Here is a 57,671-nt window from a genome sequence, read left to right as displayed (position 1 = left end):
TTCGCGGCGAAGGCGGATTACAAAGCTTGTTCGATGCCGACATTATCGTGTCGGGTGGAAGAGGAGCGACCGACGACCGGCTTGCTCTGGTTAAGGAGTTGGCTGAAGCGCTGAAGGAAAAGGGTGTGAAAGCCGAGTGGGCTGCCAGCCGTGTGGTCGTGGACGAAGGTATCGCCGAATATGCCCGCCAAGTAGGACAAACGGGTAAAACCGTCCGCCCGAAGATCTATATTGCGATCGGAGTTTCCGGGGCGATACAGCACATCGCAGGGATCAAAGAGTCAGGCAAGATCATTGCTATTGACCATAATCCGAAAGCCTCGATCTTCCACCATGCCGACTTCGGTATCGTGGGAGAATACCAAGACGTCGTGCCCGAACTGATCGAACGCGTGAAGAACGGATATACTTTCGGAATAGAACCGGTCAAGAATTGATATTTTCTATCTAGTTATATAAGAAAGGGCTGTCCAAAAGGTCGTGACTTGTACGGAAAAAATCCAGTGCACTGAATTTTATGAATGAGTGCACTGGATTAATATATTGAGTGCACTGGATTAATTCATTGAGTGCACTGGATTAATTCATTGAGTGCACTGGATTTTCAGGGCGGTGCAGTGCTTTTTAGGCAACCCCTTCTGTTCTTAATTCCCGTCTATAAATTTTCTCGATTGAAAAAATAGAAAACTTATTGGTGCCATATTTTGCGCATTAGAGATTTGTACGTTATTTTGTGAAAAATACGCGACAAGATTATTGACGTGATAAAATAATCGAAAGATCGAGGAATAGCAGTCTATGTATATAGTTAAGAAGAGAATGGAGATTTCAGCAGCGCATCGCTTATCGTTGCCTTATGAGAGTAAGTGCACGCAGTTGCATGGGCATAACTGGATCATTGAAGTCTGGTGCCGTTCGGAAAAGCTGAACGAGGTGGGAATGGTTGTTGATTTTACTCATATCAAGGAGAAAATACAGAATAAACTGGATCATAAATATCTGAACGATATCCTACCGTTCAATACGACCGCCGAAAATCTGGCCAAATGGATTTGCGACCAGATACCCGAATGCTTCAAAGTGATGGTACAGGAATCGGAAAACAATGCCGCTTGGTATGAAGAAAGTGAATGAGATCTTTTACAGCTTGCAAGGGGAGGGATATTATACCGGTACGGCGGCTGTCTTTATTCGTTTCTGTGGTTGTAACTTGAGATGTGACTTTTGCGATACCTCCTTTGAGGAGGGTGAATGGATGAGTGATGAAGAGATTGCAAAAGAGATCGACCGCTATCCGGCCCGCCATATTGTCCTCACCGGAGGAGAGCCCGGCCTTTCCGTTACACCCGATTTTATCCGACTGTTGAAATCTCTGGGAAAATATATCCAGATCGAAACGAACGGCACTTGTGCCTTGCCCGAAGGGATCGACTGGATCACTTGCTCCCCGAAGCCCGGCGGCCGGGTGGTAATCACGAAGCCCCATGAACTGAAAGTGGTGTACTTGGAACAGGATCCGGAGCAGTATGATTTTATCGAAGCGCAGGAATACTACCTGCAGCCCTGTTCCGGACAAAATACGGAGGCTGTCATCGAATACATCAAGTCCCATCCGAAATGGAAATTGAGCCTTCAGACGCATAAGTATCTCAACATCCGCTGACGTAATTTTTATTTATCCTCTCTTTCTTAATCATTTATCAGCATCCAGATATTGTGGGTTTCGCAAAACAATTTAAAAGCTTTGACGGAGGGAAACTTAAACAGTTCCGATAGTTCCCGGAACGAGACGTGGGGATGATGAATGATGTACAATTCAATCTCTTTTGCCTTTTGCCGGCTCAGCCATCTGTGAGGAGTAGTCTGGAATTCTTTCTTGAAATGCCTGTTCAGCGTTTTGGTCGTCATGCAGCATTTACTCGCTAAGCTTTTCACATTGTCCCCATAAGCATACTTGGAAAAGATTTCCTCCTTGAACTTATTTTGATCCTGTAGAAAAGGTGAAAAGAAACGGGCGATCTCGGCCTCGTCATATAATGTCCGGAAAAAAAACAACAATTCTTCTTTCTTTATGTCGAATAAAAATCTTGATTGTAATTTCAACTTCTTTAAATGGATAATGCTGATAAGCATATAATACATAGGTTCCTTTATTCTCATTTCCTCCAGATTCTTCGGTTGAGGAGCATACCGGCATACAAGACGAAATAACGACTGTTGGTTAATTAACGGCAGGAATTCCGATACATATTCTATGAGGGTCGTGTTTACTTCGGCGATGAATAGAAAAGGCGCTTCATTGCGATGCAAGAAATACATATGTTTACTGCCGAAGATATTTCGTTCGGTTCTCGGATCATCAAGGAAAAGGGTTCCTCGCATAATGAAGAGAATGCGGTTCTGGGAGTGATTATTCAACTGGTATGTCTTTCCTTTGGCAATTCGGTGGATGTGAAAAGGAAAATCCCGTTCCCCAGATAGGAGTGAATTCTCTCTTGCTCTATGAGATGTCCCTTTATTGTTTTCGTTAGTGTACATGCAATTGAGATTTTAATTCATTAAGAAAATGAATACTTGTATGAAAAAAAAGGACAAACGGAGATATTATTAANGTGGACGGAGTCCCCGGATAGGCATAGACGCCGGAAAGCCCGGCATCAATGGCAGCCTGAGCAATCGCTTCATCTCCCAAAAACAAGTGTTTTTCCATTTATCGGTTTGCTTTTCTATTGAAGTTTCATTAATTGTCCAAAGGTAAGGAAAATCTCTCGAAAACCGTTGCCCTTTCTTACTGAATCCCGCGCTTATTCAAGGCTTCACGGTAACGATTGGCATTTTTGGCATGCTCCTGCAAAGTCATCGCAAAATTATGGTGCCCGGAAAAATCTTCCTTTGCACACATATAAATGTAATTGTGTTTGGTATAATTCAATACCCCTTCCAGTCCTCGGATTGTCGATATGCGCAAAGGCCCGGGCGGCAGCCCGGTATATTTATAGGTATTATAAGGGGAATCGATAGACAGATGTTCGAACAGGATCCGGCGCAATCCGAAATCACCGACAGCATACTTGACCGTCGGGTCGGCTTGCAAAGGCATTCCTATATGTAAACGATTTATATATAGCCCTGCAACCATAGGATATTCTACCGGATCAGCCGTTTCTTCCTCCACGATGGACGCGAGTATGGAGACTTCTACGGGAGAAAGCCCGATTTGTTCAGCCATCTTCCGGCGCTCATCCGTCCAAAATGCATTATACTCACGAAGCATCCGTTGCACCAGTTTGGGAGCGGAAAGATTCCAATAAACCTCATAGGTATTTGGTATAAACAGGGCTTTGATGGTTTCGGTCGTAAATCCGAGAGAGTCGCAATAGGATGAATCCTGAAGGAGGGTCAATAAATCTTCTTTCGTAAACATCATTTGGTCGCTAAGCCGTCCGGCCAACTCGTCCGTCGTACGGATATTGTTGAAAGTCAGGTGAACCGGCTCCTGATGCGCCCGAAGCAGGCTCTTTATTAATACCGTATTATTCATTCCCTTCACTACGGCATAGCGTCCGGTTTTCATCTTTTCCGGATAATGCATCCAACGGGCCAGCATTTTAAAGTTGGAAAGGCTCCTGCAACCGGCAGAATCCTTTAACTGGCGGCATAGTTCATTAAAATCCTTCTTTTCGTCTACATAAACGTAAACGGTTTTCTCAGTCGCAAAATTCGGATAAAAAAGAATCCAACTTCCCCATCCGATTAAACCGGCGCTAACCAACAAAAAAACAGCCATCAAGCTGATGATTATGTTTCTTTTCTTCGATGATTTCTTTTTACCCATTGAATCAATATTGGATGAATACTCAAATGACTCGCAAAAATACATAAAAGAGAAGAGAGAGATTATAAAGAAGAAAATAAAAGATTCTGAAACTGTCTAAATTTTACCGAAATATTTTCTTATCTCATTTTCGCAAGTAGATTCAGAGCGCTCGGTTGTATTGTAATTATCCTGCTTCTTCGAAAGAAGCGGAATAAAAATATGCGAGTTTATAAATACATTAGCCTCACTTGATAAATAGAGCCGATAAAAAGGAAAAGAAGAAAAAACAAATTACTTATTTAACAAGGAAGCATGCCTTTTTTTCAAAATCATCCTCTCATTCTGTCTCACAGTCCAAATACGAATTTTTATTATCTATTGAATATTAAATTGTTAATATAACAGTCTTTTTATTAACCATTAATCGAAATTAGTCAGATGCCCGTTTTCCTTTTTAAAACATTTCATAAATAGAAATCAATCCGGATTTTCTCTGTAACAGGATTGTCAGGATGTAAAAATTAAACAGGTTAGAAAATAGTAAATTAACTCTTTACATTCAATTAAATTTATGCTTCAAAAACATATCTGAAGATTTGTCCCGGTTCAAAACTTTTCTTAATTTTGGAACATTGTAATAAATAAAATTAAGAAAAAACCGCTTCTTTCGAAGAAGCAGGATAATTACAATACAACCGAGCGCTCTGAATCTACTTGCGAAAATGAGATAAGAAAATATTTCGGTAAAATTTAGACAGTTTCAGAATCTTTTATTTTCTTCTTTATAATCTCTCTCTTCTCTTTTATGTATTTTTGCGAGTCATTTGAGTATTCATCCAATATTGATTCAATGGGTAAAAAGAAATCATCGAAGAAAAGAAACATAATCATCAGCTTGATGGCTGTTTTTTTGTTGGTTAGCGCCGGTTTAATCGGATGGGGAAGTTGGATTCTTTTTTATCCGAATTTTGCGACTGAGAAAACCGTTTACGTTTATGTAGACGAAAAGAAGGATTTTAATGAACTATGCCGCCAGTTAAAGGATTCTGCCGGTTGCAGGAGCCTTTCCAACTTTAAAATGCTGGCCCGTTGGATGCATTATCCGGAAAAGATGAAAACCGGACGCTATGCCGTAGTGAAGGGAATGAATAATACGGTATTAATAAAGAGCCTGCTTCGGGCGCATCAGGAGCCGGTTCACCTGACTTTCAACAATATCCGTACGACGGACGAGTTGGCCGGACGGCTTAGCGACCAAATGATGTTTACGAAAGAAGATTTATTGACCCTCCTTCAGGATTCATCCTATTGCGACTCTCTCGGATTTACGACCGAAACCATCAAAGCCCTGTTTATACCAAATACCTATGAGGTTTATTGGAATCTTTCCGCTCCCAAACTGGTGCAACGGATGCTTCGTGAGTATAATGCATTTTGGACGGATGAGCGCCGGAAGATGGCTGAACAAATCGGGCTTTCTCCCGTAGAAGTCTCCATACTCGCGTCCATCGTGGAGGAAGAAACGGCTGATCCGGTAGAATATCCTATGGTTGCAGGGCTATATATAAATCGTTTACATATAGGAATGCCTTTGCAAGCCGACCCGACGGTCAAGTATGCTGTCGGTGATTTCGGATTGCGCCGGATCCTGTTCGAACATCTGTCTATCGATTCCCCTTATAATACCTATAAATATACCGGGCTGCCGCCCGGGCCTTTGCGCATATCGACAATCCGAGGACTGGAAGGGGTATTGAATTATACCAAACACAATTACATTTATATGTGTGCAAAGGAAGATTTTTCCGGGCACCATAATTTTGCGATGACTTTGCAGGAGCATGCCAAAAATGCCAATCGTTACCGTGAAGCCTTGAATAAGCGCGGGATTCAGTAAGAAAGGGCAACGGTTTTCGAGAGATTTTCCTTACCTTTGGACAATTAATGAAACTTCAATAGAAAAGCAAACCGATAAATGGAAAAACACTTGTTTTTGGGAGATGAAGCGATTGCTCAGGCTGCCATTGATGCCGGGCTTTCCGGCGTCTATGCCTATCCGGGGACTCCGTCCACCGAAATAACGGAATACATCCAACAGTCTCCGCTTGCACGTGAACGAGGCATTCACAGCCAATGGAGTGCGAATGAAAAGACGGCGATGGAGACTGCCTTGGGCATGAGTTATGCCGGTAAACGCTCGTTGTGTTGTATGAAGCATGTCGGGCTGAATGTAGCGGCAGACTGCTTTATGAATGCGGCGATGAGCGGAATTCACGGCGGCATGATCATTGTTACGGCAGACGACCCTTCGATGCATTCTTCCCAAAACGAACAGGACAACCGCTTTTACGGGAATTTTGCTATGATCCCGATGCTGGAGCCTTCCAGTCAACAGGAAGCCTATGACATGGTCTATGAAGGCTTTGAGCTTTCCGAACGGTTGGGCTATCCGATTCTTTTGCGCGTGACCACCCGTATGGCTCATTCCCGTTCCGGTGTCATCACCCGTCCTTTAAAACCTCAGAATGAACTGAATTTTCCGGCGGACGGACGGCAACGTTTTATCCTGCTTCCCGCCCTGGCCCGTAAATGCTATACGCGATTGCTGGAAGCACAACCGAAACTGGAAAAAGCTTCGGAGGAGTCTTCTTATAACCGTTATTTTGACGGAACGAATAAGAAGCTGGGCATTATCACGACCGGGATCGCTTTTAATTACCTGATGGAAAATTATCCTGCCGGCTGCGAATATCCTGTCCTTAAAATCGGGCAGTATCCGCTTCCGAAAGATCTTATCAGCAAAATTGCGGATGCTTGCGAAGAATTGCTCCTTGTAGAAGAGGGGGCGCCTTTTGTCGAAGAGCAACTGAAGGGTTATCTGGGACGTGGGCTTACGGTTCACGGCCGCCTCGACGGTATGCTTCCGAGACAGGGCGAGTTGACACCGGAAGTGGTCGGACTGGCTTTGGGAAAGAAGGTCGATAGCCCATACGGGATTCCGGAGATAGTGGAGCAGCGCCCGCCTGCTTTGTGCATGGGGTGCGGCCATCGCGATATGTACGATGCTCTCGACGAAGTTGTGAAAGAATATCCCGGATCGAAAGTCTTCGGTGACATCGGTTGTTATACCTTGGGCGCCTTGCCTCCGTTCCGTGCAATCGACAGCTGCATCGATATGGGCGCCTCCGTTACGATGGCGAAAGGTGCTTCCGACGCCGGATTATTTCCTTCGATCGCCGTGATCGGTGATTCCACTTTTACGCATTCCGGGATGACCGGCTTGCTGGATTGTGTGAATGAAGGGACGAATATAACGATTATTATCTCAGACAATGAGACGACCGGGATGACCGGCGGACAGGTTTCGTCGGCAACCGGGCGTATCGAATCCATTTGCCTGGGGATTGGCGTCGATCCGGCCCACCTTCGCGTCGTGATTCCGCTGAAAAAGAACTTTGAGGAAATGAAGACCCTGATCCGGGAGGAGATCGGATACCCGGGTGTTTCCGTCATCGTCCCGCGTAGAGAGTGTATCCAGACTTTATCCAGAAAGAAAAAAACAAAAAAGGAATGAAAAGAGATATTATCTTATCGGGAGTAGGCGGACAGGGCATCCTTTCAATTGCTGCCGTTATCGGAGAAGCCGCTTTGGAGGATAACCTGTTTATGAAACAGGCGGAAGTCCACGGAATGAGCCAGAGGGGAGGGGATGTGCAATCACATTTACGTTTATCCGACCAACCGATCGCGTCGGACTTGATCCCGAAAGGGGAGGCGGATTTGATCATCTCCCTGGAACCGATGGAGAGCCTGAGATATTTACCTTACTTGAAAAAAGAAGGATGGATCGTCACCAATTCGCGTCCTTTTGTCAATATTCCGAACTATCCGGAAATGGATCGGCTAATGGAGGCGTTAGATCGTTTGCCGCATAAAGTCGTTTTGGATGTGGATGAAATCGCTTCAAAAGCCGGTTCGGCACGGGCGGCCAATATTGTGATGCTGGGAGCGGCTTCACCTTTCCTTTCATTGGCCTACGAAAAAATAGAGCAAGGAATCCGTTCCATTTTCGGACGGAAAGGAGAGGCAATCGTAAACCTCAATCTGAAAGCACTGGAGGCGGGTTATACCCTCGCACAACAGTTGATCGAAGAGGATACGGCGTTGTAACGGATTAATTATAAGAGAACTCACAGGATTAATGGATAGCCTTGTGAGTTTTTTTGTTTATAATCTGAAATAATATTACATTTATCCACTGATTCTTATAATTGATAACTACCATGAAAAGACTTCTGTTGCTGTTTTTCTGCTTTTGGAGCGTCGGCTCTTTATCGGCGCAAATACAATTACAAGGCTATAGCCAATCCCTTATCAATCCTCAGTTATTATCCGGTGAACGGTGGAAAGCCGCCTGGATATCCTTGCCGGAAGAAGCGCCGAACGTGTATGGCGTTTACCTTTTCCGGAAGTCGGTCGAACTGACCGGAGCGCCGGCCTCTTATATCGTCCATATTTCGGCGGATAATCGCTATAAACTTTATGTGAACGGAAAGTTCGTATCATTGGGCCCGGCAAGGAGCGATCCTTTCAATTGGAACTTCGAGACGGTCGATCTGGCGCCTTATTTGAAGAAAGGACGGAACCAGTTAGCAGCAGTCGTTTGGAACTTTGCCGAACAGCGGGCTATCCCGCAAATGAGTTTCCTCCAAACCGGCTTTTTACTGCAGGGAAATACCGATGCAGAAAAAGAGGTGAATACGGATGCCACCTGGAAATGCTTTAAGAATAAGGCTTATGCCCCATGGAACAAACCGGTCTATGGTTATTATGCCGTCGGGGCCGGGGAGGAACTGAACGCTTCCCTTTACCCTTGGGGATGGGAGCGGGAAGACTTTGATGACGCAGGCTGGGCGGATGCACAAGCCGGGATCCGGGCTGCAGTGAAGGGTTCGATGGATTATCCGGGACGATTGTTGGTTCCTACTCCTATTCCGCCTATGGAGATGCATGAAGAACGTTTTCAGGTGGTGCGGAAAGCAGGGAATATAAAGATTCCGAAAGACTTTTTACAGAAATCTACCTCTTTAATCATACCGCCCAATACAGCCGTCACTTTGCTTTTGGATCATCAGAAGCTCATGACGGGATACCTCTCCTTGTTCTTTTCCAAGGGAAATCAGGCGGAGATCCGGATTGGATATGCCGAAGCTCTTTATCAGGATAGTGCCCAATCGCGTTCAAAGGGACACCGGGATGAGATCGAGGGGAAACGCTTTGTCGGATACGAAGACCGCATTATTGCCGATGGAGGAGAGGGGCGGAGTTTTACTACGCTCTGGTGGCGCACCTGGCGCTACGTACAACTGAACATACGGACAGTGGACGAGCCGCTACAGATTGAAGATATTTACGGTACTTTTTCGGCTTATCCGTTTGTCAATGAGGCGACATTTACGGCTGCCGGACATCCGGAACTGAATAAAATATTGGAAACCGGTTGGCGGACGGCGCGTCTTTGCGCCAACGAAACCTATATGGACTGCCCTTACTACGAGCAGTTGCAGTATTTTGGCGACACCCGCATCCAAGCGATGATCTCCCTCTATAATACCCGGGATTCTTTCTTGGTAAAGAATGCGTTGGAACAAGGGAGGCAGTCGATTTCGATGGACGGGATTACGATGAGCCGTTATCCGTCCGGCCTGCACCAGTTCATTTCCTCTTTCTCGCTTTGGTGGGTTTGCATGGGACACGATTATTGGATGTATCGCGGGGATGAAACGTATCTGAAGTCGTTGCTTCCGGCTTATCGCGGAATACTGGCCTGGTATGAACAATGGCTGAAACCCGATTATAGCCTCGGTTACGTGCCGCACTGGTTCTTTGCGGACTGGTCGCCTTCCTTTGCTTCAGGTCAGCCGATCCGGGAAAAGGACGGCAACTCCGCCTTTCAGGATCTGATGTATTTGCTGACATTGGATGCGACGGCGGAAATGGAGGAAACCTTCGGCTTGCCGGGAATGGCGGAACATTACCGCCTATTGGCGCGACAGATCCGTCAGAGCTTCATTTCTAAATACTGGGTAGAGGGCAAGGGCTTGTTTGCCGATACGCATGACCATCGAAGTTATTCTCAGCATGTCAATTCGCTGGCTATCCTGGCTGGAATCGTAAGTGGTGAACAGGCGGCCTCGGTGATGAAACGGACGCTTTCGGACGCTTCGCTGGCGCAGGCCACCATCTATTTCCGCTATTACGTCCATCAGGCCTTATGCAAAGCCGGCTTAGGGGATGAATTGTTGGATAATCTCCAGATCTGGAAAGACCAGTTGGATCTCGGACTGACTACCTGGGCGGAATCCCCCGAACCTTCGCGTTCTGACTGCCATGCCTGGGGCTCCAGTCCGAATATTGAATTCTACCGTATCCTGCTTGGGATCGATAGCGATGCTCCGGGATTCAGGAAGATACGAATCGCACCGTCGTTAGGTTCCCTGAAAGAAGTAAGCGGTTCCATCCCTCATCCGAACGGTATAGTTTCGGCCGCTTACCGGATTGATAAAAAAGGCAAGCTGACGGCTGAACTGGGTTTACCGGAACAGACGGAAGGGCTTTTTGTATGGAAAGGAAAAGAATATCCACTGAAGGCCGGGGAAAATAAATTGGAAATCGGAAAGTAAATCCGGGAATACATAGAAAAGGCGGGTGCTTTTGCATCCGCCTTAAAGATAAAGGAATGAATTTATTTCTTATTCTTGTCACCGATGTTTGCCTTGGGTTGCTCTGCCGGTTTGTTAGCCGGTTTCTTCGCTTCCTTTTTAGCAGGCTTTTTATCTCCCATTTTTGTAAAAATAAAAGTTAAACATCAAATAAGTAATACACGGCAAATATAGGGTATAGATTCATAAAGTGTACTCCTTAACCTTTATTTTTAACTCCAAAAAATAAAAATTTTAATTCGAAAATTAAAACGAAAAAAACAGGGTTCAATCACATAATTTATCAACAAATAATATCCCTTGTAAGTGGTCATATTCATGTTGGAAAATAACGCCGGTAAAGTCCGTTTGCCGGGAAGTTCCACTTAATTTTTCTCTGATTTTTTCACCTTTTTCCGTATAATATTCAACTTCGACCCATTCATATCGACGGGAGTTTCCACTGCGATCGGGAATGGAAAGGCATCCGTCGCGTTCGAAACAAACTGTTTCGTCGGAATGACTCACAATACGCGGATTGATAGCAATCTCCACCGGCCGCCCCGGTTTGTCAATCCGCATAAATAAAAAGACATTTCGTCCGATACTTACCTGAGGAGCAGCCAAACCGACGCCCTCGGCTTGATCCAGCGTTTTTCGCAGTCGTTTGAAGAAATGCTGCCAAGTAGCATGGTGCGCGATTCGGTTCACTCTTTTTATGTTCTTAGCCTTGCGGCGAAGAAATAGCGAATCCGTAGGATTTGTTGTTTGCAAAATATCAAAAGGGGTATTTTCGTCTGCATCTAAAATACTATTCCTTTCTTTATTACTAATGGAACGGCAGGAAACGCATGTTGTGATTACGACAAGTGTTCCCAAAAATAGCATTGTTTTATTCATTTCGTTGAATTATGCTGCAAAATTAAGAGAATAAGTAGAATTTATCCCCGTCCGATCTTTCTTTTCTTAGTCTTTTATCCGGTATTGGATAGGAGTGAGGCTTGTATTCTTTTTGAAGTAACGGCAGAAGAGGGACGGAGTGGCGAAGTTGAGTTCTTCCGAGATTTCAGAGACTGTCATATCCGAACTTTTCAGCAATGCTTTTGCCACCATAATAACCATTTCGTCGATCCATTGTGAAATAGATTTTCCGCTTGTCTCATGAATAACTTTGGATAAATATTTAGGAGTGAGGAAAATCTTGCTTGCGTAAAATGTAATACTTCGTTCCCGGCGGTGGTATTTGAAAAGTAATTTAATAAATTGCTGTAAGATCTCTTCCTGACGACTTAACGTTTCGCTTTCCATACCAACCGTTGAGTTTTGATGCAGTTGCAAGATCTCGTAAATAAGCGTTTGCAATAAACTTTTGGCAATCTTTTCCCGATACGGATGAGTGGATTTTTTATACTGTTTGACAATAAAATAATGAAACTCGAGCAGATCATCAATTGCTTTTTGGTGGAGTTTCAGATAAGAGACCTGTTCGATAATTTCTAAAACTCCCTTTTCTGTTATGATTTTCGAATCGGAGATAAAGTCGAACGAAAAGAACAAAAACTCAAGTTGAAACTTTTCGTCTTTTTCGAGGACTTGTATGATGGAGTTGGGTAGGAGAATAAGAATCGAATTGGATTCGATGATGTATTCCTGCAAGTTGATTTTTATCCTTCCCGTTCCTTTCAGGCAGATGGCGAAGGCAATACCTTCCAACAGATGCGGGTATCGAAGGTCGTAAGGATATTCATCTATATTCATCTCTTCTTCGGAGACAACGAAATTGTTAATACCGGAAGTGTTTGTATACTTCGCTATATCGTCGACAGAAATTCTGTTGTAGCCATTGTTAGACATACGTTTTTATTATGGATTAAAAAAGACTTACAGACAAAGATAGATAAAGATGCGACATTTTGAATATCATTGTAGAAGAAATGAGTTAAAACTATTCGTTGAATAAACAGACCTTTGTCCCCAATAAATAAGGTAGATTAATTTAATAGGATGGTTAGGTATGAATAGAATTGTAGGTTTCCTAAGCAAAGGTGTGTGTGCTCTACTCCTGGTTGGAGCCATATCCTGTTCTCCAGGGAAAGAAAAAAACAAAGAAGTGCGGAAGACATTGGTTCGTTTAGAGAAGATCGAGTATAAAGCGAACCTTTATCAACAGGAGTATATAGGGACGGTTGAAGGAGAGAATGCTGTAGACCTGAGCTTTGAAGTGAGTGGTAATATGGAACAAGTATACATGCAAGAAGGACAGCAGGTGAGGAAAGGTCAACTGCTGGCACAGCTGAATACAAAAACGATGGAAAACATGCACGCAGCTGCGAAAGCTACCCTGAATCAGGCGCAGGATGCCTATAACCGGTTATCCTTGCTTCATGAGAACAATAGTCTCCCGGAAATCAAATATATCGAAGCCAAGACGGCTTTAGAGCAGGCAAGATCCAGCGAAGAGGTGATGCGCAAGAATCTGGATGATTGTAAGTTATATGCTCCTTTCGCAGGAGTGATCAGCCGGCGGTACCAGGAAGCCGGCGCCAATGTGTTGCCCGGCACGCCGATTTATAATCTGGTAACGATCCAGTCGGTGAAGGTTCGTATCGCCATACCGGAAAATGAAATATCGGGGATCCGGCTCGGTGAAACTTGTCAGGTTAAGATCGCGGCACTGGAAGACGCGGTTTTTGAGGGTAAGATTGTCGAGAAAGGAGTCAGTGCACATCCCATCTCGCATACCTATGACGTCAAAGCGCAGATCAATAATAAAGAGGCACGAATCATGCCCGGCATGGTCTGTAAGGCCTATCTAACAAAGAATGTGGAAAAAAAAGAAAAGAAGGACATTGTCGTGCCGCTTCAATCGGTGCAGATCGATTATTCGGGCAAACATTTTGTCTGGTTGAAGGATGATGAAAATAAGGCGGTCTATAAGGAAGTCGTTTTAGGAAGTCTGCTTGGGAATGGAGTCGTGATTGAAGAGGGGCTTCGGGAGGGCGATCTGTTGATTGTCGAAGGATACCAGAATATAAGCCCGGGATCTATCGTTGAGGTCGCAACGAACAAATGAAAGAGATTATGGAACAAGAAAAAGGATTTATCGCCTGGGCGATGAAATATCATAGGATTGTCAACCTGATCACGGTAGGTTTGATTTTATTCGGTATTTATTCGCTTGTGGTTATGCCGAAACAAGAGTTTCCAGCCTTTACCATTCGTCAGGGAGTCGTTGCCGGAGTTTATCCCGGGGCTACTGCAGCCGAGATTGAAGAGCAATTGGCCAAACCGTTGGAGAACTTCCTCTTTACATACAAAGAGGTGAAGAAATCGAAAACCTATTCTCAATCGAGGGACGGGATTGTGTATGTCTATGTGGAGTTGAATGACAATGTAAACAATAAAGACGAAGTCTGGTCGAAGATCAAACATGGGCTGAGTTCGTTTAAGATGCAATTGCCTTCCGGCGTATTGGCATTAATCGCCAATGATGATTTCGGTGATACATCGGCCTTACTGATCACGCTCGAATCGGAGACGAAAACATACCGGCAACTTGAAAAACAGTTGGAGAACCTGGAGGACCGGCTGCGTACGATCGAATCGGTCTCCAACCTGCGCCGTTACGGTACGCAATCGGAACAGATCAGTATCTATATTGAAAAAGAAAAGCTTGCCGGTTATGGCATCAATGTATTAAATCTCTATCAAACACTACTATCGAAAGGCTTTATCACGACGGCCGGGAAGATTGATAATAAGGACATGGTAATTCCTATCCATCTGTCAAGACCTTATCAATCCGAGAGGGATATCGAAGAACAAATCATCTACTCCGATGTGCAGGGCAATCATATCCGTCTGAAGAATATTGCAACAGTGGTGAGAGAGTATCCGAAACCGACAAGCTATACGACAAACAATGGGAAGAAATGCTTGATTTTATCAACTGAAATGCGCGAAGGATATAATATCGTGCAATATGGGAAAGACGTTAATGCAATTATTGAGCAGTTTCAAAAAGATATTCCCAGTGATATTCATATCAGTCGGATTGCCGACCAGTCGCAAGTTGTCGGAGATTCGGTCGATACGTTTCTGAAGGAATTGTTAATTGCCATCATTGCAGTGATCTTGGTAACGATGGTGCTGCTTCCGCTGCGGGTAGCCGGTGTAGCCGCTTCCTCGATTCCGATCACGATATTTATCTCTATCGGGCTGATGTATGCGTTTGGTCTCGAATTAAATACTGTGACGCTGGCAGGACTGGTCGTAGTACTGGGTATGATTGTCGACAATTCCATTGTCATTGTGGATAGTTATCTGGAAAAGCTGGATCACGGCATTGCGCGTTGGCAAGCTTCTATCGAAAGTGCAAAGGAATATTTCAAAGCTATCCTGTCGGCTACTTTGGCCATCAGCATTACCTTTTTCCCTTTTTTGTTTATTTTAACCGGACAGATGCATGATTTTGTGGAATCATTCCCCTGGACGATACTGATTACCTTAGGAATTTCTCTGGGAGTCGCTATCCTGTTAATTCCTTTTATGCAATATTTCTTCATCAGGAAAGGGTTGCATCAGAAGGTGGAGGATGAAAAAAAACCAAAGAAGAAGTCTCTGTTGGATGTGCTGCAATCACAGTATAACCGATTCCTGGAGATGGCGTTCCGCTATCCCAGAATCTCGTTGTCGATCGGTGTGCTGTCTGTTATCGGTGGTGCTTTCCTGTTTTCCAGCCTGCCGGTGAAGCTGATGCCGATCGCGGAGCGTAATCAGTTTGCCGTGGAGATCTATCTTCCACAGGGAAGTTCGTTGGAACAGACCGAAGCGGTTGCACAAGACCTGGAAGGCATTCTCCGGAAAGAAGAAAGCGTTGTTTCGATCACGTCTTTTATTGGTTCCGGCTCCCCCCGTTTTCAGACTACTTACGCTCCGAAAATAGGAGGGAGTAATTTCGCCCAGTTTATTGTCAATACGACGTCGAATAAGGAGACGGAACATTTGCTGGACAAATATGCCACGACCTATGCGTATCATTATCCCAATGCGTTCGTTAAGTTTAAACAATTGGATTATCAAAATGTAGATGCGGATATTGATGTACGCATTTCCGGTGATAAGATTGCCGATTTGAAGAAATTTGCCGATACCTTACAGTTGGAGATGAAGAAATTGGACGAGCCGATCCGGGTATATACCAATTATGAAGAGCCTCTTCCCGGTATTAATATCGCTATCGATCCGGTCGAATCGAACCGCTTGGGTGTGAACGAGGCGATCTTGGGGATCACACTCGGTGCCCGTTTCGGTGGCGCTCCGATCACGACAATCTGGGAGGATGATTATAAGTTACCCGTTGTTTTGAAATCTAAATGGGAGCATGTCGATCCACAGGCAGAAGATGTGGCGAACGAATACGTCTCCGGCATTATGTCGCCCAGCGTGCCGCTGCGTCAGATCGCAACGGTGACGAGCGATTGGAACGAAGGGCAGATTGTCCGGAGGAATGGTGTGCGCACTTTGTCCGTGCTCGTCGATGTGAAAAGAGGGTCTTATGTGGGGAAGACGCAAGCGAAAGTGGAGGAGATTGTAGAGTCTTTGTCTGAAACCTCCCTGCCGAAAGGAGTGTCCGTCTCTTACGGAGGAGTAAAAGAATCGGACGGAGAGACAATGCCTAAGATTGTAGGGGGATTGACGATTGCGATCGTTATTATCTTTTTTATCCTTCTTTTCCATTTCAAAAAAGTGAGTCTGGCTACGCTCGTTTTAGCTTCCACCTCATTGAGCCTCCTTGGAGCCGCTCTCGGACTCAAGATTATGGGAGTCGACTTTAGTGTGACAGCCGTATTAGGATTAATAAGTTTGATTGGTATTATTGTACGTAACGGAATTATCATGTTCGACTATACTGAAGAGTTGCGGCACGTACATGGAAAGGGTGTGAAAGAGGCAGCTCTTGAAGCCGGAAAGCGCCGGATGCGTCCTATCTTCCTGACTTCGGCAGCCGCATCGATGGGTGTCATTCCGATGATCCTTAGTAAGAGCCCGCTTTGGTGTCCGATGGGAACCGTGATTTGCTTCGGGACGATTCTCTCTATGGTATTTATCCTTACTGTATTGCCGTTGGCTTACTGGTTCGTTTTCAGGAAGGAAGATGATAAACCTAAAAAATATGTAATAGAGTCATGAGAAAAGAAAAAATATATATACACGTCCTGCTTACTTTTAGCCTCGGAGTCTCCGGGTTATCAGCACAGGCACCCTATAGCCTCGCCGATTGTAAACAGTTGGCGATCGAAAATAACCGGAAAATAAAGAACAGCCGACTGGAAATTGATGCGGCTGAACAAACAAAGAAAGAAGCGTTTACTAATTTCTTTCCTTCGGTGAACGCATCTGGTTTTGGTTTTAAAGCGAAAGATCCGATGGTAGCTATGCAGATGGGTGAAATGCCGATTGCCCTGTTAGACGACGGACTGACGGGAGCCGTTACATTGACGCAACCGGTCTTTGTCGGTGGAAAGATCATTCATGGGAATAAACTGGCTATTATCGGTACGGAGATAAGTCGGTTCCAGGCTAAACTATCCGAAAATGAAGTACTGTTAACAACTGAGGGCCTTTATTGGCAATTGGTTTCTTTGCTTGAAAAGGGGAAGACACTGGACATCATTGATAACCAGTTGGATGCTTTATTGAAGGATGTGGAAGTTTCCTATAAGGCGGGGCTTATTATGAGAAATGATGTGTTGAAAGTCCAGTTGAAGAAGAATGAGGTAAAGAGTAACCGGATCAATCTGGAGAATGGCATTAAGCTGGTAAAAATGTCCTTATGCCAGCAAATGGGGTTGGAGCTGGGGGCCTCGGATCAATTTGAGATCGTCCGGCCCGCTATTGAACACGCCGAATCCCCGGTTCTTTATTACGTAGACCATCAGGAGGCGTTGTCCGGCAGGATGGAAGCCAAGCTATTGGATAAAAACGTCGAAGCCTCCGTACTGCAGACACGTATGAAGCAAGGGGATTATTTGCCTACGGTTGCTGTCGGGGCAACCTATTATCAGGAAAACTTTCTGAATCGATGGAACGGAAACGGTGCCGTCTTCGTCTCGGTAAATATTCCGCTATCCGGCTGGTGGGGTGGCTCTCACGCAATTAAAAATCAGCGGATAAAGGAACGGATCGCTTACAACCGGAAAGTGGATGCCGAAGAACAGTTATTGTTACAAATGCAAAAAGTAAAGAATGAACTGGATGATGCGTACAAACAAATCATGCTGGCGAATGAGGCTGTTGAGCAATCGAATGAGAATTTCCGATTGAATACGGATTATTACAAGGCAGGAACCGTGACGCTCACCGACATGCTGGATGCACAAACCCTATTGCAACAGAGCCGGGATAAATATGTCGAGACCTATTGTAATTATGAGAAAAAGATCTTTGAATATCAACAGGTAACCGGGCGTTGAAATCTTGTTTCCATTTTATGTTGAACATGTTCCGGGGTCATTTGTTATAAAAAAACTACCCGATTTGTTTTATTCATGAATTGTAGGTAGATCGTCGGATTCATAAGAAAATAAAATGATGAAATTCAAAACAAATGCAAAATGTAGCGGTTGTGTGGCTGCTATCGGAGTAAAACTAAATACGATCCTGAAAAAGACGGAGTGGAATATCAATTTGAATTCACCCGAGAAAATTTTGACGGTTTATGCAGCTATTCCTGCGGCTATAGTTATTGAGGCTGTTGAGGCAGCGGGCTATCAGGCTGAAGAGCTGGATGTTTGAAATTAAAGTAACCGGCAGATCGCTTCCAGGTATTTCGCATCTGTCTCATTAAAATCATTGGGGCGGTCGCTGTCCACATCCAGTACAGCGACCGGTCTTTTAGAATGGAAGAGAGGCACGACTATTTCCGACTTTGATTCGGAACTACAAGCTATGTGCCCGGGAAATTTATTCACATCTTGCACCAGAATGATTTTTTCCTCCTTCCAGGCGGTTCCGCATACTCCCTTTCCGTAACGGATACGTGTACAGGCAACCGGCCCTTGAAAAGGACCTAATACCAATTGATCATCTTTGACAAGATAGAAACCGACCCAGAAAAATCCGAAAGCTTGCTTCAATGCGGCGGCAACATTTGCCATATTGGCTATCGTATCGGTTTCTTCTCCGATTAACGCCTTTATTTGCGGAAGGAGTGCCTGATAGATCTGTTCTTTATTTCCAGCCGGTATATCCAAATGTTCTGCCATAATGAAATAATCGGGTTTATTTTTCTATCGTATCTTGTTTAATATTAACAGTTAACGAGTCTGCGCTGGAACTGTTTTCGAAAATAGTCAGACCAAATACGGGCACCACAGAGATCAAATGACTGAATATTTCCCCCACGATTTCTTCATAGCCGAGGAAAGTAGTTGTTTTTGCAAAACAGTAGACCTGTAAAGGCAATCCGTCAAGCGAAGGAGCTTGTTGGCGTACAAGTAAGGTCATATCTTGGTGGACGTGCGGATTTTGTTGCAAAAACCATTCGGCATAGTGGACAAAAAGATCCACATTGGTCAATTGGAATCCTTTTAGGGGATACTCCGGATCGAGATTCAATTGTTTATTAATGATATCATATTCCTTATTTTTCCGGGTAATATATTCATTGAGTGGGCGCATTGCCGCAAAACGGGCCAGCTCGTCGGAAGACAAAGGATGGATATCCGCCTGTCTGACAATGAGTGCGCGTGCTATCCTCCGTCCGCCACTTTCCTGCATGCCTCGCCAGTTTTGGAAAGAATCCGAGATCAAAGCGTAAGTGGGGATTGTCGTAATCGTATTGTCGAAATTTTGGATTTTGACCGTTGTCAGATTGATTTCCTTCACCGTACCGTCGGCTCCGTATTTGCTCATAGTGATCCAGTCGCCTATCAATACCATTTGGTTGGTCGAAAGCTGTATGCTGCTTACGAAACCCATGATGGTGTCCTTGAACATCAACATCAATACGGCGGAAGCGGCTCCCATGGCTGTGAAGAACATTGCGGCCGACTTCCCTGTCAGGATCGAATAGATAGCGACGGCGCCGAAAAGATAAAATATAATCTGGAGGACCTGAAGATAGCTCTTCATCGGCTTGTTGTGAAAGGACGGCTTTTCCTGTAAGACATTTGCAAAGGATTTAATTACGGACATGAACGTCCAGATCACCATAAGCACCATGTAAATATCCGTTAATTTCTTCAGAGGCGTAATCATGAAGCGGTAATCCTCGAAAATAGTAGGGATCGCATTGATTACGAAAGTGTAGGGAATTACCAAAGCCAGAAAATGGGGAAGCCGGTTCTTCACGGCGTGTTTAAAGAAAGACAGATGGGTTATTTTTTCTATCCTTTTCAGGAAAAAGGTCAATACCCAATTGACCAGTTTTTGAAGCAGAAAGACGACTAAGCAGGCGACAGCCAGTAATAATAGTAAATTGACTATGTGTATCCAGTTTTCGGATACCCCGATATCCCGGAGTAAATAATTTGTAAATTTGGTAATAATATTCGCAGAGGTATCGAAATCGGATAAATCCGATATTTCACTGATTGTCTGATTCATTCTGTCATTTTTATTAAATCGTTTACATTTTCATATAGCAGTAGCACAAAGATAGAAACTTCTCCGGAATGAAAATCGTTTCCATGGAAATTTGCATTTGTTTTGAAATCAAAGGCGGAAAGAGTAAACAATTGTTACGAAATGATGTATTCTGCGGGTAAGCGGAATATTATTTCGGTATAAATAAATACCTTTGAAAGCGATAAGAATTAAAATATAAAAACGGATGGTTACAGAAAAACGGACGGATGAGTTGAAGTCCAGATGGCTACGCATTCAGGATGGCATGCGAAAGTCAAATGCGGAGGCTTGTTTGTTTAGTGTCGATGTCAATTTATATTATACAACCGGACATATCTATAATGGTTATTTCTACTTGCCAGTTGAAGGTTCTCCTTCTTTTTTTGTGAAGCGCCCCGAAGGGTTGTGCGGAGAGAATGTCTACTCTATCCGTAAACCGGAGCAAATACCGGACTTATTGGCTGCAAAGGGAGAGAAGTTGCCTAAAAAAATAATGCTGGAAGCCGATGAAATTCCTTATGGAGAATATATCCGCTTGCAATCGGCCTTCCAACCGGAAGAAACCGGGAACGCAACCGCCCTGATCCGTCGGATCAGGGAGATAAAAAGCGACTGGGAGGTCGGGCAGTTCCGGCTTTCGGCCCGCCAACACGAGAAGACGTACGGAGAGATCAGGGAATGCTTCCGTCCGGGAATGACGGACACGGAATTGCAGATCGAGATTGAAAAGCGGATGCGGCTCAACGGTTCCATCGGAATTTTCCGCACCTTCGGCGGCAATATGGATATTTTCATGGGAAGCATTCTGGCGGGAGACAATGCCGGAAATCCTTCCCCTTTTGATTTCGCCTTGGGAGGGCAGGGAATCACTCCGACTCTTCCTATCGGTGCGAATGGAACAGTCTTGAAAGAAGGCATGACTATTCTGGTGGATATGGCCGGCAATTATACCGCTTATATCACCGACATCTCCCGCGTGTTTGCTATCGGCAAGTTACCCGACGAAGCCTACCGCGCCCATCAGGTCGCTTTGGATATCCAGCGGAAGATGGAAGAGACGGCGCGTCCGGGCACTCCTTGCGCCGAATTATACGAGCTGGCGGTTTCGATGGCGAAGAAAGAGGGCTTGATCGACAAGTTTATGGGAACCAAGCAGCAGGCGAAATTCGTCGGGCATGGAATCGGCATCCAGATAAATGAATTGCCGGTACTGATGCTACGTTCGAAAGAATTGTTGCAACCCGGTATGGTCTTCGCCTATGAACCCAAGTTCGTTCTTCCCGGAGTGGGAGCGGTAGGGATCGAGAATAGCTATCTGGTGACAGATAGCGGACTGGAAAAGTTGACCCTTTTTGAAGAAGAAATTATACAATTAGAATAACGTTTATCTATACCTAATAAATTATTATTTGTATGAAAAAGACTATCTCTTTTTTTCTGTTTTTATGCATTTCCCTTCTTTCAGCCGGAGCTGCGGATGTTGAAAATGTAAAACCGGTAAAGAATATTATTCTTCTTATTCCGGACGGTACCTCCTTGGCTACCGTTTCTATGGCGCGTTGGTACCAATGGTATCTGAATGCGGACAAACCGAATCTGCATATCGATCCCTATCTGTGCGGAACGGTGCGTACCCATTCTTCCAATGCCCCGATCGGAGACTCTGCTCCGACGACTTCCTGTTATATGACCGGATACCCCAGTCTGACCGGATTTGTCTCCACTTATCCCGTGAGTGATCCGGGCAATGACATCTATCCGACGGATTCCGCCCGGGCATACCAGCCGTTAGTCACGATTCTGGAAGCGGCAAAGCTTGTACAGAATAAAGCCGCCGGCTTAGTTTTTACCTGTGAGTTTCCCCATGCAACCCCTGCCGATTGCTCGGCTCATAGTTACAAACGCGGAAGATACGATTGGATCGCCCCGCAGATGGTGCATAACGACCTGTCGGTAGTTATAGGAGGAGGCGTTTCATTGCTTTCGCCGGAGAGCGAAGCCTACTTGCGCTCCAATGGATACGGCGTCTTCAAGGACGATATCAAGGGGATGCGCGATTATTCAGGTGATAAAATGTGGTCTTTGTTCTGCCCGAAGGAGATGGCTTTCGACTTGGACCGGGATTCGACGAAAGAACCCTCCCTTGAAGAAATGACACGGACGGCTATCGGTAAACTCTCCCGAAATGAAAACGGTTTCTTCCTGATGGTGGAAGGAAGCAAGGTGGACTGGGCAGCCCATAGCAATGACCCGATCGGAATGACGACCGACTTCCTGGCCTTCGACCGCGCCTGCCAGGCTGCTATCGAATTTGCGAAGAAAGACGGCCAGACGGCTGTTATTATCGTTCCCGACCATGGAAACAGCGGAATCAGCATTGGATCCTCCCGTTGCCCGGGTTATGATAAACTGACGAAAGACCAGTTATTCGGAGCTTTCTCCAAACAAAAATTGACAGCGGAAGGGATTGCTAAAAAGCTGAACGCCGTCCCGACCTCCGAGGTGCAGTCCGTTTTCAGCCAATATGCCGGATTTGAACTTTCGGACGATGAGTTGAAGGCCTTGAATAATTGCAAGGATTATAAGAACAGCCCGATTCCTGAAGCGCAACGTTCCGAAAAAGATGTACACCCGTCATTGTACAGCGGTTCGCTTACAACTTTTGTGGCCAAAGTGATGACCAGCCGCACCTGTTTCGGCTTTACTACCGGAGGACATACCGGGGAGGAGGTTTTTCTGGCCGCTTATCATCCGCAGGGCTCCTTGCCGATGGGAATGCATACGAATATCGAATTGAACCATTATATGGCGGCTCTATTCGGTTTGAACGGACAGCTGGATGGCTTGACAGCTACCTATTTTGCTCCTCATTCCCAGGTTTTCAAAGACCTGACGACCGAAATTATTCCGGCGAAGGATGAGAAGGGTAGTCCTACTTTGGTGGTGAAAAACAAGAAAAAGCAATTGACCATTACCCCGAATACTAATCTGGTAAAAGCCGGCAAGAAAGGCCAGGAAGAGATTCGGTTGAAGTCTGTTGTCGTCTATGTCGACAAAAATAATACCTTCTATTTACCCACCTCCCTGGCTGATTATTTCAAGCAATAAACAGCGGTAAAGAGAGCTTGGATATCCGGTTGACTAATTATTTCAATTAGTCAACCGGTTGAAAAAAAAATGAAGGCGAATGTGCCAAAAGCACTCGCTTATTAACTGGAAAAATGATAGTTGTGAATAAGTGCAGTCATAGTTATGAACGAATTGATTCATAGTTATGACTGCGCGCGTTCATAACTATGAATTTTTTACAGGATTTTCTTATGACACAACCCCACTCTTTTTTGACTTCTGCCTCCCTTTGCAAAAGAGGATTTGCCGGTGAATAACCATTGTATATTTAATATAAAATACACGGAAAAGAATAGCGGAGGCGAAGAAATTGTCCCCGTTTTTTTATACATTTGTCGAAATAAGTCAGAAGATACAATATGAATGCTAAAAGTTTAGTTTCCATTGATCAATACTCTAAAGACGATCTTCTCCGGATTTTGGAGTATGCAAGGAAATTCGAAGAAAACCCCAACCGGCGTTTGCTGGAAGGAAAAGTTGGCGCCACTTTGTTTTTTGAGCCCTCCACCCGAACACGTCTTAGTTTTGAAACGGCAATCAATCGCCTGGGAGGTCGCGTCATCGGATTTCAGGATGCCTCTACCACCAGCTCTTCCAAAGGAGAAACCTTGAAAGATACCATTCTCATCGTAAGTAACTATGCGGATGTGATCGTTATGAGGCACTATCTGGAAGGCGCCGCCCGGTATGCGGCCGAAGTAACCGGCGTGCCGATCGTCAATGCCGGGGACGGGGCGAACCAGCATCCGTCGCAAACGATGCTGGATCTCTATTCCATCCAGAAAACCCAAGGGAAACTGGAGGATCTGACGATTACCATGGTAGGAGATCTGAAATACGGAAGGACGGTTCATTCGCTGATCGTAGGAATGTCCCATTTCAATCCGACATTTCATTTCATTGCGCCGGACGAACTCCGGATGCCGGACGAGCAAAAGCGTTATTGCGACCTGCACGGAATACGGTATTACGAACATACGGCTTTTACCGAAGAGATCATTAACGAAAGCGATATCCTTTATATGACCCGCGTACAGCGGGAACGCTTCACCGACCTGATGGAATACGAACGGGTGAAAAATGTCTATATTCTCCGCAATGACATGCTGTCGGGAAGCCGCGATAACCTGCGCATCCTGCATCCGCTGCCGCGCGTCAACGAAATAGCCTATGACGTGGATGACAATCCGAAGGCTTACTATATGCAACAGGCGCAGAACGGACTTTACGCCCGCGAAGCGATACTTTGCGATGTTTTAGGAATCAATAATATTTAAAGTAGTACGGACTATGTCGAGTCAGAAGAAAAAAGAGCTGCAGGTTGCTGCATTGGAAAACGGAACGGCCATCGACCATATCCCGCCGGAACATTTGTTTAAGGTCGCCTCCCTGTTGGGTCTGGATAAAATGGACAATACCATTACTATCGGAAACAACTTCCACAGTAAGAAGATGGGGCGTAAAGGAGTGATCAAAATTGCCGATAAATTTTTTGAAGAAGATGAAATAAACCGTATCGCCCTCATTGCGCCGAATGTCGTACTGAATGTGATCCGTGATTACGAAGTGGTTGAAAAAAAGAAAATCAGCCTGCCTTCCGAGTTGAAAGGGATCGTAAAATGTAACAACCCGAAATGTATTACGAACAACGAGCCGATGGTTTCGCGATTCCAGGTGGTGGACAAAGAACGCGGCACGATTAAATGTTGTTATTGCGAGCGAAAGATCAATAAAGAAGATATCATTATCAAATGAAACAAGACTGGAAGCCGGGTACGATGATTTATCCGCTCCCTGCCGTCATGATTAGTTGCGGAAGTACTCCGGATGAATATAATATTCTGACTGCCAGTTGGGTGGGAACGATTTGCACCAATCCGCCCATGTGTTATGTTTCAGTTCGGCCCGAACGCTATTCCTATCCGATCCTGACAAGGAACATGGAGTTTGTAATCAACCTGACGACGGAGAAGCTGGCTTATGCTACGGATTGGTGTGGTGTGAATTCCGGAAAAGATTACTCCAAGTTTGAAGAAATGAAGTTGACTCCCGGAAAGGCTTCACTGGTGAAGGCGCCTATCATCGAAGAGTCTCCTTTGTGCATTGAATGCCGGGTAAAGGAAGTGTTGGCTTTGGGCAGCCATGATATGTTCGTAGCGGAGGTTGTGAATGTACAAGCCGACACCGCGTTTATCGACCCGAATACGGGCGCCTTCGATATGAAACGGGCCGGCTTGCTGGTCTATACGCATGGGAAATATTACGGATTGGGCGATCTGATCGGTACGTTCGGTTGGTCCGTCCGGAAAAAGAAATAAAAGCCGATGAAAAAACAACTGCTATTCCTCTTTCTCTTATTAGGCTTGTCCATGCAGGCGCAGCGGCTTATGCAAACCAGGGAGAAGGCTTTCAACTTCGGCATGAAAGCGAGTGGAACATCCGCTCTTCCGGTCGTTACTACCTTTACAATGGAGGATGGGAGTGAAATTGAAGATGTCCAGTTCCATTATGAGGTAGGTTACGCCATCGAAATATTCGGGCGTGTTAATGTGAATCGCATCTTCCTTCAGCCATCCGTCATATGGAGCTATTCGAAGGGAGCTATGAGTTTTGTATTGCCCGATTCCGAATTACCGGCAAAGATGGCTGCCTCCGCTGATGCCAGCCGTTATAATTTCAGTATTTGCGCGTTGGAAGTGCCGGTCTTTATCGGCTATAATTTGGTGAAGGAAACTCCTTATGCCTTGAGTATGATGATGGGAGCTAAAGTTCGCTATAACTACCGGATAAAATACGAAGGGGAGAATGTGCTTTACGATTACATGGATGGCGAGACGAAGTACAACGTAGCGGCACTGGCCGGCGTTAGCGTCAGCATCGGACGGATCTTTTTCGACGCCAACTATGAATTCGGTTTAAGGGAGCTTCGTTCCTCTTTTGTTAATTTGGCTTCTTCCGCCCCGGAGGCAAGGCTGACATTGAAAAAGCGCATGAATGCAATCAATGTTTCTTTCGGTTTTATTTTCTAAATCCTTATTTTAGGAAGGGAATAAGATAAGCAATTTTGGCGGAAAAAACCTGCCCGGAAGCCTGGGAGAAAACGTCCTCTTTCCTTGTCTTGTAAATATCTCCCAATAAATAATAATAGCGGACTTCCAATATAAAACTCCCGATACCGGTATGCAGTTCGTAACCCGGTCCGCCGCCTAATCCCCATTGGATTTTATTTTGCACATCCATCGAATGTTGCTCCGTCGGGCGATTGGTTTCATAACCTTCCAGTTGCGACTTACTATTCCCGCCCCAATAAAATCCCACCATAGGCCCGAGATTGATAAAGAACCGGGAGCGTTTCCCTCCGAAGTGGATATGGGTCATAAAGGGGACCTCTATATAGGAAAGGGTCCGGCTAAAAGAATACCTCGGATCGTCGAATGTCTCTTCCCATCCTTCCTGGGAGTAGTTGATCTCTGCCTGAAGGCCGAGGTTCTTTTCTGTCTTGAGCCGAAAGGTCACCCCACCCGTAAATCCCTGTTTCATTTTGGTATCCACTTTCGGCATGAAGAGGACGGTGGTGTAATTCACGCCGAACGACGGGCCGATCGCTAATTCGGGTCGAAATGTATCTTGCTGTGCATGGATAACAGCCGGAACCCAGAGAAAGGAAACTATCAGAAAGATTATCTTTTTCATTACTGTTCAATTCTATTGATCGTAAAGTCCGGTTTGTAATGTATAATAAAGATCTGTGTGTTGATGAAGCCTCCCCAGTTATTTACCCGCTCGAAAGAGAAACTGGTCTGGATGCTCTTGTACCGGATTTTACTCAGGCTGTTTTCAAAATTGGAACCGTATTTATGGATGGCGCCGAGGAAATATAAGCCTGTATCGTAGCCCAACATTCCGTATTTGGGGAATGTATTGATCGGCACTTTACTGAACGAACTTTTGAACCGGGCATTAAATCGTTGTACTCCGGGGGAGAGCTGATCGGCATAGAAGTTGCTGTATATATAAGTATTCAAAGCAAAAAAATCTTCCAGGCATTCCCTTGTATAGGTTTGCCATTCCGGATAACCGAATAATGTCAGCATATATTGCGGCTTCGACTCGGCATACATTCGCAGGGGTGTTTTGATTTTCAATAGGATATCCATATCTCCGGAAGTCGGGATCAGGATGTTGGATCGATTCGGATCGATCAGTTTCTCCAGATCGGCAATGAATCCCTGTTCATGGTAGACCAGCTCTTTCATCCGGATCTTTTTCTGTCCCATTTCCAATTTAAGCGTTTTGATGAATTCCGTTTTCTGCTCTTTATGATTCGTCTTGAGAAATATGACATTGTCATCGGCAAATAGCTTGCATGCCGCTTCCGCCGCATTGGCGTAAAGGTAGGAATGGGGAGTATTGACCTGGAAAATATAAGGATTGGTCAGTACATCGTCATTTTTGGAGGTAAAAGGAATTACATATTTTATCTGATGTTCTTCGGCAAACTTGGCTATCATGTTAATCTGGTTATCCTGCACGGCGCCAATGATTAAATCTGCATTTCCGAGTGCAGGCTCCTTCAGTATCTCCTGTATTTTTTTCGTGCCTTTTCCTGCATCGAAAACGGATAAATCGACGGAGCATCCAATATTGCGCAGGCTGTCGAGCGCCATAAGGAAACCTTCGTAATATTCAATAAAACGGGCGGTGGTGGAAGAGGGTACTTCTTCCTCCGTCATGAACGGCAAGAGAAAAGCGACTTTAATGATGTTTAACTGTTTACTCTCTTTTTTTACATTCAGTAAGGCGTTTACCTCATGCTCCGTCGGCCTTTCGGTAGTCGTTGTCACTATTTGTTCGGTTTCTACCGGTATCTTCAGCACCATTCCCTTCTTGAGTCCTTGCTTTAAGGCTGGATTATGTTTGATCAATTCATTGCTGGAGATGTTGAATTTGCGGCAGATGCGATATAACGTTTCTTTGGCCTGGACGGTATATTCCAATTCTTTGTCCACTTTTTTCTTTTCGGTAGTAGGTAATGTCTTTAATTGAATAGCCGGGATACGGATTGTCTTTCCGATCGTAAACGTTTCGGCAGACAAACCCGGATTTTCCTTGATGATTTCCGTCGCCGGTACGTTATATTCTATCGAAAGGCGGTAGAGGGTTTCTTGAGGCTGTATGGTATGATATGTATAACCTTCACTTGCCGCCTGGGGATGGGAAGAGGCATCCCGTTGCGGGACCTTCAGTATGGAACCGGCTTTTATCGATTGGCGGCTTTCGGGGTTGAGGCGGTAAATATCTTCTGTGCTTACCCCATACATCGTGGCAATCGAGTAAACCGTTTGTCCACGTTCGACCGTGTGATAAAATATCTGATCCCCTGTTTCGTTTATAGTTGAGAAACTGTTCTTCATCTGTTGCTGCGCATAGCCTGAAAAGGCCAATGTACACAATAGAAAAGAAAGTATGTTGATACGTAAAAGATTCATATGCTTAATCAAATATAATATAGGACAAAGATAGCAGAATTTGTCTATACCGGAAACAGGGAAGAATCCTTAATTTTTGGCGATTGGCAGATATTGTCGTATTTTTGGAAACGAATGAGGAGGAAAATGAGAAATAAAAAGTACAGGATCGGAGGGATACTCTGTTTATGGTTATTCTCCATACTGGCTATGCAGGCACAGTATACAGTCACAGGAGGAAACGGCGTTCCATATCTGGCAGCCGACAACTCAGCCCATAAAATAAAAGTCTATCTGGTAAACGGAGGCGACGATATACAGATCAGCTATACTTCTTCTTCTATCCCTCATAAATGGTATCGTTACCGGACAAAAGCGCTGGAAGGCGAACCGGTGGCCAGCCAACAAAACGGGAATACTTCGACAGTTACGAATATAGAAGAAGGTTGGGGATACTATGTACAGGAATCGGACATCATGACGAATTTCGTTTGGGTTATTGACTACAATAAATACGCATTCGATATTAAGAGTTTGCGGGTTTCAGAGCAATCGGATCCCTGTTCCGCCGTTCTTCTGACAGGGGAGATGACGGCCCCGGCGCTCAGCTACAGGACGCCGTCCGGTTCAATCGTTCCTTTGCCCCGCCAATATGAAATCAGTTATAAGACGCTGCGCTGGTCGGACGAGAGCAAAGGCTTTATACCAGAAACGGTTGTCCGGACAGTAGAAGATCCTTTTGATGTAGCGCTCGATTCCCTGTTAACCGATACGCAGATTCATTTGACCGGCGATTTGTTTGCCCGCCATTTCAAAAGGGAAAAATCCATTTCTACCGATTTATATACGGCTCGGCAGGTGGTTGTGCATGTGGATACGACGATTGTTTCTCCCCAATCGGACAACCAGTTGGACTTGACCCAAGATGGATTGTCCGCACCGGCCACCATCTCATTCAATGCATATTCTAATATGACTTCCGGAGGAATGTATATCTGGAAAATTTATAATAATGAACAAGGACCGGATTTTCCGGTGATTCAGTTTAATGAACCGCAAGTGGACTATACCTTCAGGCAATACGGATATTACACGGCGACTTTGGAGGTGACGGACCAAACGGGGAGTTGTACGGATAACTCGACTTCAATCGAGATACGGATTAAAGAATCGGATCTGCAGGTTCCGAACGCATTTTCCCCCGGCGCTTCCCCAGGCATCAATGACGAGTTTAAAGTCGCTTATAAGTCGATTGTGAAATTCAAAGGTTGGATTTTCAACCGCTGGGGCGTCCAGCTTTTTTATTGGACCGATCCGGCATTGGGATGGGACGGAAAATATAAGAACAAATATGTTAGCCCGGGAGTCTATTTCTATGTGATAGAAGCGGAAGGCTCGGACGGTTATAAATATAAGAAGAGCGGGGATATCAATATCCTGCGTTCAAAAACAATTCAAGATGAAAGTATTCAGGAATAATCTGATCAGTTTCCTCCTGGGAGGAGGACTTTGTCTTACCGCTTGTTTTTGCATAGGATTCAATGATGCGGATAAGGCCAATGAGGAACAACCAGTTGTCTCCGCTTTTACGGTTTCACCCGAAATACCCAAACATATCCGTTTCTGCGGTGAGAATCTCGATTTGAAACGCTATAACATGCGTGAAGGATTTGACCGGGAATTAAGTAGCCTGACCTATTTTCACTCGAGCACTATGCTCTTGATCAAGCGGGCCAACCGCTATTTCCCGATTATAGAACCTATCCTGAAGAAGAACGGGATTCCCGAGGATTTCAAATATATGGCTGTTATCGAGAGCAGCCTGGATACGCGGGCGACTTCTCCTTCGCGGGCGGCGGGAATATGGCAACTGCTCGAAGGAACCGCCAAGCAATATGGCCTGACCGTCACGGAGACCGTCGACGAACGGCGTCATGTGGAAAAATCGACCCAGGCGGCCTGCGAATATCTGCTGGACGGATACAAGCGGTACAAGAACTGGACTACGGTAGCCGCTTCTTATAATGCCGGAATGGGACGGATTTCGGGAGAACTCTCCAAGCAATATGTGGATGACTCGATGGATCTTTGGTTGGTTGAAGAGACGACACGCTATGTTTTTCGTATCGTTGCGCTGAAGCAAATATTCGAACATCCCTATAAATACGGATTTGTCTTGCATGCCGAGGATTTATATAAGCCCATAGAGACGGAAGAAGTCGTTGTTTCTTCCGATATTCCGGATCTGGCTGCCTTTGCAAAGGAAAAAGAAATTACCTTTGCTGACTTGAAGCGTCTGAATACTTGGCTGACAGACCGTAGTCTGGAAACGAAGGGAAAGACTTTCAGCATACAAATTCCGAAAGCGGAAGAACTTTTTTATAATAAACCCAACCATTATGTTCATGACAAACGATGGGTGGTTGATTAAAGATATTAAGAACAGGTTTTATGTCTGAGGACAAACAAGAGATTGAAAGCGGGCAGATCGAAGTATTGGGCGCCCGTGTACATAATTTAAAGAATATAGACGTAGATATACCACGGAATAAATTAACCGTCATTACCGGTTTGAGTGGTAGCGGCAAATCTTCTCTCGCTTTTGATACGATCTTTGCAGAAGGCCAGCGCCGTTATATCGAAACCTTTTCAGCTTACGCCCGGAATTTCCTGGGAAATATCGAACGTCCGGACGTAGATAAGATCACCGGTTTGAGTCCGGTTATTTCCATCGAGCAGAAAACGACGAATAAGAATCCGCGTTCCACCGTCGGTACGACAACGGAGGTTTATGATTTTTTCCGTTTATTATATGCCCGGGCGGGGGAGGCTTATTCTTATCTGAGCGGTGAGAAGATGGTTAAATATACGGAAGATCAGGTTCTTCACCTGATTTTAACCGAATACCGGGGGCGGAAAGTTTATTTACTGGCTCCTTTGGTACGGAACCGGAAAGGCCATTATAAGGAACTGTTTGAACAAATCCGGAAAAAGGGCTATTTGACGGTACGTGTCGATGGTGAACTGCGTGAAATCGTTCACGGAATGAAATTGGACCGTTACAAGATGCATAGCATCGAAGTTGTTATTGATAAGATGGTCGTTTCTTCCGGAGATGAACGCCGCTTGAAGGAAAGCCTGAAAGTAGGGATGAAACAAGGAGACGGATTGATCTTGATTCTGGATGCGGATACCGATCAGACCCGTTTTTACAGTCGCCGGCTGATGTGTCCGACAACGGGCCTTTCCTATAGCGAACCGGCCCCCCATAATTTCTCATTTAATTCCCCTCAGGGAGCCTGCCCGAAATGCAAGGGATTAGGTACGGTGAATTTGCTGGATATGGAAAAGATCGTCCCGAATCCGAATTTGAGTATTTATGCAGGCGGGATCGTGGCTCTGGGAAAGTATAAACAATCTCTAATCTTCTGGCAGATCGAGGCCTTGTGCAAAAAACATGGCGTGACGATTAAAACTCCTATCAAAGACATTCCCGAAGAGGCGATGGACGAGATAATGAACGGGACGGACGAACGGCTGCAAATCTCTAACGAATCTTTAGGTTATTCCAATTATCTCTTTTCCTATGAAGGCGTTACAAAATATATTTTAATGCAGCAGGAGGGAGATGTCTCCGCATCCGCCCAGAAATGGGCCGGACAATTCATCCGTACGACGGTTTGTCCGGAATGTAAGGGGCAGCGCTTGAACAAGGAGGCTTTGCATTATCGTATCGATGGAAAAAACATAGCGGAACTTGCCGAGATGGATCTTGTCCAACTGAGTGAATGGGTAAACCAGGTGGAAGATAGACTTTCCCAAAACCAACGGAAGATCGCCGTGGAGATATTGAAAGAAATACGCTCACGGTTGAAATTCCTTCTGGATGTCGGTTTGGATTATCTTTCCCTGAACCGTCCATCGGCGACTCTTTCGGGCGGTGAAAGCCAGCGGATCCGTTTGGCCACCCAGATAGGTAGCCAGTTGGTCAATGTCCTTTATATTTTGGACGAACCGAGTATCGGTTTACACCAAAGGGACAATATGCGCTTGATTCATTCTTTAAAAGACCTGCGCGATGCCGGTAATACGGTGGTTGTCGTGGAGCATGACAAGGATATGATGCTTCAGGCAGATTATGTGGTTGATATGGGTCCGAGGGCGGGCCGTTTGGGAGGCGAGGTCGTTTTTGCCGGTGTGCCGGAGGAAATGCTTCACGCCGGTACACTGACTGCCGATTATTTAAACGGTAAGAAGGAAATACCCGTACCGGAAGTCCGCCGGAAAGGAAATGGAAACCGTTTGGTACTGAAGGGCGCTTCGGGAAATAACCTGAAGAAGGTGACGGCTTCTTTCCCTTTGGGAACGATGATCTGTGTAACCGGAGTTTCCGGTAGTGGAAAATCATCTCTGATTAATGCTACATTACAACCGATTTTGAGCCAGTATTTTTATAAATCGCTGGAATCGCCTTTACCCTATGAGTCGCTTGAAGGCCTTGAGTTTGTCGATAAAGTAGTTAATGTAGATCAGTCGCCAATCGGAAGATCGCCCCGTAGCAATCCCGCAACGTATACCGGAGTGTTTTCCGATATTCGGAATTTGTTTGTGGAGTTGCCTGAATCGAAAATGAGAGGATATAAACCCGGAAGATTTTCTTTCAATGTGGCGGGAGGACGTTGTGAAGTTTGTAAGGGAAACGGATATAAGACGATTGAGATGAACTTTTTACCCGATGTCTTGATTCCATGTGATGAATGCCATGGAAAGCGGTATAACCGTGAGACTTTGGAAGTTCGATTCCGGGGAAAATCAATTGCCGATGTGTTGGATATGACAATTAATATGGCGGTCGAGTTTTTTGAAAATATCCCTTCCATTTTGCAGAAAATAAAAGTGCTGCAAGAGGTCGGATTGGGATATATTAAACTGGGACAGCCTTCGACAACCCTTTCCGGAGGCGAGAGCCAACGCGTGAAGTTGGCGACGGAATTGGCAAAGCGAGATACGGGGCAGACAGTTTATTTGTTGGATGAACCGACGACCGGTTTGCATTTTGAAGACATTCGTGTTTTATTAAATGTATTGAATAAATTGATAGACAAGGGGAACACGGTAATTATTATTGAACATAATCTGGATATCATCAAATCCGCGGATTATTTGATTGATATGGGACCGGAAGGCGGACGAAGAGGGGGAGAAATTCTTTTCTCGGGAACTCCGGAGGAATTGGTGAAAAAGAAGAATGTGAAAAGTTTTACCGCTCCTTTTTTAAAAGATGAACTAAATAATAAAAACAGTTTTTATGAAAAATCCAATTCAAATGATCAAGCAGTGCACAGAAAATGAGGAACCTTATTTTCTGCTTCGCGGACAGGATGTTTGTGCATTGGCTGCCATTGAAGCCTATTATGAAACAGTCAAAGAGAGAGTGAAGGATCCTTACTTTATTGAAGAGATCGGAGAGATTATGAAGGACTTCCGAAGTTTCCGGGAGGAAAAGGAAACACATATACCTGATTAAGTGGCGGAAGACAGTTATTTTACGATTAAGGCGCCGTCACGGGGTTATTATACGGAAAAACGAAGCCGTTTTATTTCGTATGCATTTCCCGTCCGGAGTGTTGAGGAAGTAAAGGAACGGCTCGATCAATATAGAAAGCAATATTATGATGCCCGGCATATTTGTTGGGCTTATATGCTTGGACCTAACCATACCGATTTCCGGGCGAATGATGACGGGGAACCTTCGTCTACCGCAGGAAAACCGATTCTCGGACAGATCAATTCCAACGGATTGACCGATATCCTGATCCTGGTTATCCGCTATTTCGGAGGGATAGAATTAGGTACAAGCGGGTTGATCGTTGCTTACCGGACTGCCGCGGCAGAAGCGATCGCTGCGGCAGAGATCGTACAACGAACGGTAGATACAGAGATTACAATCATATTTGACTATATTTACCTGAATGGCGTCATGCGGATTATTAAAGAAGATAATCCGCAGATTGTTTCTCAACGCTTCGATTTGAATTGTGAAATGACGTTGCGCATACGCGAGGGAGCGATGGAACAGTTGCTTTCCCGCCTTCTTAAAGTAGAGACTGTCCGTTTGAAATAGAAAAGGGCATCCCGACCGGAATGCCCTTCGTTTTTATCATCTATGAGATTAGCGGGCAGCGTAATAGGTTTGGTTTTCTACTACTTGTCTGAATGCCAATACGCCTGTTTTGTTTAATTCTACGTTCATTTCTTTTCCGTCGGGAAGATACATTACAACGTCATCTCCGTCTTTAAATTTCATCAATTTGCTGGATTGTCCGTTTGCTTCTACGCTCCAACTTTTGTCAGCTTGGTCAAAAACAAGATCCATTCCGTTCTTTTCGCCTTTCTTTTGGATATGATATCCATCTTTCTTTGTTTCAACCGTATAAACGCCATCCTTGCCGTTTACCGTTTTGATCGAGCCGACGTCTGCTACAGGATTTTCTCCTGTCCAGAACTCAATACTATTAAGGACAAGAGCGTCTGCCAACAAGGAGATGCCATATACGGGAACAATACAAAAGGCAAGGAAAACCAGTTCGTTTACAAATTTGCTATCAATAGATTTGTTCCAGTCCAGTAACTTATTGGACAGATTGAATGAGCCAATACAAGAAGAAAACAGTATGGAAGCGACTAATGCTCCTGATACTAACATTTTTACACCTTTCTTTTCCATTAGTACATTTTTTATTTGGTTATTTATTGCTACGAAGATAGATTATTTTTTTTAAATTATATCTCCAGAGCGTAAATCTTACTTAAGATGATTCAAAAAAAGAAAATGTTTATACTTTAATTCATGAAATATAAAAAGACAGAGAAGAGGCTTTACTCTTTTTTATGGAATACTTCACTGTTGATATGAGTGAAAGTTTTATCTTTGCTGAAGTATAAACTCAAATATAGACAATGAAACCACTCAGTTTGATAAAAAACGATCCGTGGCTGACACCTTACCAGATTGCAATTGAAGGGAGGTATCAACAAGTTCTTGAAAAAGAGGCCCACTTGACGAAGGAAGGTAGCATGACTTTATCCGAATTCGCTTCAGGATATTTGTATTTTGGACTTCATCGTGTGGGCGACTGTTGGGTGCTTCGGGAATGGGCTCCGAATGCAACTGCCCTATATCTGATTGGAACCTTTAACGGATGGCAAAAGAAAGAAGAGTTTAAGTTTACCCGATTATATGGAGGTGCCTGGGAAATCATACTTCCCGACAAAGCCTTGAAGCACGAAGACTTATATAAACTTTGGGTGGAATGGAACGGGGGCGCCGGGGAGCGTATCCCTGCATGGTGCAGGCGAGTTGTACAAGATGAACAAACCAAAATATTTTCCGCCCAGATATGGAATCCTAAAAAATCTTACACTTTTAAAATAGAGCGGTTCAAACCGAAAACCGACCCGTTGCTGATTTACGAATGCCATATCGGTATGGCAACATCGGAAGAAAGAATCGGTACATACAATGAATTCCGTACGAACGTTCTTCCACGCATCGCACAGGAAGGCTATAATGCCATTCAGGTGATGGCCATTCAGGAACATCCTTATTACGCTTCTTTCGGTTATCATGTAAGCAGTTTTTTCGCAGCTTCTTCCCGATTCGGAACACCGGACGATCTGAAGCATTTGATCGATGATGCACATACGCTGGGTTTAGCGGTGATTATGGATATTGTCCACAGTCATGCCGTTAAAAACGAAGTGGAGGGGCTCGGCCGGTTCGACGGCACGGAATACCAATACTTTCATGCCGGTAGCCGCCGGGAGCATTTGGCCTGGGATTCGCTCTGCTTTGATTATGGGAAAAATGAAGTAATCCATTTCCTTCTTTCTAATTGCAAATTCTGGCTGGAAGAATATAAATTCGACGGATTCCGTTTTGACGGGGTAACCTCCATGCTTTACTATAGCCATGGGCTGGGAGAAGCCTTTAGCCATTATGCCGATTACTATAACGGCCACCAGGACGGAGATGCTATTACCTATCTTACTTTGGCCAACAAATTGGTACATGAGGTGAATCCGAATGCGATTACAATCGCCGAAGAGGTGAGCGGAATGCCCGGATTGGCGGTGCCGTTCGACGAGGGAGGTTATGGCTTCAATTACCGTATGGCGATGAATATCCCGGACTTCTGGATTAAATTGTTGAAAGAGAAAAAAGATGAGGATTGGCATCCGTCCGCCATCTGGTGGGAGACAACCAACCGCCGGAGCGATGAAAAGACGATCAGCTATGCGGAAAGCCATGACCAGGCGTTGGTAGGCGATAAAACAATTATTTTCAGGTTGATTGATTCGGCCATGTATTGGCATATGCGGAAAGATGATCACAACTTGGTAGTCGAAAGAGGAGTCGCATTACATAAAATGATCCGTCTGGTGACGGCGACCACCATCAACGGAGGTTATCTGAATTTCATGGGTAATGAGTTCGGACATCCCGAATGGATCGATTTTCCGCGAGAAGGAAACGGATGGTCTTATAAGTATGCCCGCCGCCAATGGGATCTGGTGGACAATCCGGATTTGAAATACCAATATCTCGGGGATTTCGACAAGGCAATGCTGGCTTTGATTCATGAAGTAAAAGATTTCCAGGAGCTTCCTTTAACTAAGGTTTGGGACAGCGATGGCGATCAGGTTCTTGCCTATTCGCGCAAGGACTTGTTTTTTATCTTCAATTTTAATCCGACCCATTCTTTTACCGATTATGGCGTATTGGCAACTCCGGGAGAATATGAGGTCGTGTTGAATACGGACGCCGTGCGTTTCGGAGGCTTCGGCATCTCGGATGATACCGTGCATCATTTTACACAACCCGATCCACTTTATAAAAAAGCAGAAAAAGAATGGTTAAAGTTGTACCTTCCGGCGCGGACGGCGATGGTACTACGGAAAAAATAAAAGAGTAGACGAATGATATTATATCCATTGACATTTAAACCGATCCTGAAAGAGGTTATCTGGGGAGGATCGGATATTTGTCCGTTTAAAGGAATTACTCCGGAACGGACCGGGATAGGCGAGAGTTGGGAAGTTTCACATGTGGAAGGACATTATTCGGTTGTAGCCAACGGTCCTTTGGAGGATAAAACCCTGGAAGAACTCATTGATTCCTACGGCCCCCAATTGGTCGGATCGAAGGTGCAGAAGCGTTTCGGACACCGGTTTCCCCTTTTGATAAAGTTTATCGACGCAAGGGACAATCTTTCGATACAAGTTCATCCTAATGACGAATTGGCGGAGAAACGGCATCACTCTTTCGGTAAGACTGAAATGTGGTACGTCATTAAAACGGCTCCCGGAGCCGCCTTATATTCCGGATTTTCCCAACAGATCGATGCGGACGAATATGTGCGCCGGGTAGGTGACAATACGCTTATGGATGTCTTGAAAAAATATCTGGTGAAACCGGGAGACGTCTTTTTCCTACCTGCCGGGCGGGTACATGCGATCGGTTCGGGTTGCTTTATTGCCGAGATACAACAGACCAGCGATATTACCTATCGCATCTATGATTATAACCGGAAGGATGCAAACGGTAATACCCGTGAATTGCATACCGGACTGGCAAAGGATGCGATCGATTATACCTTCCATTCCGATTACCAGACCCATTACACTCCGGTTCGCAACCAATCGGTGGATTTGGTCAGTTGCAAGTATTTCACGACTAATTTACTGGATTTGGATGCGCCGGTGGTAAGTGACTTTTCAGCATTGGATTCCTTTGTCATTTATATATGCATGGAAGGGAAAGCCCTGATTGAAGATAATGCCGGGCAAAAAGTATCGGTTCATCAGGGACAGACCGTACTTATTCCGGCAGAGACAAAAACGGTATCAGTAACTCCCGTCCCTTCGGCAAAGTTACTGGAAACCTATATTAGTGTATAATAAAAGAAGTGAATAAGCCGGCGGCTACGTGCCCCGGAGAAATAGAATTATGATTTCGGTAGAAGGATTGACGGTTGAATTCGGAGGATTTACCCTTTTCGATCATGTTTCGTTTGTTGTAAATAAGAAAGACAGAATCGCGCTGGTTGGGAAAAACGGGGCGGGAAAGTCGACCATGTTGAAGATCTTCGCCGGGTTGCAGGCGCCTACCTCAGGTTCCGTCAGCATTCCGAAAGAGATCACCATCGGCTATTTGCCGCAACAAATGGTATTGACGGATACGAACACCGTCCGCGAAGAAGCCGAGAAGGCGTTTGAATCCATCCATCAATTGGATAAGGATATTGAAAGACTGAACATCCAACTTTCCGAACGGACGGACTACGAGTCGGAAGCCTATCAGGGTATTATCGACCGCCTTACCCATCAAACAGAACTTTTCCAGATGTTGGGAGGAAATAATTACCAGGCTGATCTGGAACGTACGCTGCTGGGACTAGGTTTCAACCGGGAGGATTTTGACCGGCAGACTTCCGAATTCAGCGGAGGTTGGCGGATGCGTATCGAGTTGGCCAAGTTATTGCTGAGACGTCCGGACGTACTTTTATTGGATGAACCGACCAATCATCTTGATATCGAATCCATCCAATGGCTGGAAAGTTTCCTGCAGACAAGGGCAAACGCCGTAGTCCTGGTATCCCACGACCGGGCTTTCATCGATAATACCACGACACGAACCGTCGAGATCGAACTGGGCAAGATCTATGATTATAAGACCAACTATTCCCACTATGTGGAATTGCGTAAAGAACGCCGCGAGCAGCAGCTCCGGGCATATGAAAACCAGCAGAAAAAGTTGGCTGATACGGAAGCCTTTATCGAGCGTTTTCGCTATAAGGCGACCAAGGCGGTACAGGTACAATCCCGGATCAAACAATTGGAGAAAATCGAACGCATCGAGATCGATGACGTCGATACGGCCATGCTTTCGCTGAAGTTTCCTCCGGCCCCCCGTTCGGGATCTTATCCGGTCATCGCGGAGAACCTGACGAAGTATTATGGCGACCATCTGATCTTTGCCAACGCCACATTCACCATTAACCGGGGAGACAAGGTGGCTTTCGTAGGCAAAAACGGAGAAGGAAAATCGACGTTGGTAAAATGTATCATGAATGAAGTGGACTACCAAGGTAAGCTTCAGTTGGGTCATAACGTGAAGATCGGTTATTTTGCACAAAACCAGGCACAATTGTTGGATGAAAACCTGACCGTATTCGACACCATCGACCTGGTGGCCCAAGGAGATATCCGGACGAGGATACGGGATATTCTCGGCGCTTTCATGTTCGGAGGCGAGGCTTCGGATAAGAAGGTAAAAGTCCTTTCCGGCGGCGAACGCAGCCGATTGGCAATGATCCGCCTCTTGCTGGAACCGGTCAACCTGCTGATCCTTGACGAACCGACGAATCACCTGGATATGCGTTCGAAAGATGTCCTGAAGGATGCCATCAAGGAGTTTGACGGAACAGTGATTGTTGTTTCGCATGACCGCGAGTTCCTCGACGGATTGGTCAATAAAGTATATGAGTTCGGTAACCGGCGTGTTGTGGAGCATCTTGGCGGGATCTATGAATTTCTGGAGCGGAAGAAACTGGACACACTGCAGGAACTGGAAAGAACGAATAAGGAATCTAATCTTCCGGCGGCTGAGGAGGAATCATCTGACGCACCCTCCAGTAAGCTTTCCTATGAAGCCCGGAAAGAGCAGAATAAAGCGTTGAAGAAAATCGAACGGAATATTTCGATGGCAGAAAGCAAAATTTCCGGATTGGAAACAGAAATTAAGAAAATAGAGCAGGAGATGACGACTCCGGAAGGGGCCTCGGATACTTCTCTATATGAGAAACATGATTCCTTGAAGAAAGACTTGGCCCGGTTAATGGATGAATGGACGGAATTGACACTGGAACTGGATTCCCTTACTACCTAATAGTTGGTAAAAAGAAAAAAACAAGATTTGTTTGTCTATTGGGAAGGGGATAAATAATGGATTAATTGCTACCTTTGTGTATCATATAATGTTATCTGATTATTTTGTAATAAATATTAATAAACACAGATATGAAAAAAAATCTAAGTTCACAAATTACACTTACGCGTATTCCGGAGCGCTTTTATCATCCGGGAAATGCCTATGAGCATTCAGTCCTGACACGTTATGAAAAGATTCCCACCAATATTTACGAATCCGTAGAAGAAGCTTCAGTCGCGGTTGCCAAAGAAATCGCATCCAAGATCAGGGAAAAGCAAAGGGAAGGTAAGAATTTTGTCCTGTCCTTTCCCGGCGGCCGTTCCCCTTTGGGAGTTTTCAATGAACTGATCAATTTGCACAAGGAAGAACAATTGAGTTTTCAGAATGTAATCGTCTTTTTAGTCTATGAATTTTTCCCTTTATCGGTTGCCGCCCATAGCAATTTATCCCAGTTGAAGGAAGCCTTCCTGGATCATGTCGATATTAATCCGGCCCATATCTATTCACCGGACGGATTTATAGACAAGGAAAATATCTATGACTTTTGCCAGCAATATGAAAAGCTGATCGATGAAGTAGGAGGCATAGACTACTTGCTGCTGGGCATCGGGCATGCCGGCAATTTAGGTTTTAACGGCCCCGGATCGAGCGTCAACAGCCGTACCCGATTGACCGTTTTGGACAGTGATTCGCGGAAAGAGGCCGCCCGCTTATTCAAATCCATAGAGAATGTCCCGACCAGCGTTATTACAATGGGGCTTTCCACCATTTTTAAGGCTAAGCAAATCGTACTCCTTGCTTTCGGAGAAAATAAATCAAAGATCATCCAGAAGACGGTGGAAGGAAAAGACAGCGACAACGTGCCGGCCACTTATTTGCAAAACCATCCGAATGTGAAGACCGTCATCGATCTTTCCGCAGCCTATGAGTTGACGCGTATCAGCCATCCGTGGCTGGTTTCCAACTGCGAGTGGGAGAATAAGCTGATCCGTCGAGCGATCGTATGGCTCTGCCAGTTGACAGGCAAGCCCATTTTGAAGCTGACCAATAAGGATTATAGTTCGCACGGTTTGGACGAGTTGCTGGCCTTGTATGGCTCCGCTTATAATGTAAATATAAAGATCTTCAATGATATCCAGCATACGATAACCGGTTGGCCCGGCGGAAAACCGAATGCCGATGATTCCAACCGACCCGAACGCGCTACCCCTTATCCCAAAAAGGTAATCGTCTTCAGCCCGCATCCGGACGACGACGTGATTTCAATGGGCGGCACCTTCCGCCGCTTGTGCGAGCAGGATCATGACGTACATGTCGCCTACCAGGTTTCGGGAAACATTGCCGTCGGAGACGAAGAAGTCATCCGTTATTGCGAATATCTGCGGGACGTATGCTCCAAATATACACCGGAGGATTCTACTTTGAAGGAGGAAGCTGAAAAGATCATCCACTTTCTCCGCTATGAGAAAGTGGAAGGAGAACCGGAAAGAAGAGACGTCCTTTTCATGAAAGGAACGATCCGCCGGGAAGAAGCGCGGGCGGCTGCCCGGTATACGGGCGTAAAGGACGATCATGTCCATTTTCTCGACCTGCCTTTCTATGAAACCGGAGCGGTGAAGAAAGGGGAACTGACGGATGCGGACAAGGATATCATCAAAAATTTCCTCGAAGAAATCAAACCGGATCAGATCTTTGTCGCCGGCGATTTAGCCGACCCGCACGGAACGCATAAAGTTTGCCTGGATGCGATCCTCGCAGCAGTCGATGAAATAAAAGACGAAGAATGGTTGAAGAATTGCCGTATCTGGATGTACCGCGGTGCTTGGGCCGAATGGGAAATGGACCATATTGAAATGGCCGTACCTATCAGTCCGGAAGAATTGCGCCACAAGCGAAACGCCATCCTCAAACACCAGTCACAGGCTGAAAGCGCTCCCTATCTGGGTGACGATGAACGTCTCTTCTGGCAGCGCGCCGAAGACCGTAACCGGGCGACCGCCGAATTATACAAGAACTTGGGTTTGGCTTCCTATGAAGCGATCGAGGCCTTCGTCCAATATAAGCCTATCCGGTAATTATAAAGCGAGTTCGATAATAAGGAAAGAGGCTGTCTGAAAAAACACTGCGCCGCCCTGAAAATCCAGTACACTCAATGAATTAATCCAGTGTACTCATTTATAAAATCCAGTGCACTCATTTATAAAATTCAGTGCACTGGATTTTTTCCGTATAAGTCACGACTTTTTGGACAGCCCCTTTTTTTCAGACGCTATGGCTTCCTTTTTCTTTTGGTAGTTTTTTCCGGTTATCATTGCAATATTCGTGGATAAATCATTCCTTTGTACTTCTTAAAGAATATCGATGCATAAAATTTTGAGATTTATCAAAGAATGGATGCTCCTGATTGCCATGTTTTTGGGAGTGGCAGCCTATCCGTTGATTTCATATATCTCCTTCTTGACGCCTTACCTGATTTTCACTATGCTGCTGGTGACTTTCTGTAAGCTTTCACCACGGCAGATTCTTATTCATCCGGCTCATATCGGTTTGATATCCATACAATTGATTGGAAGTTTGGGCGCTTATTTCCTTCTTAAAGGGTATGATCCCCTGATTGCGCAGGGAGCCATGATCTGCATGCTGGCGCCAACGGCGACCTCCGCACCTGTGATCACGGGCATGTTGGGAGGAAATGTGGCTTTCCTGACAACTTACATCCTTCTCTGTAATATGGTGGTAGCCTTCTTCGCCCCCTTGTTTTTCTCTTTTATGGGGACGCATAGCGACCTGTCTTTCTGGGCTTCCTTTTTCTTTATCTGCAAACAGGTCGTGCCGCTCCTGATCCTCCCGTTGCTTATGGCATGGGGGATGCGCAGGTATACTCCGCGTCTGCACCGGAAGATAGCCGAAGTCCCCCAAGTGGGATTTTATCTTTGGGCGGTCGCCTTGGTCATAGTGATGGGTAAGACAATGAGTTTTCTGGTGAATCAGGAAAATCCGAACTACAGAAGCGAAATCGGCCTGGCAGTCACCGCCCTTATTGTCTGTGCCGCCCAGTTTATCATTGGCAGAAGCATCGGAAAACGATATAAAGATCCCGTTTCTTCGGGGCAGGGATTAGGGCAAAAAAATACGATCCTGGCGATCTGGATGGCGCAGACCTATCTGAATCCCGTCGCCTCTCTCGCTCCGGCGGCTTATGTCGTCTGGCAAAATATCATTAATTCTTACCAACTATGGCTGAAAGAGCATAGGGAAAACAAACAAGAAATAGTAGAATATGAGACTAAGTGACGAATGGTTTACCTCCATGTCGGAAGACGAAAACGGACAATTGATGATTATCTGCGGCCGGGATCAGTTACAAGAGTTCCGGTTGTCGGGCAAAATGAAGGAACGGGTGGAGATTTCCTGGAAATACCAGGGCGATGAAAAGGGGATGCCTCCCGAAACGGTGGCTGCAGAAATGGAGAACGTGCAGGCGTTGTTGCGCAAAACGATGGAAAAGGACAAGCTGGCCATCCTTACGGGCGTTTATACCGGCGGAGGCGAGCGGGTTTGGGTTTTTTATACCCGCACGGTGCGTGTTTTCGGCGAATACCTGAACGAGGCATTGGCTTCCCTCGAACTTCTTCCGATCACGATCTATACCGAACTGGATCCCGGATGGGAGGAATACCTGGACATGTATGAAGCCAAGCAATGGGCTGTCGGCTGACCTCCGAAGCCTAATTTTCTTTTCTTTCGTCCGTATCGATAGGTCGACTATGGGGTAAAATATATATCTTTATCGTCAATTTTGAAAATAGATTAAAGCATTTAATACCTTTGATATGAAGACGATTGAAAGGCTGATTTGTTCTTATAAAACGTCCCTTGTTTTGCTGTTCGTTTATGCCTTATGCCTGGCCTTTGCCACTTTTATCGAAAAATACCACGGTACGGAGACTGCCAAGGCAATGGTTTATTATTCTCCCTTGCTGATTTTATTGCAATTTACCCTGGTCGTCAACTATATTGCGGCAACCCTGAAACATAAGTTGTTGCGGCAACGCCGCTGGGGACTTATGCTGACCCATTTCGCCTTTGTCATTATTCTTCTGGGCGCTTTGGTATCTCATCTTACCGGAGAGGAAGGTTATCTCCACCTGCGGGAGGGAGAGACGAGCCGCCGTATGGTCGTCCGTACCAGCAGAGGTATGAGCGAACATCCCCTGCCTTTCAGCATACAATTGAAAAAGTTTACCTTGACGCGCTATCCGGGTTCTTCCAGCCCTTCCTCTTACGAAAGCCTTTTGCGCGTAAAGGTGGACGGAGAAACGAGGGAGGAACGCGTCTATATGAATAATGTAATGGATGTGAAAGGTTACCGTTTCTTTCAGGCATCATTCGATTCCGATGAAAAGGGAACGATCCTTTCCGTTAACCGGGATGTGTTCGGAAGGAATATTACCTATACGGGATATGCGGTTCTTTTCCTTGGTTTTATTCTTTGCTTTGTCGGCAAAAATACGAGGCTTTATACGCTGAACCAGCGCTTGAAACGGTTGAGTACGAACGGGAAAGCCATCCTGTTATTGGCACTATTGACGCTATCCGTCCAAGTGGAAGCGAAGAAAGAAGTCGATTCTCCGGTAAAGGACGCCGTGATGCGCTATGCGATCGATCCGGCCCATGCGGCCCGTCTGGGCGCCATTCCAATCCAGTCGACCAACGGACGGATCATTCCGGTGAATACGTTTTCTTCCGAAATCCTGCGGAAAATACATAAAGGGAATAAGGTTGGCAACTTCAATTCCGACCAGTTCCTGATTAGTTTCCTGGCGCTCCCGGAGATGTGGATGCGGGTTCCTTTTATCAGCCTTTCGAACAACGAGGTGGCGGACTATTACGGCCTGACAAGGGATGAGTGTGCGTACATCGAACTTTTTGATTCGAACGGCGCCTACAAGTTACAGGAAAAAGTAGAGGAAGCCTATAATAAGATGCAAGCCGAACGGACGGCATTCGATAAGGAGGTGGTTAAACTGGATGAGAAGATAAATATCCTCCATCAGTTACTTAACTATCAATTGCTGAATATTTTCCCGAAGGAAAACGATCCGGATCACAAATGGTATGCTCCGGGCGACGATCTTTCCGCCTTTGCCGGCCAAGACTCGATGTTTGTTTCGAAGATACTGCAATGGTATACCGATGAGCTACGGGTGGCTCTCCAGAGCCATGACTGGACAAAATCCGACGAGGTACTGGATATGATTATTACTTACCAGCGGGTGAAAAACAAGACCTTGCCGGTCGATCAGAAAAAACTGGATACGGAGATCTTTTATAATAAGGCGAATATCTTCCGCTATTGCCGGATGGGGTATCTGATCCTGGGCGGCTTTCTCTTGGTTCTCTCCATCCTTTCCCTTTTTAAGGAAAAGAAATGGATTGGTATTGGGAACCGGATCCTGACTGCGCTCGTTTGCCTCGTATTCGCATTCCATATTTACGGGATAGGGCTTCGGTGGTATATCGGTGGATATGCTCCGTGGAGCAATTCCTATGAGACGATGGTCTATGTAGCATGGGCTACTGCTTTAGGAGGATTGCTATTCGTAAGGAAGAGCAGGATCACCTTTGCCTTGGCGATTCTTTTCGCCGGGATTATTCTTTTTGTCTCCGGGCTGAACTGGATGGATCCGCAGATCAATCCGTTGGTTCCGGTCTTGAAATCACCCTGGCTGATGTTTCATGTAGCCGTTATCGTGGCGGCATACGGATTCTTCGGTATTAGTTTTCTGCTCGGAGCGACCAATCTCGTCTTGATGATCGGCTGGAAGAACAAGCGACCGGATACTTTGCCCGATCGTATCCGCAGCCTTAGTATCATTAATGAAATGTCGTTGCTGATCGGCCTGATGCTGATAACGGTCGGAACCTTTCTGGGAGCGATTTGGGCCAATGAATCGTGGGGACGTTATTGGGGATGGGATCCGAAAGAAACCTGGGCTTTGATCACGGTTGTTGTGTATGTGATCGTAACACATTTACACCTGGTCCGCAAAGCTAATAACCTTTGGGCCTTCAACCTTGCTTCGGTGCTTGCTTTCGCTTCGGTATTGATGACCTTCTTCGGCGTGAATTATTTCCTGAGCGGGATGCATTCGTACGGGCAAAACGATGCGATCCAAGGGATTTTCGGTTATCTTTATGCAACGGGAATCGTGATCCTGCTGCTCGCCGCTTTCTCTTACAAAGGGCATATACTGAAGGTTGTAGAAAGGGAAACCGTCGAGGACGAAGTCCCCGGTGAGTAAAATAAAGTGTTGTAAACTTGTGGAGTTTACTATAATCGTAGTAAATTTGGTTTTTTAATCCAATAATTATGTCAGTAAAAGAATATATACAAGCCCATCAGGGACGATTTTTGGAAGAGTTATTCAGTTTGATACGGATTCCGTCCGTAAGCGCCAAACAGGAACATAAACCGGATATGCAGGCTTGCGCCGACCGGTGGGTGGAAATCCTTCTCTCATCGGGTGTCGATAGGGCTGTTTGCATGCCGACAGTCGGAAATCCTGTCGTGTACGGCGAGCGGCATTATTCACCGGATGCCAAAACGGTATTGGTTTACGGGCATTACGACGTGATGCCTCCTGAACCGCTGGAGCTCTGGAAAAGCGATCCTTTTGAACCGGTAGTGCGCGACGGGCGCATTTGGGCCCGGGGTGCGGATGATGATAAAGGGCAGAGCATGATGCAGGTGAAGGGCTTTGAGACGGCTATCCGGGAAAACTTGTTGCACTGCAATGTGAAATTTCTTCTGGAAGGGGAGGAAGAGATCGGCTCGACCAGCCTGGAGGCTTTTTGCGAATCCAATAAGGATTTGCTGAAGGCGGATCTGATTCTGGTGTCCGATACCAGCATGGTAAGCGCCGATACGCCGTCGCTGACGACCGGTCTGCGTGGGTTGGCCTATTGGGAAGTCGAAGTGACCGGCCCGAACCGCGATCTGCATTCGGGGCATTTCGGCGGAGCCGTGGCGAATCCGATCAATGTGCTTTGCAAACTGATGGCGGACCTGACGGATGCCGACGGACGGATTACCATTCCGGGGTTTTATGAGGATGTGGAGGAGCTTTCTCCTGCCGAGCGGGAGATGATTGCCCGGATTCCGTTCGATGAAGCCAAATACAAGCAATCTATCGGTGTCGATGCGCTTTTCGGCGAAAAAGGATATTCAACTTTGGAACGGAACAGTTGCCGCCCGACTTTCGATATTTGCGGCATCTGGGGAGGCTACACCGGCGAAGGGGCCAAAACCGTATTGCCTTCCAAAGCATATGCGAAAGTCTCCTGCCGCCTGGTACCGCATCAGGATTACCATAAGATATTATCCCTTTTCGAATCCTACCTGCAACGGGTCGCACCGCAGTATGTGAAGGTCAAAGTTACGCCGCAACACGGAGGAGAAGGCTATGTCTGTCCGATTACGCTGTCGGGCTATCAGGCTGCGGAAAAGGCGTATACGGTCGTCTTCGGAAAACAGCCGTTGGCTGTTCGCCGGGGCGGAAGCATTCCCATTATTTCAACGTTTGAGAAGATATTGGGCGTCAAGACGGTTTTGATGGGGTTCGGCCTGGAACAGAACGCTATCCATTCACCGAATGAAAGTTGTACGTTAGATCTGTTCTATAAAGGCATCGAGGCGGTTGCCGAATTCTACCGGGAGTATAAATAAATACAATTCATTGTTTAAAAAAAATCAAATGAGCATTTTGATTAAGAAGGTGGAATTGGCTGGCCGGCCTGTCGATCTATGGATTGAGGGAGAACGGATCAAACGGATTGCTCCTGATTTGGATGTGATAGCCGATACCGTTATCGACGGCCGTAGGAAGGCTGTGATTCCCGGACTGATCAATACCCATACCCATGCGGCCATGACACTCTTCCGCGGGTATGGCGACGATATGCCGTTGATGCCCTGGTTGGAAGAATGTATCTGGCCTAATGAAGCCAAACTGACTTATGAGGATGTCTATTGGGGCGCCCGCCTGGCTTGCCTGGAAATGATAAAAAGCGGAACGACTACTTTTTTCGATATGTATACTCATATGGATGCAACCGTACAGGCCGTGGAGGATAGCGGTTTGAGAGCCGTGCTTTCCGATACGATATTCGACCATTTCAAGCCGGAATTACGAGAACGTGCAAAGCGGGAGATCGAGAAAAACCTATTGCTGAGCAGTACTTATAACGAACGTATCGGATATGCCCTTGGGCCTCATGCCATATATACGGTTTCCGGACGGATGCTCCGCTGGCTTCATGATTTTGCGACAGCCAACGATCTGTTGATTCATTTGCATCTTTCCGAAACGGAACTGGAGGTGCTGACTTGTGTGAAGGCAAACGGATGTACTCCGGTGCGTTATTTGCTGAATTTGGGAGTCCTTTCCCCGCGCCTTGTCCTGGCGCACGGCCTCTATGTCGATGAGGAAGAGATACGGATGCTGGCGGATTTTGATGTAAAGGTAGTGCATAATCCGGCCTCGAATATGAAGTTGACCTCTGGTTACAGCTTTAAATATAAGGAAATGCGGCAGGCCGGCATTACAGTCGGCTTGGGGACGGATGGCTGCGGTTCGTCCAACAACCTGGATATGGTTGAAGTGATGAAGCTCGCTTCCCTGCTGGGAAAAGTTTGGCGCCAGGATCCGGAAGCTTTGACCTGTGATGAAATGTTAGAGTCCGCGACTGCCTCCGGGGCGGATATCCTGCGGTTGGAAAGCGGACGGATTACGGAAGGCTCATTGGCCGACCTTTGCCTGGTGGATCTGCATACGCCGCCCTTTACTCCGAATTTTAATTTTGTTTCCAATCTGGTTTATTCGGCTAACGGCAGTTGCATCGATACGCTGATCTGTAATGGAAAAATACTGATGGAAAACCGGAGGGTAGAAGGGGAAGATGAGATTCTGGAACAAGCCGCGCAGCACGCCTATGATTTGATAAAGCGATAAACGGAATAAATAAAGAGATGAGCATTATGAAAAATTTATATCAGGAAGCGGCCGATGCGATTGCCGCCCGGATCACGGGAAATCCGGAGACCGCCATTATCTTGGGAAGCGGTTTGGGGGCTTTGGCCGACCGGATTACCGAGGCAACGGTTATTCCTTATAGTGAAATTCCCCATTTTATGCACTCGACCGCTCTCGGGCATAAGGGAAATCTAATCTGCGGAAACCTGGGAGGCAAACATGTGTTAGCCATGCAAGGACGTTTCCACTATTACGAGGGCTATACGATGCAGCAGGTGACATTTCCCATCCGGGTTATGAAGCTGTTGGGTATTCGGAATTTATTAGTGTCGAATGCGGCTGGAGGTATCAATCCGACGTTTAAGGTGGGCGACCTGATGATTATCCGCGACCATATCAATATGGCGCCTAATCCGCTAATCGGCCCCAATGATGAGACTTTCGGCCCGCGTTTCCCTGACATGACCCGCGTTTATGACCGGGAATTCATACGGTCGGTGGAAGAGATAGCAGTCAAGAATGGCATCCCTTTGAAAAAGGGAGTGTATGTGGCTTTGACCGGCCCTTCGTATGAAACTCCCGCAGAATATGCATTTTATGGAAAAGCGGGGGGGGATGCTATCGGAATGAGTACGGTTCCCGAAGTGATCGTTGCCCGGCACGCCGGACTGAGGGTATTCGGGATGTCGGTCATTACGAACGAAGGTTACCATTTTGCTGATGACTTTGTGAACGACGGAGCGGATGTCATCGCTGCCGCCAATAAGGCAACTGATATTATGTCACTGTTGTTTAGCGAATTAGTTGCTCGTATCTAAAGAATTTACTTTAATTTAATAACTAACTTTTATAATCTATTTCATTCATGAAAGATTCCAGACGAGATTTTTTGAAAAAAGGGGCCTTAGCCGGTTTTGGCGCCTTGATGATTCCCGAATTAGCAAAAGCCGTTGTAAAAGAGACAACAGCAGTTCATGCACCGAAGATCCAACTAAAAAAAGAGAGCGTCATCCTTTTCCAGGGAGATTCCATTACGGATTGCGGTCGCAAAAGAGACAATAATCAATGCAACAACTTCGATCAATTGGGAAGCGGCTATGCCCTTTTTACAGCAACCCAATTATTAAAAGACCATGCCGACAAGCAATTGAAAATCTATAACCGCGGGGTGAGCGGCAATAAAGTTTTCCAATTACGCGAACGTTGGGAATTAGAAGCACTGGCTTTTCAACCCGAAGTATTAAGCATCCTGATCGGAGTCAACGATTATTGGCATACCTTAAGCGGAGGGTATAAAGGAACGGTGGAAGTCTATGAAAGCGACTTGCGCAGTTTATTAACCTATACCAAAGAAAAGTTACCCAACGTCCAGTTGGTTTTAGGGGAGCCGTTCGCTATACGAGGCGGTTCGGCTATCGACGAACCGAAATGGTTCCCGATGTTTGATGAATACAAGGTTTCACTAAAGAAACTGGCTACCGAATTTAATGCCGTTTTTGTACCCTATCAATCTGCTTTTGATGCCGCGGTAAAATTGGCTCCGGCCCGTTACTGGTCGGCCGACGGGGTACATCCCGACCTTCCGGGACGTCAATTGATGGCCGATCTTTGGCTGGAAGCCACCGGCTTGAAAAAGTAAAATAGGCTGTAAATAAGATAAATAACTCTTTTTGAGTCACTGCTTTTTGAGGTTCTAAAATTCAGTGCACTCATTGAATAAATTCACAGTACTGAATGCCGACATTCAGTACTGTGAACGAATATAGTCACAGTACTGAATTTTTAAGACGTATAGTACTGTTTTTTCTATTATGTAAATCCGGCATTTGAAGCTTCAAAATAAGAATTTGAAAAATATGGTTTTGAAATTGAAGTATCTTCCGTACCTTTGACTCTATAAACCTTTTTGTCAGATAATAATTAAAATAAACGGAGAATACGATGAATGAAAAGATAGGGATTTTCGGAGCCGGCAACATGGGAAAAGCGCTTATTTACGGATTAATCCAGTCGAAATTATATAAGCTTGATAATATTGTAGTTTATGATATTAATCAGGAAATGCTGGACAAAGTACATGAAACTTTAAAGGTTTCGGTTGCTCCCGATGAAAAATCGGTAGTCAGGGAGGCTGATTTGATCGTATTGGCTGTAAAGCCGGATGCTCAGCCTTCACTATTAAACAAGATAAAAAGCCAGTTGAATGAAGACCATGTGCTTATTTCAATAGCGCCCGGAATAACTATTTCTCAGATTGAATCCCTCCTTTTAATACCCGCAAAAATTGTACGCGTAATGCCGAATACTCCCGCTTTGGTCGGTGAAGGAATGTCCGGTTTAGTAGCCAATCAGAATGTGGAAGAAAGTGAAAAGGAAAAAGTAAAAACAATTTTTTCTAGTTTCGGCAAAGCTGAATTTGTTCCGGAATCATTGATGGACGCAGTGGTCGGGTTGAGTGGATCGGGGCCTGCATATGTTTATATGTTTATTGAGGCCATGGCGGATGGAGCGGTCCAACAAGGAATGCCCCGGAATATGGCTTATCAATTTGCCGCGCAAACGGTTTTAGGATCTGCTAAGATGGTCATGGAAACAGGTAAACATCCCGGAGAACTAAAAGATATGGTTTGTTCTCCCGGCGGAACGACGATCGAAGGAGTGAAGAGCTTAGAGGAAGACCATTTCAGAGCCACTGTGATGAATGCCGTTATTGCGGGGTCTAAAAAAAGCAGATCCATGTAATTTTCCCGCCGGGAAGATAAATTGTAAAAGAAAGTGATAAAAAAATCTCTTTTGATTTGAATTTTATATAGTTTTACTACATTTGTCGAATTATTGTGTGCGGACACATATTAATATTAAAAATAGATTATAAAAAGATGAGAAAAACACAGTTCTTTAGTTTAGCAATTTGCTCGGTATTGCTATGTTCCTGCGGAAACAAATCGGCAAAGCCGGCGGAAACAGAAACGGCCGTTGATTCGACAGCAACCGTTGAGGCAGTGAATCAATTGACCGACCAGGAAAAAGCAGACGGTTGGGTGCTCCTTTTTGACGGTACGACAACCAACGGATGGCGGGGTGCACATAAAGATTCATTTCCCTCCCATGGATGGAAAGTGGAAGACGGTCAGCTGATCGTCCTGAGTTCCCAAGGAAAAGAATCGGCTAATGGAGGCGATATTGTGACGGATGGCGAATATTCAGCTTTCGAGTTGAGTGTGGACTTTAAGATCACGGAAGGTGCCAATAGCGGCGTCAAGTATTTTGTTACGGAGAAAGAGAAACAAAAAGGTTCGGCCTATGGATTGGAATACCAGATCCTGGACGATGCCAGACATCCGGATGCAAAGTTATATACGACTTTCCCCGGAAGCCGTACATTAGGTAGCTTATATGACCTGAAAAAGAGTGAAAATGTAAAATTCAACGGTATCGGCGAATGGAACACAGCAGTCATAAAAGTCTTTCCGAATAATCATGTGGAACATTGGTTGAACGGAGTCAAAGTATTGGAATATGAACGTGGTTCCAAAGAATTCCGGGACTTAGTGAAAGGTAGTAAATATGCCGCAAAAGAATACAATGAAACTGGTCTTTTTGGTGAAGCTCCCACCGGGCATATCCTGCTACAGGATCATGGAAATGAAGCTGCTTTTCGTAATATTAAAATCAAGGAATTGAAATAGACGACTCTATATCATTAAAAAATTCCCCGGTAAGTAGGATACCTTGATTCCTATCTACCGGGGATTTTTGTGATCGATCGGGAAGTCGGGGATCAATCCCAAAACCCGGTTGAAAGCAAAAAAGGGAATTGAATTTACGCTGAATAATTGAATATACTCTGTAACAGATGACGAATTGCGATTGTATTTTAATAATAAAAAAGGCTGTTTGTACTTTAATAAGTATTAATTCTTGATAACTTACAAACTTTAGCAGGGCGGACTTCTTGCCATACCAAGCGGCAATCTCTTGAGACTTCTTTGAAATGCTATTGTGAAAACACATATAACTTTACTTCTTAAGAACGCTTCGTCAATAATATATATGTAAATAATTAATGATAAGCAAATACAGACTAATTAGGAAGATTTATCTTAACTTTTCTACTTCTATAGATAGCCCAAATTCCTAAAATGATAAAAGGAATACTCAAACATTGTCCCATATTTAATATCATTGTAGTTTCAAACGCCTCTTGTTCATTTTTGAAAAATTCGATAAAAAAACGTGATGTGAAAATGCAAATCATAAAGACACCAAAAATAAATCCTTCTCGCTTGTAGTACATTTCTTTCTTAAAATATAACCACATACAAAGCCCAAATGTGAGTAAATATGCTATTGCTTCATATATTTGTGTAGGATGACATGGTAGAGTAAAAATAGGTTGAGCCCCTTGCTGCCATTCATGTAAATTTTGGATAAATCGAAATCCTCAAGGCTTGTCAGTCGGATGTCCATAGATTTCATGATTCATCAAATTACCTAAACGAATAAGAGCTGCAACTAATCCCGTTGGGACAACAAGTTTGTCAAATGTCCAGAATATACTCTGTTTAGTAACCTTTTTAGAATATATCCATATCGCAATAATAATACCTATTACACCATCATGACTCGCTAAGCCTCCTTCCCAAACTTTAAGAACTTCAACTGGATTTGCCAAATAATAATTAGGTGCATAAAATAGACAATGCCCTAATCGAGCACCAATAATTGTGCCTAAAAAGGTATAATAGAACAATGAACTTAGCCAATTTGGATTGATGTTCTCCTTTTTCCACATCCTTTCAACTATTTTATAACCGAAAACAAAAAAGCTCAAGATGAATGCTAAAGAATACCATCGAATTTCCTTAGGCCCTAAGTGGAATAAGCCTATAGAAAATTCAGGAATAGTAAATATGGCTGGATTAGCCATCCAATCTATAAATAATATCATGCCATTACTATTTTTAATAAGCTATCTTTATTCTATAAAGTTAATCAAAATTTATATTGCTTCTCCCCGTCACGTCAACCTTATCAAACAGGTTTGCTTATATATAATTATTATCAACTATCTATGTTATAATAACTTTCGATTTCTTATACTGCAAATATAGTTTAAATAAACATTCCAGTATACTCATTTCTTTCATTTAGTTATACTTCAACGGATCCATCCAGTATATTTAATTTTGTTTACTCTAAACTTTGCAGGTATAAGGTATCTCTCGAAAATTTACCAACTGACTTTTCTGATTGATGCGATTTTTGTGATTCGGCTCTTCAAACAAATAAACAATAAACAATAAACAATACAAATGAGTTAATAAATGACATTTATGCATATATTTGTAGACTTGTTAGATCAATATGTCTATTCATAGGTTTTACTATGGGTAGGAGCGTAAAATAAAAAAGAATGAATAAGAAGAGAGTAGCTATCGTTTGTATATTGATTTCATTCTTGTCTTGGAATTTACAGGCACAGGAAGATTCATTTGAAAAAGAACGGCTTCGAAGGACACGAATGGATTTCAACCGGACAGAGACCGAAGTATTACAATACATAAGGAAATATATTCCTGACGTGACTGACACCCAGATAAAGAAATGGGAGGATGAAAAGGCATTGGAATACTTGATTTTTGACGGAGAGAAACGTTATTTCCGTAATGCGGCTCCCAATCTTTTCCGTATCGATTCCGTATGCCGGGCCATCAAACAGGCAAAAGACATAACTTCGGATGAAGGTAGCCTGGCCGTGAATAAAACACATGTGCCGGAAATTATGGAAGAAGTAAGAAAGACCGGAAAGTCTGTTGTTTTACCCAAACGAATGCGGGTAAAATATACTTTGACGGTAAAAGCCGATGTGGTACCGGAGGGCAAAACGATTCGTTGCTGGTTGCCGTTGCCCCGCACGGATGCCGCTCCGAGGCAAACCGAAGTAAAATTGCTGTCGGCCAGTGAGCCGGATTATATCATTGCTCCTGATTCATTTGTCCACCATACCCTTTATCTGGAGAAAAAGGCGGTGAAGGGGAAGCCAACTACCTTCTCTACCGAATTCGAATATATATCGAGCGGTGAATGGCACCGGTTGACGCCGGAGAAGGTGAAACCTTATAAAACGGATGATCCGTTATACCGCAAATATACCGCCGAAAGGGAGTCGCATATCATCTTTACCCCTGAGATCAAGGCGTTGGCGAAAAAACTCGTTGGCGACGAGACGAATCCGTGGAGAAAGGCCCAGCGGATTTATGCCTGGGTAGATCGGAATTTCCCTTGGGCGTCCGCGCGGGAATATTCAACTATTCCGAATATTCCACAATATGTGTTGGAAAATAAACACGGAGATTGCGGGCAGGTTTCGTTACTTTTTATTACCTTGGCGAGGTGTTCCGGGATTCCGGCCAAATGGCAAAGCGGTTTTATGATGCATCCCGGCTTGGGAAACTTACATGATTGGGCCCAGGCCTATTTTGAAGGCATCGGTTGGGTGCCGGTAGATGAATCGTTCGGCCTGTTTTCCCCCGGGAAAACCGAAGAAGAAATCTATTTTTTCGCTAATGGAATCGACTCCTACCGGATGATTGTCAATGAGGATTATTCCGGTCCTTTGTTCCCGGAAAAGAAATTTCCCCGTAGTGAAACGGTTGATTTCCAGCGAGGGGAAGTCGAATGGGAGGGAGGCAATCTCTATTTTAACCAATGGAATTATGACTTTGATATAACCTATTTAACAGATGAATTAAGACAGATAGAATGACACAGAATATAGAAATATTGCGGGATTTCTATGCTACATTAGCGGAAAGAATAAAAACGGTCCGGTCGGTGATACAGCGGCCGATGACATTGGCTGAAAAGGTTTTATATGTACATCTTTATGATCCGTCGTCTCTACGTCCGTATAAACGGGGGAAGGACTATGTGAATTTCCGTCCCGACCGGGTAGCCATGCAGGACGCAACGGCCCAGATGGCTTTATTGCAATTTATGAATGCCGGAAAAGAAAAGTCGGTAGTACCCGCCACAGTACATTGTGACCATTTGATCCTGGCTGACAAGGGAGCAACTGTCGATTTGGGTACGGCTACCGACTCCAACTATGAAGTCTATGAGTTCCTTCGGACGGTTTCCAACAAATATGGTATCGGCTTTTGGAAGCCGGGAGCGGGGATTATTCATCAGGTCGTGCTTGAGAACTACGCTTTTCCCGGAGGGATGATGGTGGGAACTGATTCACATACGCCGAATGCAGGCGGATTGGGCATGGTCGCCATCGGAGTCGGCGGAGCTGATGCCGTCGATGTAATGACCGGCATGGAATGGGAATTGAAGATGCCTGAATTGATTGGAGTCAAGCTGACCGGAGATCTGAACGGCTGGGCTTCTCCCAAGGATGTAATCCTGAAACTTGCCGGTATCCTGACTGTTAAGGGGGGGACTAATGCAATTATAGAATACTTCGGAGAAGGTGTTACTGCCTTGGCGGCTACGGGAAAAGCGACGATTTGCAATATGGGGGCCGAAGTCGGCGCCACCACTTCCATTTTTCCTTATGACGAGCAAATGGCAACCTACCTGCGGGCTACAGGCCGGGCGGAAGTGGCTGCTTGGGCCGATCTGGTCGCCGAAGACCTGAAGGCGGACTCGGAAGTCATACTTCATCCGGAGGAATATTACGACCGGGTGATTGAAATTAATCTTTCCGAGCTGGAACCATACATCAACGGCCCCTTTACACCGGATGCAGCTACGCCGATTTCCGAATTTGCCGATAAGGTAAGGGCCAATCATTGGCCGGAGCAGATGGAAGTCGGCCTGATCGGCTCATGTACGAATTCTTCCTATCAGGATTTAAGCCGCGCCGCTTCTGTCGCGGATCAGGCGGCG

At 45.1% G+C, this 57,671-nt stretch carries 46 protein-coding genes and 1 pseudogene (2 of these 47 cut by a window edge); 37 read left to right on the top strand and 10 right to left on the bottom strand.

Translation table 11 applies throughout. The annotated features are described in order from the left end of the window. The 3 genes from BQ8014_RS12095 to BQ8014_RS12085 all read left to right on the top strand — a co-directional run. Nucleotides 1-437, top strand: the 3' end of a protein-coding gene (locus BQ8014_RS12095) for an FAD-binding protein (RefSeq protein WP_080904570.1). It extends 1,507 nt beyond the left edge of the window; the window shows 437 of its 1,944 coding nt (coding positions 1,508-1,944); the start codon falls outside the window, past its left edge; its stop codon occupies nucleotides 435-437. A gap of 361 nt (nucleotides 438-798) precedes the next feature. Next, on the top strand, nucleotides 799-1,134 hold the full coding sequence (gene queD / locus BQ8014_RS12090) for a 6-carboxytetrahydropterin synthase QueD (protein WP_080904569.1): 336 nt from the start codon (nucleotides 799-801) through the stop codon (nucleotides 1,132-1,134). After that, nucleotides 1,118-1,663: a 7-carboxy-7-deazaguanine synthase QueE gene (locus tag BQ8014_RS12085; RefSeq protein WP_080904567.1), complete on the top strand. Its 546-nt coding sequence runs from the start codon at nucleotides 1,118-1,120 to the stop codon at nucleotides 1,661-1,663. The genes queD and BQ8014_RS12085 overlap by 17 nt, the downstream gene beginning before the upstream one ends. 26 nt (nucleotides 1,664-1,689) lie before the next feature. Here the strand turns inward: BQ8014_RS12085 and BQ8014_RS12080 are convergent, their stop codons facing one another. Then, complete coding sequence (locus BQ8014_RS12080; RefSeq protein WP_139785123.1) at nucleotides 1,690-2,538, bottom strand: helix-turn-helix domain-containing protein; 849 nt, start codon at nucleotides 2,536-2,538, stop codon at nucleotides 1,690-1,692. Nucleotides 2,539-2,788: 250 nt separating this feature from the next. Then, nucleotides 2,789-3,835, bottom strand: a complete 1,047-nt coding sequence (mltG, locus tag BQ8014_RS12070) for an endolytic transglycosylase MltG (protein ID WP_080904564.1) — start codon at nucleotides 3,833-3,835, stop codon at nucleotides 2,789-2,791. Nucleotides 3,836-4,667: 832 nt separating this feature from the next. Here mltG (BQ8014_RS12070) and mltG (BQ8014_RS12065) point away from each other — a divergent pair. The 4 genes from mltG (BQ8014_RS12065) (at nucleotide 4,668) to BQ8014_RS12050 (ending at nucleotide 10,500) form a co-directional block, all read left to right on the top strand. Continuing rightward, on the top strand, nucleotides 4,668-5,714 hold the full coding sequence (mltG, locus tag BQ8014_RS12065; protein ID WP_080904564.1) for an endolytic transglycosylase MltG: 1,047 nt from the start codon (nucleotides 4,668-4,670) through the stop codon (nucleotides 5,712-5,714). Nucleotides 5,715-5,792: 78 nt separating this feature from the next. Further along, nucleotides 5,793-7,391, top strand: coding sequence for a thiamine pyrophosphate-dependent enzyme (locus BQ8014_RS12060; RefSeq protein ID WP_080904563.1), 1,599 nt, complete (start codon nucleotides 5,793-5,795; stop codon nucleotides 7,389-7,391). Next, a complete protein-coding gene (locus BQ8014_RS12055) occupies nucleotides 7,388-7,987 on the top strand; it encodes an indolepyruvate oxidoreductase subunit beta (protein WP_080904562.1) in 600 nt (199 codons plus the stop codon). Before BQ8014_RS12060 ends, BQ8014_RS12055 begins: the two co-directional genes overlap by 4 nt. Nucleotides 7,988-8,100: 113 nt before the next feature. Next, complete coding sequence (locus BQ8014_RS12050) at nucleotides 8,101-10,500, top strand: alpha-L-rhamnosidase-related protein (RefSeq protein ID WP_080904561.1); 2,400 nt, start codon at nucleotides 8,101-8,103, stop codon at nucleotides 10,498-10,500. A gap of 306 nt (nucleotides 10,501-10,806) precedes the next feature. On the opposite strand, the gene def is transcribed toward BQ8014_RS12050, so the two are convergent. Beyond that, nucleotides 10,807-11,418, bottom strand: coding sequence for a peptide deformylase (def, locus tag BQ8014_RS12045; protein ID WP_080904560.1), 612 nt, complete (start codon nucleotides 11,416-11,418; stop codon nucleotides 10,807-10,809). Between the two features lie 66 nt (nucleotides 11,419-11,484). After that, complete coding sequence (locus tag BQ8014_RS12040) at nucleotides 11,485-12,372, bottom strand: AraC family transcriptional regulator (protein ID WP_080904559.1); 888 nt, start codon at nucleotides 12,370-12,372, stop codon at nucleotides 11,485-11,487. 160 nt (nucleotides 12,373-12,532) lie between these two features. On the opposite strand from BQ8014_RS12040, the gene BQ8014_RS12035 reads away from it, so the two are divergent. The 4 genes from BQ8014_RS12035 (at nucleotide 12,533) to BQ8014_RS12020 (ending at nucleotide 18,315) form a co-directional block, all read left to right on the top strand. After that, nucleotides 12,533-13,591 carry an efflux RND transporter periplasmic adaptor subunit gene (locus tag BQ8014_RS12035; RefSeq protein WP_080904558.1) on the top strand — a complete coding sequence of 353 codons (1,059 nt, stop codon included), beginning with the start codon at nucleotides 12,533-12,535 and terminating at the stop codon, nucleotides 13,589-13,591. Between the two features lie 8 nt (nucleotides 13,592-13,599). Then, complete coding sequence (locus tag BQ8014_RS12030) at nucleotides 13,600-16,710, top strand: efflux RND transporter permease subunit (protein ID WP_080905947.1); 3,111 nt, start codon at nucleotides 13,600-13,602, stop codon at nucleotides 16,708-16,710. Beyond that, nucleotides 16,707-17,993 carry a TolC family protein gene (locus BQ8014_RS12025; RefSeq protein WP_080904557.1) on the top strand — a complete coding sequence of 429 codons (1,287 nt, stop codon included), beginning with the start codon at nucleotides 16,707-16,709 and terminating at the stop codon, nucleotides 17,991-17,993. The genes BQ8014_RS12030 and BQ8014_RS12025 overlap by 4 nt, the downstream gene beginning before the upstream one ends. Nucleotides 17,994-18,108: 115 nt before the next feature. After that, on the top strand, nucleotides 18,109-18,315 hold the full coding sequence (locus tag BQ8014_RS12020; protein ID WP_080904556.1) for a heavy-metal-associated domain-containing protein: 207 nt from the start codon (nucleotides 18,109-18,111) through the stop codon (nucleotides 18,313-18,315). A gap of 2 nt (nucleotides 18,316-18,317) precedes the next feature. Here BQ8014_RS12020 and BQ8014_RS12015 read toward each other — a convergent pair whose 3' ends face one another. Next, on the bottom strand, nucleotides 18,318-18,785 hold the full coding sequence (locus BQ8014_RS12015) for a GAF domain-containing protein (protein ID WP_080904555.1): 468 nt from the start codon (nucleotides 18,783-18,785) through the stop codon (nucleotides 18,318-18,320). A gap of 16 nt (nucleotides 18,786-18,801) precedes the next feature. Beyond that, complete coding sequence (locus tag BQ8014_RS12010) at nucleotides 18,802-20,127, bottom strand: mechanosensitive ion channel family protein (RefSeq protein WP_080904554.1); 1,326 nt, start codon at nucleotides 20,125-20,127, stop codon at nucleotides 18,802-18,804. A gap of 226 nt (nucleotides 20,128-20,353) precedes the next feature. Here BQ8014_RS12010 and BQ8014_RS12005 point away from each other — a divergent pair, with 226 nt between their 5' ends. The 6 genes from BQ8014_RS12005 (at nucleotide 20,354) to BQ8014_RS11980 (ending at nucleotide 26,306) form a co-directional block, all read left to right on the top strand. Beyond that, entirely contained in the window at nucleotides 20,354-21,529 is a 1,176-nt protein-coding gene (locus BQ8014_RS12005) for a M24 family metallopeptidase (RefSeq protein ID WP_080904553.1), read from the top strand. Nucleotides 21,530-21,561: 32 nt separating this feature from the next. Next, entirely contained in the window at nucleotides 21,562-23,256 is a 1,695-nt protein-coding gene (locus BQ8014_RS12000; RefSeq protein WP_080904552.1) for an alkaline phosphatase, read from the top strand. Nucleotides 23,257-23,636: 380 nt separating this feature from the next. After that, the gene (pyrB, locus tag BQ8014_RS11995; protein ID WP_080904551.1) at nucleotides 23,637-24,554 is read left to right on the top strand and encodes an aspartate carbamoyltransferase; all 918 of its coding nucleotides are present in this window, start codon (nucleotides 23,637-23,639) and stop codon (nucleotides 24,552-24,554) included. A gap of 13 nt (nucleotides 24,555-24,567) precedes the next feature. Continuing rightward, nucleotides 24,568-25,032: an aspartate carbamoyltransferase regulatory subunit gene (gene pyrI / locus BQ8014_RS11990; RefSeq protein ID WP_080904550.1), complete on the top strand. Its 465-nt coding sequence runs from the start codon at nucleotides 24,568-24,570 to the stop codon at nucleotides 25,030-25,032. Beyond that, nucleotides 25,029-25,595, top strand: coding sequence for a flavin reductase family protein (locus BQ8014_RS11985; RefSeq protein WP_080904549.1), 567 nt, complete (start codon nucleotides 25,029-25,031; stop codon nucleotides 25,593-25,595). The genes pyrI and BQ8014_RS11985 overlap by 4 nt, the downstream gene beginning before the upstream one ends. A 6-nt stretch (nucleotides 25,596-25,601) precedes the next feature. Further along, nucleotides 25,602-26,306, top strand: a complete 705-nt coding sequence (locus BQ8014_RS11980; protein ID WP_080904548.1) for a porin family protein — start codon at nucleotides 25,602-25,604, stop codon at nucleotides 26,304-26,306. A gap of 4 nt (nucleotides 26,307-26,310) precedes the next feature. On the opposite strand, the gene BQ8014_RS11975 is transcribed toward BQ8014_RS11980, so the two are convergent. Next, nucleotides 26,311-26,970 (bottom strand): porin family protein, encoded by a 660-nt coding sequence (locus tag BQ8014_RS11975; RefSeq protein ID WP_080904547.1) that lies wholly within the window; start codon nucleotides 26,968-26,970, stop codon nucleotides 26,311-26,313. Beyond that, on the bottom strand, nucleotides 26,970-28,766 hold the full coding sequence (locus tag BQ8014_RS11970; RefSeq protein ID WP_080904545.1) for an amino acid ABC transporter substrate-binding protein: 1,797 nt from the start codon (nucleotides 28,764-28,766) through the stop codon (nucleotides 26,970-26,972). Before BQ8014_RS11970 ends, BQ8014_RS11975 begins: the two co-directional genes overlap by 1 nt. A gap of 126 nt (nucleotides 28,767-28,892) precedes the next feature. Between BQ8014_RS11970 and BQ8014_RS11965 the strand changes: the two genes are divergently transcribed. Genes BQ8014_RS11965 through BQ8014_RS11945 form a run of 5 tightly spaced genes read left to right on the top strand, consistent with a single transcriptional unit; the run spans nucleotide 28,893 to nucleotide 34,869 of the window. Next, a complete protein-coding gene (locus BQ8014_RS11965; RefSeq protein WP_080904544.1) occupies nucleotides 28,893-30,224 on the top strand; it encodes a T9SS type B sorting domain-containing protein in 1,332 nt (443 codons plus the stop codon). Beyond that, complete coding sequence (locus BQ8014_RS11960) at nucleotides 30,205-31,176, top strand: lytic transglycosylase domain-containing protein (RefSeq protein WP_080904542.1); 972 nt, start codon at nucleotides 30,205-30,207, stop codon at nucleotides 31,174-31,176. The genes BQ8014_RS11965 and BQ8014_RS11960 overlap by 20 nt, the downstream gene beginning before the upstream one ends. Before the next feature lie 20 nt (nucleotides 31,177-31,196). Then, the gene (gene uvrA / locus BQ8014_RS11955; protein WP_080904541.1) at nucleotides 31,197-34,097 is read left to right on the top strand and encodes an excinuclease ABC subunit UvrA; all 2,901 of its coding nucleotides are present in this window, start codon (nucleotides 31,197-31,199) and stop codon (nucleotides 34,095-34,097) included. Next, nucleotides 34,054-34,272: a hypothetical protein gene (locus BQ8014_RS11950; protein WP_080904540.1), complete on the top strand. Its 219-nt coding sequence runs from the start codon at nucleotides 34,054-34,056 to the stop codon at nucleotides 34,270-34,272. The genes uvrA and BQ8014_RS11950 overlap by 44 nt, the downstream gene beginning before the upstream one ends. Next, a complete protein-coding gene (locus BQ8014_RS11945) occupies nucleotides 34,273-34,869 on the top strand; it encodes an IMPACT family protein (protein WP_080904539.1) in 597 nt (198 codons plus the stop codon). 48 nt (nucleotides 34,870-34,917) lie between these two features. Here BQ8014_RS11945 and BQ8014_RS11940 read toward each other — a convergent pair whose 3' ends face one another. Further along, nucleotides 34,918-35,472, bottom strand: a complete 555-nt coding sequence (locus BQ8014_RS11940) for a DUF3332 domain-containing protein (protein WP_080904538.1) — start codon at nucleotides 35,470-35,472, stop codon at nucleotides 34,918-34,920. Between the two features lie 233 nt (nucleotides 35,473-35,705). Here BQ8014_RS11940 and BQ8014_RS11935 point away from each other — a divergent pair, with 233 nt between their 5' ends. From BQ8014_RS11935 to BQ8014_RS11875, 13 genes are all read left to right on the top strand, one after another. Then, nucleotides 35,706-37,712, top strand: a complete 2,007-nt coding sequence (locus tag BQ8014_RS11935; RefSeq protein ID WP_080904537.1) for an alpha amylase C-terminal domain-containing protein — start codon at nucleotides 35,706-35,708, stop codon at nucleotides 37,710-37,712. A 15-nt stretch (nucleotides 37,713-37,727) separates the two neighbouring features. Further along, the gene (locus BQ8014_RS11930) at nucleotides 37,728-38,705 is read left to right on the top strand and encodes a type I phosphomannose isomerase catalytic subunit (RefSeq protein ID WP_080905946.1); all 978 of its coding nucleotides are present in this window, start codon (nucleotides 37,728-37,730) and stop codon (nucleotides 38,703-38,705) included. 49 nt (nucleotides 38,706-38,754) lie between these two features. Then, a complete protein-coding gene (locus tag BQ8014_RS11925) occupies nucleotides 38,755-40,695 on the top strand; it encodes an ABC-F family ATP-binding cassette domain-containing protein (protein ID WP_080904536.1) in 1,941 nt (646 codons plus the stop codon). A 131-nt stretch (nucleotides 40,696-40,826) separates the two neighbouring features. Further along, nucleotides 40,827-42,812 carry a glucosamine-6-phosphate deaminase gene (locus BQ8014_RS11920; protein WP_080904535.1) on the top strand — a complete coding sequence of 662 codons (1,986 nt, stop codon included), beginning with the start codon at nucleotides 40,827-40,829 and terminating at the stop codon, nucleotides 42,810-42,812. 286 nt (nucleotides 42,813-43,098) lie between these two features. Continuing rightward, complete coding sequence (locus tag BQ8014_RS11915; RefSeq protein WP_369808795.1) at nucleotides 43,099-44,031, top strand: bile acid:sodium symporter family protein; 933 nt, start codon at nucleotides 43,099-43,101, stop codon at nucleotides 44,029-44,031. Further along, nucleotides 44,018-44,455 (top strand): DUF695 domain-containing protein, encoded by a 438-nt coding sequence (locus BQ8014_RS11910; protein WP_080904534.1) that lies wholly within the window; start codon nucleotides 44,018-44,020, stop codon nucleotides 44,453-44,455. The genes BQ8014_RS11915 and BQ8014_RS11910 overlap by 14 nt, the downstream gene beginning before the upstream one ends. 115 nt (nucleotides 44,456-44,570) lie before the next feature. Then, nucleotides 44,571-47,042 carry a cytochrome c biogenesis protein CcsA gene (gene ccsA, locus BQ8014_RS11905; RefSeq protein WP_080904533.1) on the top strand — a complete coding sequence of 824 codons (2,472 nt, stop codon included), beginning with the start codon at nucleotides 44,571-44,573 and terminating at the stop codon, nucleotides 47,040-47,042. A gap of 68 nt (nucleotides 47,043-47,110) precedes the next feature. Further along, on the top strand, nucleotides 47,111-48,466 hold the full coding sequence (locus tag BQ8014_RS11900; RefSeq protein ID WP_080904532.1) for a dipeptidase: 1,356 nt from the start codon (nucleotides 47,111-47,113) through the stop codon (nucleotides 48,464-48,466). Nucleotides 48,467-48,494: 28 nt separating this feature from the next. After that, nucleotides 48,495-49,751: an amidohydrolase gene (locus tag BQ8014_RS11895; RefSeq protein ID WP_080905944.1), complete on the top strand. Its 1,257-nt coding sequence runs from the start codon at nucleotides 48,495-48,497 to the stop codon at nucleotides 49,749-49,751. Nucleotides 49,752-49,777: 26 nt separating this feature from the next. Further along, nucleotides 49,778-50,590 (top strand): purine nucleoside phosphorylase I, inosine and guanosine-specific, encoded by an 813-nt coding sequence (locus tag BQ8014_RS11890; protein WP_369808794.1) that lies wholly within the window; start codon nucleotides 49,778-49,780, stop codon nucleotides 50,588-50,590. Nucleotides 50,591-50,637: 47 nt separating this feature from the next. After that, the gene (locus BQ8014_RS11885; protein WP_080904530.1) at nucleotides 50,638-51,411 is read left to right on the top strand and encodes an SGNH/GDSL hydrolase family protein; all 774 of its coding nucleotides are present in this window, start codon (nucleotides 50,638-50,640) and stop codon (nucleotides 51,409-51,411) included. Between the two features lie 302 nt (nucleotides 51,412-51,713). After that, nucleotides 51,714-52,514: a pyrroline-5-carboxylate reductase gene (proC, locus tag BQ8014_RS11880; RefSeq protein ID WP_080904529.1), complete on the top strand. Its 801-nt coding sequence runs from the start codon at nucleotides 51,714-51,716 to the stop codon at nucleotides 52,512-52,514. Nucleotides 52,515-52,651: 137 nt separating this feature from the next. After that, nucleotides 52,652-53,461: a 3-keto-disaccharide hydrolase gene (locus tag BQ8014_RS11875; protein ID WP_080905943.1), complete on the top strand. Its 810-nt coding sequence runs from the start codon at nucleotides 52,652-52,654 to the stop codon at nucleotides 53,459-53,461. A gap of 395 nt (nucleotides 53,462-53,856) precedes the next feature. Here BQ8014_RS11875 and lgt read toward each other — a convergent pair. Continuing rightward, nucleotides 53,857-54,723 (bottom strand): annotated as a pseudogene (lgt, locus tag BQ8014_RS11865) (prolipoprotein diacylglyceryl transferase). A gap of 465 nt (nucleotides 54,724-55,188) precedes the next feature. On the opposite strand from lgt, the gene BQ8014_RS11860 reads away from it, so the two are divergent. Next, nucleotides 55,189-56,541, top strand: a complete 1,353-nt coding sequence (locus BQ8014_RS11860; RefSeq protein ID WP_080904527.1) for a transglutaminase-like domain-containing protein — start codon at nucleotides 55,189-55,191, stop codon at nucleotides 56,539-56,541. Beyond that, nucleotides 56,538-57,671, top strand: the 5' portion of a protein-coding gene (locus BQ8014_RS11855) for an aconitate hydratase (protein ID WP_080904526.1). The gene runs 1,122 nt beyond the window's last position; only the first 1,134 of its 2,256 coding nucleotides appear in the window; it begins with the start codon at nucleotides 56,538-56,540; the stop codon falls past the right edge of the window. The genes BQ8014_RS11860 and BQ8014_RS11855 overlap by 4 nt, the downstream gene beginning before the upstream one ends.

The organism is Parabacteroides sp. Marseille-P3160 (genome assembly GCF_900162725.1).
In the GTDB taxonomy this organism is placed as follows: domain Bacteria; phylum Bacteroidota; class Bacteroidia; order Bacteroidales; family Tannerellaceae; genus Marseille-P3160.
This window is presented reverse-complemented; position numbering and strand designations above follow the sequence as displayed.

Bases quoted from the DNA above. Each gene is read 5' to 3' on its own strand.
- BQ8014_RS11985 (WP_080904549.1), top strand. From the start codon at position 25,029: ATGAAACAAGACTGGAAGCCGGGTACGATGATTTATCCGCTCCCTGCC.
- BQ8014_RS12000 (WP_080904552.1), top strand. From the start codon at position 21,562: ATGAAAAAGACTATCTCTTTTTTTCTGTTTTTATGCATTTCCCTTCTT.
- pyrI (WP_080904550.1), top strand. From the start codon at position 24,568: ATGTCGAGTCAGAAGAAAAAAGAGCTGCAGGTTGCTGCATTGGAAAAC.
- BQ8014_RS12055 (WP_080904562.1), top strand. From the start codon at position 7,388: ATGAAAAGAGATATTATCTTATCGGGAGTAGGCGGACAGGGCATCCTT.
- BQ8014_RS11910 (WP_080904534.1), top strand. From the start codon at position 44,018: ATGAGACTAAGTGACGAATGGTTTACCTCCATGTCGGAAGACGAAAAC.
- BQ8014_RS11925 (WP_080904536.1), top strand. From the start codon at position 38,755: ATGATTTCGGTAGAAGGATTGACGGTTGAATTCGGAGGATTTACCCTT.
- BQ8014_RS12050 (WP_080904561.1), top strand. From the start codon at position 8,101: ATGAAAAGACTTCTGTTGCTGTTTTTCTGCTTTTGGAGCGTCGGCTCT.
- mltG (WP_080904564.1), top strand. From the start codon at position 4,668: ATGGGTAAAAAGAAATCATCGAAGAAAAGAAACATAATCATCAGCTTG.
- def (WP_080904560.1), bottom strand. From the start codon at position 11,418: ATGAATAAAACAATGCTATTTTTGGGAACACTTGTCGTAATCACAACA.
- BQ8014_RS11980 (WP_080904548.1), top strand. From the start codon at position 25,602: ATGAAAAAACAACTGCTATTCCTCTTTCTCTTATTAGGCTTGTCCATG.
- BQ8014_RS12015 (WP_080904555.1), bottom strand. From the start codon at position 18,785: ATGGCAGAACATTTGGATATACCGGCTGGAAATAAAGAACAGATCTAT.
- BQ8014_RS12030 (WP_080905947.1), top strand. From the start codon at position 13,600: ATGGAACAAGAAAAAGGATTTATCGCCTGGGCGATGAAATATCATAGG.
- BQ8014_RS11975 (WP_080904547.1), bottom strand. From the start codon at position 26,970: ATGAAAAAGATAATCTTTCTGATAGTTTCCTTTCTCTGGGTTCCGGCT.
- BQ8014_RS11950 (WP_080904540.1), top strand. From the start codon at position 34,054: ATGAAAAATCCAATTCAAATGATCAAGCAGTGCACAGAAAATGAGGAA.
- BQ8014_RS11960 (WP_080904542.1), top strand. From the start codon at position 30,205: ATGAAAGTATTCAGGAATAATCTGATCAGTTTCCTCCTGGGAGGAGGA.
- BQ8014_RS11890 (WP_369808794.1), top strand. From the start codon at position 49,778: ATGAAAAATTTATATCAGGAAGCGGCCGATGCGATTGCCGCCCGGATC.
- pyrB (WP_080904551.1), top strand. From the start codon at position 23,637: ATGAATGCTAAAAGTTTAGTTTCCATTGATCAATACTCTAAAGACGAT.
- queD (WP_080904569.1), top strand. From the start codon at position 799: ATGTATATAGTTAAGAAGAGAATGGAGATTTCAGCAGCGCATCGCTTA.
- BQ8014_RS12010 (WP_080904554.1), bottom strand. From the start codon at position 20,127: ATGAATCAGACAATCAGTGAAATATCGGATTTATCCGATTTCGATACC.
- BQ8014_RS12040 (WP_080904559.1), bottom strand. From the start codon at position 12,372: ATGTCTAACAATGGCTACAACAGAATTTCTGTCGACGATATAGCGAAG.
- BQ8014_RS11915 (WP_369808795.1), top strand. From the start codon at position 43,099: ATGCATAAAATTTTGAGATTTATCAAAGAATGGATGCTCCTGATTGCC.
- BQ8014_RS12020 (WP_080904556.1), top strand. From the start codon at position 18,109: ATGATGAAATTCAAAACAAATGCAAAATGTAGCGGTTGTGTGGCTGCT.
- BQ8014_RS11875 (WP_080905943.1), top strand. From the start codon at position 52,652: ATGAGAAAAACACAGTTCTTTAGTTTAGCAATTTGCTCGGTATTGCTA.
- BQ8014_RS11965 (WP_080904544.1), top strand. From the start codon at position 28,893: ATGAGAAATAAAAAGTACAGGATCGGAGGGATACTCTGTTTATGGTTA.
- BQ8014_RS12080 (WP_139785123.1), bottom strand. From the start codon at position 2,538: ATGTACACTAACGAAAACAATAAAGGGACATCTCATAGAGCAAGAGAG.
- BQ8014_RS11900 (WP_080904532.1), top strand. From the start codon at position 47,111: ATGTCAGTAAAAGAATATATACAAGCCCATCAGGGACGATTTTTGGAA.
- ccsA (WP_080904533.1), top strand. From the start codon at position 44,571: ATGAAGACGATTGAAAGGCTGATTTGTTCTTATAAAACGTCCCTTGTT.
- BQ8014_RS11895 (WP_080905944.1), top strand. From the start codon at position 48,495: ATGAGCATTTTGATTAAGAAGGTGGAATTGGCTGGCCGGCCTGTCGAT.
- uvrA (WP_080904541.1), top strand. From the start codon at position 31,197: ATGTCTGAGGACAAACAAGAGATTGAAAGCGGGCAGATCGAAGTATTG.
- BQ8014_RS11935 (WP_080904537.1), top strand. From the start codon at position 35,706: ATGAAACCACTCAGTTTGATAAAAAACGATCCGTGGCTGACACCTTAC.
- BQ8014_RS11860 (WP_080904527.1), top strand. From the start codon at position 55,189: ATGAATAAGAAGAGAGTAGCTATCGTTTGTATATTGATTTCATTCTTG.
- BQ8014_RS11920 (WP_080904535.1), top strand. From the start codon at position 40,827: ATGAAAAAAAATCTAAGTTCACAAATTACACTTACGCGTATTCCGGAG.
- BQ8014_RS12060 (WP_080904563.1), top strand. From the start codon at position 5,793: ATGGAAAAACACTTGTTTTTGGGAGATGAAGCGATTGCTCAGGCTGCC.
- proC (WP_080904529.1), top strand. From the start codon at position 51,714: ATGAATGAAAAGATAGGGATTTTCGGAGCCGGCAACATGGGAAAAGCG.
- BQ8014_RS12005 (WP_080904553.1), top strand. From the start codon at position 20,354: ATGGTTACAGAAAAACGGACGGATGAGTTGAAGTCCAGATGGCTACGC.
- BQ8014_RS11970 (WP_080904545.1), bottom strand. From the start codon at position 28,766: ATGAATCTTTTACGTATCAACATACTTTCTTTTCTATTGTGTACATTG.
- BQ8014_RS12025 (WP_080904557.1), top strand. From the start codon at position 16,707: ATGAGAAAAGAAAAAATATATATACACGTCCTGCTTACTTTTAGCCTC.
- mltG (WP_080904564.1), bottom strand. From the start codon at position 3,835: ATGGGTAAAAAGAAATCATCGAAGAAAAGAAACATAATCATCAGCTTG.
- BQ8014_RS12035 (WP_080904558.1), top strand. From the start codon at position 12,533: ATGAATAGAATTGTAGGTTTCCTAAGCAAAGGTGTGTGTGCTCTACTC.
- BQ8014_RS11885 (WP_080904530.1), top strand. From the start codon at position 50,638: ATGAAAGATTCCAGACGAGATTTTTTGAAAAAAGGGGCCTTAGCCGGT.
- BQ8014_RS12085 (WP_080904567.1), top strand. From the start codon at position 1,118: ATGAAGAAAGTGAATGAGATCTTTTACAGCTTGCAAGGGGAGGGATAT.
- BQ8014_RS11940 (WP_080904538.1), bottom strand. From the start codon at position 35,472: ATGGAAAAGAAAGGTGTAAAAATGTTAGTATCAGGAGCATTAGTCGCT.